50 protein-coding genes, 1 tRNA gene and 1 pseudogene (2 of these 52 only partly in view) are annotated in these 57,049 nt (G+C 65.4%); 16 read left to right on the plus strand and 36 right to left on the minus strand.

All coding sequences use genetic code 11. The features are described from left to right. The 3 genes in view from lptC to ASF61_RS02910 are tightly spaced (at most 15 nt apart) and all read right to left on the minus strand, a layout consistent with a single transcriptional unit that may run on beyond the window. On the minus strand, positions 1-526 hold the 5' portion of the coding sequence (gene lptC, locus ASF61_RS02900) for an LPS export ABC transporter periplasmic protein LptC (protein ID WP_229205681.1). 71 nt of this gene lie to the left of the window's left edge; the window shows 526 of its 597 coding nt (coding positions 1-526); it begins with the start codon at positions 524-526; its stop codon lies off the left edge, out of view. A 15-nt stretch (positions 527-541) separates the two neighbouring features. Continuing rightward, positions 542-1,072, minus strand: coding sequence for an HAD family hydrolase (locus tag ASF61_RS02905; RefSeq protein ID WP_056150905.1), 531 nt, complete (start codon positions 1,070-1,072; stop codon positions 542-544). Beyond that, entirely contained in the window at positions 1,072-2,070 is a 999-nt protein-coding gene (locus ASF61_RS02910) for an SIS domain-containing protein (RefSeq protein ID WP_082491165.1), read from the minus strand. Before ASF61_RS02910 ends, ASF61_RS02905 begins: the two co-directional genes overlap by 1 nt. A gap of 126 nt (positions 2,071-2,196) precedes the next feature. Here ASF61_RS02910 and ASF61_RS02915 point away from each other — a divergent pair, with 126 nt between their 5' ends. Together ASF61_RS02915 and bluB are read left to right on the plus strand one after the other, a co-directional pair. Further along, on the plus strand, positions 2,197-4,179 hold the full coding sequence (locus tag ASF61_RS02915; RefSeq protein ID WP_056150909.1) for a monovalent cation:proton antiporter family protein: 1,983 nt from the start codon (positions 2,197-2,199) through the stop codon (positions 4,177-4,179). 32 nt (positions 4,180-4,211) lie between these two features. Then, a complete protein-coding gene (bluB, locus tag ASF61_RS02920) occupies positions 4,212-4,862 on the plus strand; it encodes a 5,6-dimethylbenzimidazole synthase (protein ID WP_056150910.1) in 651 nt (216 codons plus the stop codon). 10 nt (positions 4,863-4,872) lie between these two features. Here bluB and ASF61_RS02925 read toward each other — a convergent pair whose 3' ends face one another. From ASF61_RS02925 to ASF61_RS02935, 3 genes are all read right to left on the minus strand, one after another. Next, a complete protein-coding gene (locus ASF61_RS02925; protein WP_056150912.1) occupies positions 4,873-6,057 on the minus strand; it encodes a diguanylate cyclase in 1,185 nt (394 codons plus the stop codon). 91 nt (positions 6,058-6,148) lie between these two features. Further along, the gene (locus ASF61_RS02930; RefSeq protein WP_056150914.1) at positions 6,149-7,006 is read right to left on the minus strand and encodes an MOSC domain-containing protein; all 858 of its coding nucleotides are present in this window, start codon (positions 7,004-7,006) and stop codon (positions 6,149-6,151) included. A 143-nt stretch (positions 7,007-7,149) separates the two neighbouring features. Beyond that, positions 7,150-9,003 (minus strand): NYN domain-containing protein, encoded by a 1,854-nt coding sequence (locus tag ASF61_RS02935; protein ID WP_056150915.1) that lies wholly within the window; start codon positions 9,001-9,003, stop codon positions 7,150-7,152. A gap of 248 nt (positions 9,004-9,251) precedes the next feature. On the opposite strand from ASF61_RS02935, the gene ASF61_RS02940 reads away from it, so the two are divergent. The 4 genes from ASF61_RS02940 to ASF61_RS02955 all read left to right on the plus strand — a co-directional run bounded on the left by ASF61_RS02940 (position 9,252) and on the right by ASF61_RS02955 (position 13,023). Next, positions 9,252-10,874, plus strand: a complete 1,623-nt coding sequence (locus ASF61_RS02940) for an ABC-F family ATP-binding cassette domain-containing protein (RefSeq protein WP_056150918.1) — start codon at positions 9,252-9,254, stop codon at positions 10,872-10,874. Positions 10,875-10,998: 124 nt separating this feature from the next. Next, positions 10,999-11,433, plus strand: a complete 435-nt coding sequence (locus ASF61_RS02945; protein ID WP_056151258.1) for a carboxymuconolactone decarboxylase family protein — start codon at positions 10,999-11,001, stop codon at positions 11,431-11,433. A gap of 18 nt (positions 11,434-11,451) precedes the next feature. After that, complete coding sequence (locus tag ASF61_RS02950; RefSeq protein WP_056151259.1) at positions 11,452-11,832, plus strand: MerR family transcriptional regulator; 381 nt, start codon at positions 11,452-11,454, stop codon at positions 11,830-11,832. A 156-nt stretch (positions 11,833-11,988) separates the two neighbouring features. Then, the gene (locus ASF61_RS02955; RefSeq protein ID WP_229205682.1) at positions 11,989-13,023 is read left to right on the plus strand and encodes an alpha/beta hydrolase; all 1,035 of its coding nucleotides are present in this window, start codon (positions 11,989-11,991) and stop codon (positions 13,021-13,023) included. Between the two features lie 94 nt (positions 13,024-13,117). Here the strand turns inward: ASF61_RS02955 and ychF are convergent, their stop codons facing one another. Continuing rightward, positions 13,118-14,209, minus strand: a complete 1,092-nt coding sequence (ychF, locus tag ASF61_RS02960; RefSeq protein WP_056150922.1) for a redox-regulated ATPase YchF — start codon at positions 14,207-14,209, stop codon at positions 13,118-13,120. Between the two features lie 261 nt (positions 14,210-14,470). On the opposite strand from ychF, the gene ASF61_RS02965 reads away from it, so the two are divergent. Beyond that, positions 14,471-15,136, plus strand: a complete 666-nt coding sequence (locus tag ASF61_RS02965; protein WP_056150924.1) for a glycine zipper 2TM domain-containing protein — start codon at positions 14,471-14,473, stop codon at positions 15,134-15,136. Positions 15,137-15,171: 35 nt separating this feature from the next. On the opposite strand, the gene ASF61_RS02970 is transcribed toward ASF61_RS02965, so the two are convergent. The 8 genes from ASF61_RS02970 to ASF61_RS03005 all read right to left on the minus strand — a co-directional run bounded on the left by ASF61_RS02970 (position 15,172) and on the right by ASF61_RS03005 (position 22,506). After that, on the minus strand, positions 15,172-16,476 hold the full coding sequence (locus ASF61_RS02970) for an amidohydrolase (protein WP_056150926.1): 1,305 nt from the start codon (positions 16,474-16,476) through the stop codon (positions 15,172-15,174). Between the two features lie 50 nt (positions 16,477-16,526). Next, on the minus strand, positions 16,527-17,108 hold the full coding sequence (gene pth / locus ASF61_RS02975) for an aminoacyl-tRNA hydrolase (RefSeq protein ID WP_056151261.1): 582 nt from the start codon (positions 17,106-17,108) through the stop codon (positions 16,527-16,529). Between the two features lie 103 nt (positions 17,109-17,211). After that, a complete protein-coding gene (locus ASF61_RS02980; protein ID WP_056150928.1) occupies positions 17,212-17,817 on the minus strand; it encodes a 50S ribosomal protein L25/general stress protein Ctc in 606 nt (201 codons plus the stop codon). A gap of 94 nt (positions 17,818-17,911) precedes the next feature. Next, positions 17,912-18,862: a ribose-phosphate pyrophosphokinase gene (locus tag ASF61_RS02985; protein ID WP_056150929.1), complete on the minus strand. Its 951-nt coding sequence runs from the start codon at positions 18,860-18,862 to the stop codon at positions 17,912-17,914. Between the two features lie 164 nt (positions 18,863-19,026). Further along, a tRNA-Gln gene (locus ASF61_RS02990) sits at positions 19,027-19,103 on the minus strand. A 75-nt stretch (positions 19,104-19,178) separates the two neighbouring features. After that, entirely contained in the window at positions 19,179-20,057 is an 879-nt protein-coding gene (gene ispE, locus ASF61_RS02995; protein ID WP_056150931.1) for a 4-(cytidine 5'-diphospho)-2-C-methyl-D-erythritol kinase, read from the minus strand. Then, positions 20,054-20,677, minus strand: a complete 624-nt coding sequence (gene lolB / locus ASF61_RS03000) for a lipoprotein insertase outer membrane protein LolB (RefSeq protein ID WP_229205683.1) — start codon at positions 20,675-20,677, stop codon at positions 20,054-20,056. The genes ispE and lolB overlap by 4 nt, the downstream gene beginning before the upstream one ends. Continuing rightward, entirely contained in the window at positions 20,674-22,506 is a 1,833-nt protein-coding gene (locus tag ASF61_RS03005) for a tetratricopeptide repeat protein (protein WP_056150935.1), read from the minus strand. The genes lolB and ASF61_RS03005 overlap by 4 nt, the downstream gene beginning before the upstream one ends. Before the next feature lie 158 nt (positions 22,507-22,664). Between ASF61_RS03005 and mutM the strand changes: the two genes are divergently transcribed. The 3 genes from mutM to mutY are packed head-to-tail and all read left to right on the plus strand — an operon-like array spanning position 22,665 to position 26,634. Continuing rightward, the gene (mutM, locus tag ASF61_RS03010; RefSeq protein ID WP_056151263.1) at positions 22,665-23,498 is read left to right on the plus strand and encodes a bifunctional DNA-formamidopyrimidine glycosylase/DNA-(apurinic or apyrimidinic site) lyase; all 834 of its coding nucleotides are present in this window, start codon (positions 22,665-22,667) and stop codon (positions 23,496-23,498) included. 37 nt (positions 23,499-23,535) lie between these two features. Beyond that, a complete protein-coding gene (locus tag ASF61_RS03015) occupies positions 23,536-25,473 on the plus strand; it encodes a dynamin family protein (RefSeq protein ID WP_056150937.1) in 1,938 nt (645 codons plus the stop codon). Between the two features lie 27 nt (positions 25,474-25,500). Beyond that, positions 25,501-26,634, plus strand: coding sequence for an A/G-specific adenine glycosylase (gene mutY, locus ASF61_RS03020; protein ID WP_056150939.1), 1,134 nt, complete (start codon positions 25,501-25,503; stop codon positions 26,632-26,634). Between the two features lie 18 nt (positions 26,635-26,652). On the opposite strand, the gene ASF61_RS03025 is transcribed toward mutY, so the two are convergent. The 3 genes from ASF61_RS03025 to aroKB form a co-directional block, all read right to left on the minus strand. Beyond that, positions 26,653-26,898 (minus strand): hypothetical protein, encoded by a 246-nt coding sequence (locus ASF61_RS03025; RefSeq protein ID WP_056150941.1) that lies wholly within the window; start codon positions 26,896-26,898, stop codon positions 26,653-26,655. Between the two features lie 86 nt (positions 26,899-26,984). Further along, complete coding sequence (locus ASF61_RS03030; protein ID WP_056150943.1) at positions 26,985-28,151, minus strand: deoxyguanosinetriphosphate triphosphohydrolase; 1,167 nt, start codon at positions 28,149-28,151, stop codon at positions 26,985-26,987. 9 nt (positions 28,152-28,160) lie between these two features. Continuing rightward, positions 28,161-29,804, minus strand: a complete 1,644-nt coding sequence (gene aroKB / locus ASF61_RS03035; protein WP_082491167.1) for a bifunctional shikimate kinase/3-dehydroquinate synthase AroKB — start codon at positions 29,802-29,804, stop codon at positions 28,161-28,163. A gap of 185 nt (positions 29,805-29,989) precedes the next feature. Here aroKB and ASF61_RS24495 point away from each other — a divergent pair, with 185 nt between their 5' ends. Then, a complete protein-coding gene (locus ASF61_RS24495) occupies positions 29,990-30,043 on the plus strand; it encodes a hypothetical protein (protein WP_373994522.1) in 54 nt (17 codons plus the stop codon). Positions 30,044-31,655: 1,612 nt separating this feature from the next. Here the strand turns inward: ASF61_RS24495 and ASF61_RS24500 are convergent. The 6 genes and pseudogenes from ASF61_RS24500 to ASF61_RS03065 all read right to left on the minus strand — a co-directional run. Further along, positions 31,656-32,066, minus strand: a pseudogene (locus ASF61_RS24500) (Ig-like domain-containing protein); the annotation flags it as partial. Between the two features lie 39 nt (positions 32,067-32,105). Next, positions 32,106-34,349 (minus strand): type IV pilus secretin PilQ, encoded by a 2,244-nt coding sequence (locus ASF61_RS03045; RefSeq protein WP_373994523.1) that lies wholly within the window; start codon positions 34,347-34,349, stop codon positions 32,106-32,108. A 17-nt stretch (positions 34,350-34,366) separates the two neighbouring features. Continuing rightward, positions 34,367-34,891 (minus strand): pilus assembly protein PilP, encoded by a 525-nt coding sequence (locus ASF61_RS03050; protein WP_307155857.1) that lies wholly within the window; start codon positions 34,889-34,891, stop codon positions 34,367-34,369. A 29-nt stretch (positions 34,892-34,920) separates the two neighbouring features. Beyond that, positions 34,921-35,610 (minus strand): type 4a pilus biogenesis protein PilO, encoded by a 690-nt coding sequence (locus tag ASF61_RS03055; RefSeq protein WP_056150951.1) that lies wholly within the window; start codon positions 35,608-35,610, stop codon positions 34,921-34,923. A 13-nt stretch (positions 35,611-35,623) separates the two neighbouring features. Beyond that, entirely contained in the window at positions 35,624-36,286 is a 663-nt protein-coding gene (locus ASF61_RS03060; RefSeq protein WP_056150953.1) for a PilN domain-containing protein, read from the minus strand. Next, a complete protein-coding gene (locus tag ASF61_RS03065) occupies positions 36,286-37,359 on the minus strand; it encodes a pilus assembly protein PilM (RefSeq protein WP_056150955.1) in 1,074 nt (357 codons plus the stop codon). Before ASF61_RS03065 ends, ASF61_RS03060 begins: the two co-directional genes overlap by 1 nt. 200 nt (positions 37,360-37,559) lie before the next feature. Here ASF61_RS03065 and ASF61_RS03070 point away from each other — a divergent pair, with 200 nt between their 5' ends. Beyond that, positions 37,560-39,926 carry a penicillin-binding protein 1A gene (locus ASF61_RS03070; protein ID WP_056150957.1) on the plus strand — a complete coding sequence of 789 codons (2,367 nt, stop codon included), beginning with the start codon at positions 37,560-37,562 and terminating at the stop codon, positions 39,924-39,926. 122 nt (positions 39,927-40,048) lie between these two features. Here the strand turns inward: ASF61_RS03070 and cyaY are convergent, their stop codons facing one another. Next, entirely contained in the window at positions 40,049-40,381 is a 333-nt protein-coding gene (gene cyaY, locus ASF61_RS03075; protein WP_056150959.1) for an iron donor protein CyaY, read from the minus strand. A gap of 39 nt (positions 40,382-40,420) precedes the next feature. Between cyaY and ASF61_RS03080 the strand changes: the two genes are divergently transcribed. Both ASF61_RS03080 and lysA read left to right on the plus strand, forming a co-directional pair. Further along, positions 40,421-40,687: a lipoprotein gene (locus tag ASF61_RS03080; RefSeq protein ID WP_156369427.1), complete on the plus strand. Its 267-nt coding sequence runs from the start codon at positions 40,421-40,423 to the stop codon at positions 40,685-40,687. Positions 40,688-40,691: 4 nt separating this feature from the next. Next, entirely contained in the window at positions 40,692-41,981 is a 1,290-nt protein-coding gene (gene lysA, locus ASF61_RS03085; protein ID WP_056150964.1) for a diaminopimelate decarboxylase, read from the plus strand. Here lysA and ASF61_RS03090 read toward each other — a convergent pair. From ASF61_RS03090 to ASF61_RS03110, 5 genes are all read right to left on the minus strand, one after another. After that, positions 41,959-42,573, minus strand: coding sequence for a sulfite oxidase heme-binding subunit YedZ (locus ASF61_RS03090; protein ID WP_056150966.1), 615 nt, complete (start codon positions 42,571-42,573; stop codon positions 41,959-41,961). The genes lysA and ASF61_RS03090 overlap by 23 nt on opposite strands. Before the next feature lie 14 nt (positions 42,574-42,587). Next, entirely contained in the window at positions 42,588-43,568 is a 981-nt protein-coding gene (msrP, locus tag ASF61_RS03095; RefSeq protein ID WP_056150968.1) for a protein-methionine-sulfoxide reductase catalytic subunit MsrP, read from the minus strand. Between the two features lie 90 nt (positions 43,569-43,658). Next, a complete protein-coding gene (ccsB, locus tag ASF61_RS03100; RefSeq protein ID WP_056150970.1) occupies positions 43,659-44,843 on the minus strand; it encodes a c-type cytochrome biogenesis protein CcsB in 1,185 nt (394 codons plus the stop codon). Positions 44,844-44,881: 38 nt separating this feature from the next. After that, positions 44,882-46,987, minus strand: a complete 2,106-nt coding sequence (locus ASF61_RS03105; protein WP_056150972.1) for a cytochrome c biogenesis protein ResB — start codon at positions 46,985-46,987, stop codon at positions 44,882-44,884. 145 nt (positions 46,988-47,132) lie between these two features. Beyond that, positions 47,133-47,813: a cytochrome c gene (locus ASF61_RS03110; protein WP_056150973.1), complete on the minus strand. Its 681-nt coding sequence runs from the start codon at positions 47,811-47,813 to the stop codon at positions 47,133-47,135. 156 nt (positions 47,814-47,969) lie between these two features. On the opposite strand from ASF61_RS03110, the gene yihA reads away from it, so the two are divergent. Then, the gene (gene yihA / locus ASF61_RS03115; RefSeq protein WP_056150976.1) at positions 47,970-48,737 is read left to right on the plus strand and encodes a ribosome biogenesis GTP-binding protein YihA/YsxC; all 768 of its coding nucleotides are present in this window, start codon (positions 47,970-47,972) and stop codon (positions 48,735-48,737) included. A gap of 20 nt (positions 48,738-48,757) precedes the next feature. Further along, positions 48,758-49,771 (plus strand): porphobilinogen synthase, encoded by a 1,014-nt coding sequence (gene hemB, locus ASF61_RS03120; protein ID WP_056150977.1) that lies wholly within the window; start codon positions 48,758-48,760, stop codon positions 49,769-49,771. A gap of 94 nt (positions 49,772-49,865) precedes the next feature. On the opposite strand, the gene ASF61_RS03125 is transcribed toward hemB, so the two are convergent. From ASF61_RS03125 to ASF61_RS03150, 6 genes are all read right to left on the minus strand, one after another. Continuing rightward, positions 49,866-50,114: a DUF1272 domain-containing protein gene (locus ASF61_RS03125; RefSeq protein ID WP_056150980.1), complete on the minus strand. Its 249-nt coding sequence runs from the start codon at positions 50,112-50,114 to the stop codon at positions 49,866-49,868. 13 nt (positions 50,115-50,127) lie between these two features. Beyond that, entirely contained in the window at positions 50,128-51,231 is a 1,104-nt protein-coding gene (locus ASF61_RS03130) for a DUF5694 domain-containing protein (protein WP_056150982.1), read from the minus strand. Beyond that, positions 51,224-54,811 carry a M1 family aminopeptidase gene (locus tag ASF61_RS03135; RefSeq protein WP_056150983.1) on the minus strand — a complete coding sequence of 1,196 codons (3,588 nt, stop codon included), beginning with the start codon at positions 54,809-54,811 and terminating at the stop codon, positions 51,224-51,226. Before ASF61_RS03135 ends, ASF61_RS03130 begins: the two co-directional genes overlap by 8 nt. A 10-nt stretch (positions 54,812-54,821) precedes the next feature. Beyond that, entirely contained in the window at positions 54,822-55,724 is a 903-nt protein-coding gene (locus ASF61_RS03140; RefSeq protein WP_056150985.1) for an ABC transporter ATP-binding protein, read from the minus strand. Between the two features lie 143 nt (positions 55,725-55,867). Then, positions 55,868-56,776 (minus strand): hypothetical protein, encoded by a 909-nt coding sequence (locus ASF61_RS03145; RefSeq protein WP_056150987.1) that lies wholly within the window; start codon positions 56,774-56,776, stop codon positions 55,868-55,870. 188 nt (positions 56,777-56,964) lie between these two features. Further along, on the minus strand, positions 56,965-57,049 hold the 3' end of the coding sequence (locus ASF61_RS03150) for an efflux RND transporter permease subunit (RefSeq protein WP_056150989.1). The gene runs 3,008 nt beyond the window's last position; only the last 85 of its 3,093 coding nucleotides appear in the window; the start codon falls outside the window, past its right edge; it ends in the stop codon at positions 56,965-56,967.

A 57,049-nucleotide genomic window follows, 5' to 3' on the forward strand; every position in this document is an offset into this window, starting at 1 on the left:
TGGCCGTCATGCCGACACCGGTGGCCACGGTCTGGCCCAGGTGCAGTTCGACCGGCGCATCGGTTTCCATCCGTTGTTCGTCCGGGAACACGGTCAGCGTCGGCGCCGTCAGGCTCATGGCCTGACTTTTGCCTTCGGCCGGCCGCACCACGCTGACGTTGCCATTGAACTTGACACGCGAATTGTCGCGGTCCACGCGCGCGGTGTCGCCGCGCACCGTCATCGGCGGGTGGTCGGCCGCCAGGGTGTTGATGTAGGGCTTGACGATGTCGGAGGCATCCTCGGCCGGCAGGTGGGTCAGCTTGTCGCCGGAGATGATGTAGGCCGGCTTGCCATCCTTGGTCATGCGCACCACGCTGAACCGGTCGATGATGTAGTCCGGCTCGTTGCGGAACTTGTCCTGCGCCGTGTCCTGGTTCGATTCGTTAATCAGCTGCACCATCCAGCCGGTGCCGACCACCACGAATACGCCGATCACGATCATCCAGGTGAGCGGCCAACGGTGAGCTGTTCTTTTACGCAACATGGCCTATTCCTTTCCTTACACCATGAACTGCGCCATGACGGCCGCGTGGGTGCTCTGCGCCTGCAGCAGCAGTTCGCACAGCTCGCGCACGGCGCCACGGCCGCCATGGGCGGTGGTGACGTGGTGGGCGCGCGCCAGCACTTCGGGCCGGCCGTTCGGCACCGCCACCGCGAAGCCGACGCGCGAGAGGATGGGCAGATCGACCACGTCGTCGCCGATGAAGCCGACCTGCTCGGCCGTCAGGCCGGTCTTTTCCAGCAGCGCGTTGAATGGCGTGAGCTTGTCATGGCCTCCCTGGTGCACATGGCTGATGCCGAGATCGGCCGCGCGCCGGCTCACCTGCGGCGAGATGCGCGCGCTGATGATGGCGGTCTGCACGCCGGACTCCTGCAGCAGCTTGATGCCCAGGCCGTCGTGCACATTGAAGGTCTTCAGCGCTTCGCCGTCCGCGCCATAGTGCAGGCTGCCGTCGGTCAGCACGCCGTCGACATCGAAGATCACCAGTTTGACGCGCGCAGCGCGTTCGAGCGGGGTCGGGCCGGGCATCAGATCACCTTGGCGCGGGTGAGGTCGTGGATGTGCAGCGCACCGACCAGTTTGCCGTCGGCGTCGGTCACCAGCATCTGGTTGATGCGGAACTGCTCCATGACGGCCACCGCGTCCACCGCCAGCTTTTCCGGGGCGATGCTGCGCGGGTTAGGGTGCATCACGTCGCGGATCACGACCTGGGTGAAGTCCTGGACTTTTTCGATCATGCGGCGCAGGTCGCCATCGGTAAATACGCCGATCGGCTTGTCGTCGGCATCGACCACGGCGGTCATGCCCATGCCCTTCTGGGTGATTTCCAGCAGCGCATCGGTCAGCTTGACGTCGGCCGGCACGCGCGGCACGTCGGCGCCGCTGCGCATGACGTCGCGTACGTGGGTGAGCAGGCGCCGGCCCAGTGCGCCACCGGGATGCGAGCGGGCAAAATCTTCTTCCCGGAAACCGCGCAGGTCGAGCAGCGCCACGGCCAGCGCGTCGCCCAGCGCCAGCGTGACGGTGGTGGACGTGGTGGGCGCCAGGTTCATCGGACACGCTTCCTTGGCCACAGCGACGTTCAGGTGCACGTCGGCAATATTAGCCAGGCTGGAGCCGGGCTTGCCGGTGATGGCGATGACCTTGCTGCCCATGCGCTTGACGACCGGCAAAATGGTCATCAGCTCGCTGCTTTCGCCCGAGTACGAGATGGCGATGAACGCATCGTCGGCGGTGACCATGCCCAGGTCGCCATGGGCAGCCTCGGCCGGATGAACGAACAGCGCCGGCGTGCCGGTCGAGGCAAACGTGGCCGCCATCTTGCGGGCGATATGGCCGGACTTGCCGATGCCGGACACCACCACCCTGCCCTGGCAATGCAGCAGCAGCGCGATCGCGTCCGCGACGCTGTCGTCGGCATCCAGACGTTGCTCGAGAGCAGTAATGGCGGCAGCCTCGTTCTGCAAGGTTTCACGGGCCAGCTGCAGCGCGTGCGCGGCCATTGTTGCATCAAAAGCTTTCAGCATTGTTTTTTCATGGGTTACACTCATACCCAAGTATAGCCGAATTAAGAAAGCAAAAAACTTGCCAGTCGAAACATTGTGCCCGCGTGGGGCGACACCACGGAATCAACATCTGACGGCCGCGACAGCATGACGTTTTCCCCGCTCGAACTGACCCTGGTGTTATTAGGCAGCGCCGTGCTGGGCGTGGTGGCGTTCCGCATGCTGCACCTGCCGCCCATGCTCGGCTACCTGGCGGTCGGCATCCTGATCGGCCCCCACGCGCTGGGCTGGGCCCAGGAAAGCGAGGCCACCCACGGCCTGGCCGAGTTCGGCGTGGTGTTCCTGATGTTCTCGATCGGTCTCGAATTCTCGCTGCCCAAGCTGCTGGCCATGCGCGCCATCGTGTTCGGCCTGGGCCTGGCCCAGGTGGCAGTCACCATCATCGCCACCGTGCTGTTCGGCTGGCTCATTGCCACCCAGTTGCCGGCCCACCTGCACATCAGCTGGCAGGGCGCGTTTGCGCTGGGCGGTGCACTGGCCATGTCGTCCACCGCCATCGTGGTCAAGATGCTGACCGAGCGGCTCGAACTCGACAGCGAACATGGCCGCAAGATCATCGGCATCCTGCTGTTCCAGGACCTGGCCGTGGTGCCGCTGCTGATCCTGATTCCATCGCTGGGCCAGCGTCCCGACGCGCTGGCCGAAACCCTGGCCTGGGCTGGCCTGAAAGCGGTGATCGTGCTGACCCTGCTGCTGTTCGTCGGCCACCGGCTCATGCGTAGCTGGTTCACCATTGTCGTCAAGCGCCGCTCGCAGGAGCTGTTCATGCTCAACCTGCTGCTGGTGACGCTGGGCGCGGCCTGGATCACCGAGCAGGCCGGCCTGTCGCTGGCGCTGGGCGCCTTCGTGGCCGGGATGCTGATCTCGGAAACCGAGTACAAGCACCAGGTCGAGGAAGACATCAAGCCGTTCCGCGATGTGCTGCTGGGGCTGTTCTTCATCACGGTGGGCATGCTGCTCAATGTGCGCATGGTGCTCGATAACTGGTGGCTGGTGCTGGTGTTGCTGATCGGCCCGGTGCTGGTGAAGTTCGCGCTGATCGCGGCGCTGGCCAAGCTGTTCGGCTCGTCCGATGGGGTCTCGATCCGCACCGGCCTGGCGCTGGCGCAGGCCGGCGAGTTCGGTTTCGTGCTGCTCAACCTGGCCAGCGACAACCGGCTGATCGACCCGTTCATCACCCAGGTCGTGCTGGCGTCGATGGTGCTGTCGATGCTGGCGGCACCGCTGATCATCGCCAAGTCGGACCAGATCGTCATGAAGCTGGCCAGCAACGACTGGATGATGCAGTCGCTGGCGCTGACCAAGATCGCCAGCCGCACCATGGCCACCAACAAGCACGTCATTTTGGCCGGCTTCGGCCGGAGCGGCCAGAGCCTGGCCACCCTGCTGTCCGAAGAAAAAATCGACTACCACGCGCTCGACCTCGATCCGGAACGGGTGCAGGTGGCGCAGGCTGCCGGTTTGCAGGTGTCGTACGGCGACGCCGCCCGCCGCGAAAGCCTGGTCGCCGCCGGCATCTACCGCGCCAGCGCGGTGGTGATCACCTACGCCAGCACGCCGTCGGCGCTGAAAGTGCTGCACCAGGTCCACCTGCTGGCGCCCACCTTGCCGGTGCTGGTGCGCTCGCACGACGACACCGACCTCGATGCCTTGAAGGCTGCCGGCGCGGCCGAAGTGGTGCCCGAAATCATGGAAGGCAGCCTGATGCTGGCCTCGCACACGCTGGTGATGCTGGGCGTACCGCTGCGCAAGGTCGTGCACCGGGTGCAGGCTGCGCGCGAAGCCCGTTATGCCTCGCTGCGCGGCTTCTTCCACGGTTTTTCCGACGTCGGCGAGGATGCCGACCTCGACCGCCTGCATCCGGTCACGCTGGCCGACCACACGCCGTGCGTGGGCAAGCCGCTGGGCCAGTGCCTGCTGGCCGACAGCGGCGCCGTCGTCGCCAGCATCCGCCGCGGCAAGCAGGTGATCGAGGTCACGCCCGACACCGTGCTGGCCGCCGGCGACGTGGTGGTGGTGCGCGGCGCAGCCGACGCCGTGGCGCGCGCCGAGCACCTGCTGCTGCGCTGATCCGGCCCCTTTTTCCCATCAACAAGACCGCCATGTCCGCAACGTTTACCGCAGAACAGATCGACACCGTCTACCGCGTCATCGCCGAGCGGCGCGACGTGCGCCATTTCATTCCCGGCGACGTGGACGAGACCGTGCTCGCGCGCCTGCTGCAGGCCGCGCACCATGCGCCCAGCGTCGGCTACATGCAGCCGTGGCGCTTTATCCGCATCGCCAGCCCGGCACTGCGCAGCGCACTGGTGGCGCTGGTGGAGGCCGAGCGCGTCAGGACGGCGGAGGCGCTGGGCCAGCGCGGCGCCGAATTCATGCGCCTGAAGGTGGAAGGCATCCGCGAATGCGGCGCGCTGTTCGTGGTGGCCCTGGCCGACGGCCGCGACGCGCACGTGTTCGGGCGCCGCACGCTGCCGGAAATGGACCTGGCGTCGGTCGCCTGCGCGATCCAGAACATGTGGCTGGCCGCGCGCGCCGAAGGCCTGGGCATGGGCTGGGTGTCGCTGTTCGACCCGGACCAGCTGGCGCGCCTGCTGGCCATGCCCGCCGGCGCACGGCCGGTCGCCGTGCTGTGCCTGGGACACGTGGAACAGTTCTATCCGCGGCCGATGCTGGAAATGGAGGGCTGGGACACCCGCCGCACGCTGGCGGACCTGGTGACGGTCGATGGCTGGGACAAGCGCGGCGCCTAGCGGCGCGTGACTAGCCGGCCGGCCCGCTGCTGACCACGCGGTTGCGGCCGGCCTCCTTGGCCGCGTACAGGCGCAGGTCGGCAGCGGCCACCCAGGCGCGCGCGATGGCGGCCGGGTCACCTTCGATGTCGCCCGGATGCAGCGCCGCCACGCCGATCGACACCGTCACCGACAGTTGCAGCTCGGGCGTGAGGGCGATCATGGCGCCGGCCACGCTGGCGCGGATGCGCTCGGCAACGAAGGCGGCGCTGTCGAGCGGGGCGTCGATCAGCAGCACCACGAATTCCTCGCCGCCGAAGCGCGCCAGCGCATCGGACGCGCGCAGTTCGTTCTTGATGCGCGAGGCCACTTCGCGCAGCACTTCGTCGCCGCCGCCGTGGCCCACCGTGTCGTTGACGCGCTTGAAATGGTCGACGTCGATGTACATGAACGAAATCGGGTACGACTGGCGCTTAGCGCGGGCGATTTCTTCGAGCAGGCGGCGGTCGATATAGCGGCGGTTGTAGACGCCGGTCAGCGAATCGGTCAGCCCGATGTACTTGAGCATTTCGTTACTGATCACGTTTTCCAGGCAGATCGCGACGATCGATCCCATGTGCTCGACGAAATCGGTGCCCAGGCTGGGCGTAAACCGGGTGGGATCGCGGCTGGCCAGGTTGAGGCTGCCGATCATGCGCTTGTTGCGCAAGAGCGGCACCAGCGCCACGCTTTGCAGCCCGGTCGGCGCCCGGGGGAAGGCGGCACGGTGGCGCTGGCCGTCGAACATGCCCAGCAGCGGCTTGGGCGGCGCCGAGGCCACCGCGTGCGCGGACAGGTCGAAGCCGAGCGCCTCGATCTCTTCGACGAAGAGCAGGTCGGGGAAATCTTCGAACACGACGTCGAGCTTGAGCATGACGGTGCGGATGTCGGCGCCCTCGTCGAGCAGGGTCAGGGTGACCGCATCGAGCTCCGAGATCACCGGCAGCACGCTCAGGATGGTGCCTACCAGCTCGGGGAAATTGCCGGCGCTGACGATGTTCAGGTCGAACGCCTGGTGGCGCGTCATGATCGAGTGGTTGCGCTCGGCCTGCTCCAGCAGATAGGCCATGCGGGCACGCAGCGCCTGGTTTTCGGCGGTCAGCTTGTCCACCGCCGCGTCGACGCCTGCTGCCTGATCCGTGTTGGGCGCCAACTTGCCTGTTGCAGTCTGCGTCATCAATATTTCCTTGCTCTTCACCCGAAGTCTGTCCTGCATAACATTACGCCAAGTTGTGCCGCTTGGGAATGCCCCGACGGCCAGAAGTGCGTTAAAACGCCAGCGTCAGCGCGATTTCCTGGCCCACCTGCACCAGTGCGCCGCTGCCGGCGGTAACGATGGCGTTCATGCCGAAGCAGATCGCACCGTCGAGCGCGGGGTTGACGCGGTAGGCCTGCAAGATGTCGAGCGGGTCCGGGCCGAACTCGGCGCTGGCCTGGTCGATCGAGGGCATCGGGCAGCGCGGACACGGCTTGACCGGTTTGACGCGCACGCCGCCAAGGTCCAGCGTATCGGCATAGTCTTCCTCGAACGCGTCGATACCGTCGATGACCAGGTTGGGACGGAAACGGTTCATCGGCAAGGCAGCGCGGCCGGCGCGGCGCAGCTTGTCGTTGAGGTCGTCCAGCGACGCCCGGCCGATCACCAGGATCGGAAAACCGTCGGAGAACAAGGTGGTGGCAGCGACGTCACCGGTCCATTTCCGGCTCACCGCGCGCACCGCGCCGCCGTGGAAACGCACCAGGCGGCACGCCACACCCAGCGCTGCGCCGAACCAGGCTGCGGCAGCATCGCCGCAGTCGATGGCGCGCAGGCTGTCGTCCCAGATCTGCACGCGCCGCGTGGCGGCCGCTGCGGGATCGGGCCGCGCCAGCGCCAGGGTCAGCGCCGGCATGCCGGGGCAGGTCAGCGTCAGCGTCTGCGCCTGCAGGCTGGGCGTGATCAGCGCCATGCGCGGAACATCGCGCTGCGTCATGTAGCCGCCATTGGCATCGACCACCATCCACTCGCGGTCGCCCAGCTGGCCGTCGGCAGTGGAGAGTCCGGCCGTGGTCAGCACTGCCTGCGACAGCGACAGGCCGGCGCAGGATTTGATCGGATAAAGGATGAGGTCGGACAGGGTGGGCATGGCACAGGCAGCAAGACGGCGTGCGGTGAATCGGATCGCCATCTTGCAACAGCCGGCAACGCTGGCGCGCGATGGTTGCGATGGTTGCGACCGTTGCGACGGTCCGGGCAGTCAGTGCGGGGCGCATGAGCGCCCTGCACGGCTTACTCTTCTGCTGCCGGGGTCTTGGCGGCCTTGGGCGCACGCGGTGCGCGCGCTTGCCTGGACGCCTTGGCGGCCGGGGCAGCATCCGCTGGCGCGCCTGCCGGTGGCACGGAAGCGGCGTCGGCAGCCGCCGGAGCGACCGGCGCACGCTCGGCGCCAGACTTGGCCTTGGGCTTGGCCTTCGGCCGGGCCGGACGGCCTGCTTTGGCGGGCGCCGCGCTGGCTGCATCCGCTGCACTGACCGTACCGGCGTCGCTGACGGCATTGGCCCCCTCGACAACCCCTGCTGCAGTGCTGACCACCGCTGCCGGTGCGGCCGGCGTGGCGACGGCAGTGGCCGCTGGCAGCGTGACCGCTGCGCCATCGGGCGCCGGCGCTGCAGCCTCTGCCGCTACGGCCCGGGCTGCCGGCGCCTTGGCGGCGGCTTTTACCTTGCGTGCCGGCGGCTTGGCGCCGTTTTTCTTTTTGACGGGCGTCGGCACCGCAGCGTCGCCACTGCCGACCGCCACTTCCGGCACGACCGGCATGGTCGCGATTGCGCTGCTGACTTCGGTAGCAGCTGCGGCGGCAGTGTCGGCTACCGCAGTGTCGGCTGCTGCCGCATCGGCTGTCGCATGCTGCTGGTCCGTCCCGGTGCGCTGGCCGCCGTCGTTGCGGTCGTGCCGTTCCTGGCGGTCGCTGCGGTCGCGGCCGCCGCGGTTGTTGCGCTGGCGGTTGCCGTCGCGGCCGTGGTGTTGCGTATCGGCGGCGGCAGCAGCGGCGGCGCCGGCATGCTCGGCGGCCTGCGCGGCATCGACCAGTTCCGCCAGCGGCGCGTCGGGGACGATGTCCGCTGCCGTGCTGGCGTCATCATTGCCAGCCTGGGCCGCACGGCCCTGGCGGTTCTGGCGCTCGGCCTGGCGCTCGGCGAACCGCTCGGCAGCGGTGCGGCCCCGATTGCGGCTGCGGCGCGACTCGGCCCCCTGCTCCTGGCTGCCCCCCTTGTCGCTCTGCTGGACGGCCTGGCCATCGAGCGCGGGCGCCGCGCCATGCTGCGCACCGCTGCTGCGGTAGACGTAGGCGCCCGATTTCTCGTCGCGGCCGAATTCCAGCAGGCCACGCGCCTTGCATTCCTCGATCAGGTTGCCGAAAGTGCGGAAGCCGTAGTACGACTCGCTGAAGTCCGGCTTGCGGCGCTTGATCGCTTCCTTCAGGACCGAGGCCCAGATCTTGCCGCTGTCGCCGCGCTCGAGCACCAGCGCCTCGAAGGTGTTGGCGGCGATTTCCACGGCCTCGTCGCGGCGCCGTTCCATTTCGGCGCGGCGCGCGTTTTCCTCTTCCGGCGACCGCTTGACGGCCTGCTTGGCTTCGCCGGCATCGCGGCGCGCACGGCGGCTCTCGCGCACCAGGTCGTCGTAGAAGATGAATTCGTCGCAATTGGCCACCAGCAGGTCGGACGTCGATTGCTTGACGCCGACGCCGATCACTTTCTTGGCGTTCTCGCGCAGCTTGGACACCAGCGGCGAAAAATCGGAGTCGCCCGAGATGATGACGAAGGTGTCCACGTGCGACTTGGTGTAGCACAGGTCGAGCGCGTCGACCACCATGCGGATGTCGGCCGAATTCTTGCCGGACTGGCGCACGTGCGGGATTTCGATCAGCTCGAAGTTCGCTTCGTGCATCGGCGCCTTGAAGCCCTTGTAGCGATCCCAGTCGCAATACGCTTTCTTGACCACGATGCTGCCCTTGAGCAGCAGACGTTCGAGCACCGGTTTGATGTCGAACTTGTCGTAATTGGCGTCGCGCACACCGAGCGCGACGTTTTCGAAATCGCAGAACAGCGCCATGCTGACGTTATCGTTGGAAGATGCCATGAGGAATATTTTCTAGTGAAGAGGGGTGCGGGGGAACAAACGCGTGGTCCGGCGGTCGGCTAATGGGGCGATTATACCGAACAACGTCGTGCCTCCATGTACTCATCCATGGACTGATCTATAATGGCCGCTCTCCCCCAGTTACGAGGTATTCGTCCGATGCGCCATTGATGCCGCCGTCTTCCTGACGGCCAGCCTCCACTTCTTCCCATCCCAAGGGGAGTTTCTGGCATCTATTGGAGTAACGCATGACGCAATGTTCGCCCCCATCCATCACGCTCGATGGCGTGTCTTACAGCCTGCCCGACGGCAGTGTCCTCTTTTCCGACTTGCATGAACAATTCAACCAGCGGCCTACCGGCCTGGTCGGGCGCAATGGCGTCGGCAAGACTGTGCTTGCCCGCATCCTGGCCGGCCAGCTGGCGCCATCTTCCGGTCGGTGCATACGCCATGGCGCTGTGTATTACCTGGCCCAGCAGGTAACGCCTGCACCCGGCGCCACCATCGCCGATCTGGCCGGCATGCGTCCCGCATTCGATGCATTGACCCGCATCGCCGCCGGCAGCGTCGCCATCGAGGACTTCGACCTGGTCGATGCGCGCTGGGACTTGCCGCAGCAGCTGCAACAGGAACTCGACAGGATTGGCCTGGGCCGCCATAACGCGCAGACGCCGGCCAGCGTTCTGAGCGGTGGCGAAGCGATGCGCGTGGCCTTGGCGGGCGCCATGCTGTCCGGCGCCGATTTCCTGATCCTCGACGAACCGAGCAACCATCTCGACCGCCACCAGCGCCAAGCCCTGACCGCACAATTGCAGCGCTGGCAGCGTGGTCTGCTGGTGGTCAGCCACGACCGTCAATTGCTGGAAATTATGGAGTCCATCATCGAGCTATCGCCGCAGGGCTTGGTCAGCCATGGTGGCAATTACAGTTTTTATGCCGCCGCCCGCGCGCACCAGCGGCAAAACGCGCTGGACCAGCTCGACTTACGCAAGCTCGAGCGCCACCGCGCGGAACAAGCAATGCGCACCCAGCGCGAACGCCAGCACCAGCGCCAGGCACACGGCGCCCGCCAGGGCCGGGACGCCAACCAGGCCAAGATCCTGCTCGGACAACAGAAGCAGCGCAGCGAAAGCTCGGCCGGCAAGCTGCGCCAGCAGCAGGATGCCACGCGCGAACGCTTGTCCGCACGGGTAGGCGCTGCTGCGCAGCAGGTCCAGGACGATGCGGGGATCGTGCTGCACACCTTGCCGACGCTGGGCAGCGCCCACCGGCGCGTGGTGGAACTCGACGGGGTCGAGTTGCCGTTCGTGCCTGCAGCCACCCGATCTATCGGCCTGAGCTTGACCGCGCAGCAGCGCGTGGGCGTGATCGGTCCCAACGGCTGCGGCAAGTCGACCTTGCTGCAAGTGCTGGCCGGTCGTCTCGCACCGCTGGCCGGACGTTGCCAGGTGGTCGATGGTTGCGTCTATCTCGACCAGCATCTGGTCGATCTCGATCCGGCGCGCACCGTGCTCGCGCAACTGCTGGCAGCCAACCGCAGCGTCAAGGAAGCCACACTGCGCACCTGGCTGTCCCAGCTGGGACTGGACGCACCCAAGATCGTCGCGCCTAGCGGCGCGCTCAGCGGTGGCGAGCGCCTGAAAGCAGCGCTGGCCTGCGTGCTGTACGCCGATCCGCCGGCACCACTGCTGCTGCTCGACGAGCCGGGCAATCATCTCGACCTGCCCTCGCTGCAGGCGCTGGAAATCACGTTGCGCAACTACCGGGGGGCATTGCTGGTGGTCTCGCACGACGATGTCTTCCTGCACAGCCTGGGGTTGACGGACAAGCTCTCGGCCACGGAACAGGGATGGCAGCTCGATCCATGGTGAGTGCTTGACTTCGAGTGCGCTCGAAGCATTAGCCTGTCATTGAGGGTTTCCTCATCGACCATACAGGAGCATACCGATGACACGATTACATGAGCTGTTTCCCAAGCCGCTGCTGCGGTCCAGCATGATTTCCACGACCGCCGCCGGCGCCATCGAGCAAGGCCGAGCGGACGAACGCCGCAGGCGCGGCGAAGACACGCTGGCCGCCATCACCGGCAGCGCGGGCCAAAGCGTGGTCGATGCGCTGCGCGACCTGTCGCCGGAGCTTGGCCACTGGATCGTCGATTTCGCCTATGGCGACGTGTTCTCGCGTCCCGCGCTGTCGCTGCCGACGCGCGAGCTGACCACGATTGCCGCCCTGACCGCGCTGGGCAATGCTCAGCCGCAGCTCAAGGTCCATATCGAGGGCGCGCTCAACGTCGGCTGCACGCCGGAGCAGATCGTCGAGGTCATCATCCAGATGGCCGTGTACGCGGGTTTTCCCAGCGCCCTGAACGGCATCAGCGCCGCACGCGAAGTGTTCGAGCGGCGCGGGGTTACAATCGCCGTCCATCCCTGAGCAGGCTTGCGCAATCCCATGACGTCCCACCTCAGCATCGACGAAGTTGCCAGGCGCACCGGCCTGACGGCGCACACGCTGCGCTATTACGAACGGATCGGACTGATCGCCCCGGTCAGCCGTGCCGGCGGCGGCCAGCGCCGCTATGCGCAGGCCGACCTGGCCTGGATCGACTTCCTGCTGCGCCTGCGCACCACCGGCATGCCGGTCAGGCAGATGCAGGCGTTTGCCAGCCTGCGCGCCGCCGGCGACGCCACGGTGGCCGACCGGCGCCAGCTGCTGGAAACGCATTTGCAGGACGTGCTCGCGCAAATCGCAGCGATGCAGCAGTCGGTGCAGGCGCTGGAGCAAAAGATCGGCTACTACCGGGCACTGGAGCGCGGCGCGCTACCCCGCTGACGCCAGCGACGCCAGGCGTACGCTCCACGCCACGTTGATAGCAAGCTGATCATTTGTGTTGGAGCTCGTACATACCTCGTTAAGTACAAACGTTATGGTGGTCCTGCGCTGATGAAACCGCATTCTGCAGTTTCCCGCCTTCTCCGGGATTTCGACATGACTAGAATTTTCAATATTACGGCTCTTGCGCTGGGCGCTGCCCTCTGCGCAGCGGCTTACGCAGCGCCATCTACCGTGCCGCCCAAAGCCGACGCACACATGCAAAAAGTGCTCGACGCCTTGGCATCGCTGGGTGGCAAGCCGATCGAAACCCTCACGCCCGAGGAAGCGCGCAAGCAACCAACGCCATCCGACGCCGTAAAAAAAGTTCTGACCGACATGGGCAAGAGCACCGCGCCCGAAGCAGGCGTATCGGTCAAGGACATGATGGTGAAGGGGCCGGCCGGCGATTTCCCGGTACACATCTACACGCCGGAAGGCAAGGGTCCGTTCCCGGTCATGGTGTACTACCACGGCGGCGGCTTCGTGATTGCCGATACGGCGGTCTACGACGCCTCGCCCCGCGCGCTGGCCAAGATGGCGAAAGCCATCATCGTCTCGGCCGATTACCACCGCGCGCCTGAGAACAAGTTTCCGGTAGCCCCGAATGATGCCTACGCTGCGTATCTGTGGACGTTGGAACACGCCAAGGAATTCAACGGCGACCCATCGCGTGTCGCCGTGGGCGGCGAGAGCGCCGGCGGCAATCTTGCAACCGTCGTCTCGATCATGGCGCGCGACAAGAAGGCGACGATGCCGGTACACCAGCTGTTGGTTTACCCGGTCGTTGATAACGACATGTCCCGCCCTTCCTACGTGCAAAACGCTGCGGCAAAGCCGCTTAACAAGCCGATGATGGAGTGGTTCTTCAAGCACTATGCTGCAGACCCGAGCAGCCCGATGGCACTACCACTGAAGCACGCCGACCTGAAAGGTTTGCCGGCAGCGACCATCGTCGCAGCGGAAATCGACCCCTTGATGTCCGAAGGTAAAGCCTACGCGGACGCCTTGAAAAAAGCTGGCGTGAAGGTCGATTACAAACTGTACAACGGTGTCACGCACGAGTTTTTCGGGATGGGCGCCGTGGTTCCAAAAGCAAAGGATGCGGAAAAATTCGCAGCTGACGCCCTGAGCAAGGCGTTTAAAAAGTAAGCTGATCAAGTAATAAGCCCCGCACATCGTTCCATGTGCGGGGCTTTGCGGCATGTCCGCGCTGGCGCGAATTGCCGCGAATTGCTGGTGCGTGTCAAACGTTGAACAGGAAGTTCAGCACATCGCCATCCTTGACCACGTATTCCTTGCCCTCGGCGCGCATCTTGCCCGCTTCCTTGGCGGCCGCTTCGCCCTTGTACTGGATGTAGTCGTCGTAGGCGATGGTCTGGGCGCGGATGAAGCCGCGTTCGAAGTCGGTGTGGATCACGCCGGCAGCCTGCGGGGCCGTGTCGCCGATGCGGATGGTCCAGGCGCGCACTTCCTTGACGCCGGCGGTGAAGTAGGTTTGCAGGCCCAGCAGGTTGTAGGCGGCGCGGATCAGGCGGTCGAGGCCGGGTTCTTCCATGCCCATGTCGGCCAGGAATTCGGCCTTGTCGGCGTCGTCGAGGTCGGCGATCTCGGCTTCGATCGAGGCGCAGATGGCAACGATCGGGGCGTTCTGGGTCTTGGCGTAGGCGGTCAGCTGGTCGAGCAGCGGGTTGTCGGTGAAGCCGCTGTCGGAGACGTTGGCCACGTACATGGCCGGCTTGGCGGTGATCAGGCACAGCGGCTTGATCAGGGCCATTTCATCGGCGTCCAGGCCCATGGCGCGCACCGGCTTGGCTTCATTCAGGTGCGGCACGATGCGCTCCATGATGGCCAGCAGCTTGGCGGCGTCCTTGTCTCCCGAGCGCGCTTTCTTGTTCTCGCGGTGGATCGCTTTTTCCACGGTACCCAGGTCGGCCAGCGCCAGCTCGGTCTGGATCACTTCGATATCGTCGAGCGGGCTGACCTTGCCGGCCACGTGGATCACGTTGTCATCCTCGAAGCAGCGCACCACGTTGACGATGGCGTCGGTCTCGCGGATGTGCGACAGGAACTGGTTGCCCAGGCCCTCGCCCTGCGAGGCGCCGGCCACCAGGCCCGCGATGTCGACGAACTCGACGATGGCGTTGACCATGCGTTCCGGCTTGACGATGTCGGCCAGGGCAGCCATGCGCGGATCCGGCACTTCGACCACGCCGACATTCGGCTCGATGGTGCAGAACGGATAGTTTTCAGCCGGGATGCCCGCTTTGGTCAGGGCGTTGAACAGGGTGGACTTGCCGACGTTAGGCAGGCCGACGATGCCGCATTGGAGACTCATGGAAAACCTTTAATAATCATAGCGCCGGCAAGCGGCTGGTGAAAAACGGCCTGAAGCGGCGTTTTTGAAGTTCAAGGGGTCTATTGTACCTCCCCCGCTTGCCGCGTTCAAAAAAACCGCACCCGCCGCACGGTAGAAGTCATGCCTTTCGGGAACAATTGCTTACATTTGATACGAAATCGAGGTCATACCGATCTATCGCCACCGCGTTATGGGTGTGTAAAGTATGCATGTTGGACAATCACTCAGGAAAGGTAAATCATGAACAACAATACTTCCAAATCGTCGCTGCATCCGATGGTGATGGCTGCCGCCGGCGCCGTCATTCTTGTCAGTGGCGTGGGCGTGGCCGCCATGATGGGCTGGTTGCCCTCTTCCAACGGCAAGAACGCCGACGTGCCGATGGCTGCCAACGTGCCGCCGGCGGTCGAACAGCAGGTGGCCTCGGCGCCGCCGGTGACCGCCCCGGTCGCCGCTCCGGTGCGCGAACGTGAACCCGTGCGCGAAGTGGTGCGTGAACCGGTCCGTGAGCCGGTTCGTGAAAAACCTGCCGTGGTCAAACATACGCCGGTCAAGGCCGCCCCTGCGGTCTGCAGCAGCTGCGGCGTGATCGAATCGATCACGTCGGCCGACCAGCGTGCCGAAGGCAGCGGCCTCGGTGCGGCCGGCGGCGCCCTGCTGGGCGGCTTGATCGGCAACCAGGTCGGCGGCGGCAATGGCCGCAAGCTGGCCACGGTGGCAGGCGCCATCGGCGGCGCAGTGGCCGGCAACCAGGTCGAAGGCCGCGTCAACGGCACCCGTACCTACACCATCGCCGTGCGCATGGAAGACGGCGCGGTCCGTAACGTGATCCAGAACGAGCAGCCGAACTGGCGTCAGGGCGACCGCGTACGCATCGTCAACGGCGTGCTGCGCGCGGACGGCTAACCGCCAGCCGATCCCGGTCGGCCACTGGCCGGCCGTTATTTGGCCGGCTGCATCACATTCATCACCGCCAGCGTCATGGCCCGCGCCGCCGTCTTGATCGACGGCTCGGGCACCGGCGCATAGTACGGCGAGTGGTTGAACGCAATCGGCTTGCCGCCCGGCTTGTCCGCTTCGGCCACCGCTTCCGGCGCATACACGCCGGTAAAGAAGAACATGGCCGGGATGCCGGCGTCGGCAAACTGCGAGAAGTCTTCGCTGGCCGTCATGGCCGGCATGCGCGACACCTTGTCGTTGCCGAACGCCTGTTTCAGCACACCTTCGGTACGGGTCACCAGTTTGTCGTCGTTGATGATGGCTGCGCCGCCCGGTATCAGTTCCACGTCCGGCGCCGGTGCATCGGCCATCGCTGCCGCGGCGAACGCCGTGCGGCGCACGCCGGCCAGCAGCTTTGCGCGCACTGGCGGCGTGTAGCTGCGGATGGTGCCGCGCACCTTGACGCTGTCGGGGATGATGTTGCCCACGCTGCCGCCGTTGATGGCGCCGATGGTGACCACGCCGAATTCCTTGGGATCTTTTTCGCGGCTGACGACGGTCTGCACATCGACCACGAAGCGGGCGGCGATCATCACCGGATCGACCGCCTTGTCGGGCGCCGAACCGTGGCCGCCGTGCCCCTTGAAGGTGATCTCGATGGCGTCCGAATTCGACGACACCGGCCCGCTGTTGTAGCCGATGGTGCCGTAGGCCAGCGGCCACGAATGCAGCGCGAACGCGTAATCGGGCTTGCCGAAGCGGGTGAACAGGCCGTCCGCAATCATGGCCTTGGCGCCGGCAACGATTTCTTCGGCCGGCTGGCCGACGAACATCAGCGTCCCGCGCCATTGCGATTTGAGCGCCACCAGCGTGCGCGCCGTGGCCAGCCACGCCGTCATGTGGACATCGTGGCCGCAGCTGTGGGCCACCATGGTGTCCTTGCCGTCGAGCTGGGCGTGGGCCTTGCTAGCATAGGCGACGCCCGATTTTTCTTCCATCGGCAAGCCGTCCATCTCGGTGCGCACCAGCACCGTGGGGCCGGGACCGTTCCGGTAAATGGCGACGATGCCGGTCTTGCCGACTTGTTCCGTCACCTGGAAACCGATGGCGCGCAGTTCGGCAGCGAGCTTGCCGGCCGTGCGCACTTCCTGGAACGCCAGCTCGGGGTGGGCGTGCAGATCCTTGTAGATGGCCTCGAGCTTCGGGTACATGGCATCAATGCCGGCAGCGACCGCGCCGGTGTCCTGGGCCATGGCTGGCAGGGTCAGCATAGAAGCGAACAGGGCGGCAAGCGGGCGGCGCGTCATCGGTAGTCCTTATCTGGAGAAAGATTTCTCCAGCATACCACTGCAGCGTCTCAGGCCGTATGCAACTTCATGGTGGCCGCCTCGAACTTGCCCTCGACGATGGCCGGCATCACCAGCAGCGACTTGTCGATGGCCTGCTCGATCAGGTCCTGGTCCTCGCGGCGAGGACGGTGCAGCACGAAGTCGGCCACCTGCTGCTGCAGGCTCAAGGTGCGCGGATGGCCGATGCCGAGGCGCAAGCGCCAGTAATCCTGGGTGCCGAGCGCTGCCGTGATGTCTTTGAGGCCATTGTGGCCGCCGGCCGAGCCGCCCTTTTTCAGGCGCGCGATGCCGGGCATCAGGTCCAGCTCGTCGTGCACGACCAGCACTTCGTCGGGATTGATCTTGAAGAAGCGGCACAGCCCGCCCACCGACTGGCCGGAGCGGTTCATATAGGTCTGCGGTTCGAGCAGATACACTTCCTGGCCGGCGATGATGGTCTTGGCCAGCAGCGCGTTGTACTTGGTTTCGCGGTGCAGCCGCGCGCCGCTGCTGTGGGCGAGGTTGTCCACCAGCCAGAAGCCGGCGTTATGGCGGGTTTGTTCGTATTCGGCGCCGGGGTTGCCGAGGCCGACGATAAGGCGGATGGGCATGGTCAAACTCTGGATCAGGTGAGGCGATTATCGCGCAAACGAAAAAAAACCCCGCCGGCGTGCAGCCTGGCAGGGTTTCTCATGACGCATGACGCGTCAACAATTACTTCTTAGGCTCTTCAGCAGCAGCTTCGTCGTCCGCAGCAACCTGGCCGGCCGGGATCGAAGCGGTAGCGACGGTCAGGTCGTTACCGTGGGTGACGGCGGTCACGCCCTTAGGCATGGTCAGGTCAGCCACGTGGACCGAGTTGCCCACTTCAACGTTGGACAGGTCAACGGTGATGAATTCTGGCAGGTCCGCTGGCAGGCATTCGATTTCGATTTCGTTCAGCACGTGGGTGATGACAGCGCCGCCCAGCTTGACGGCTGGCGAGGTCTCGGCGTTGACGAAGTGCAGTGCCACTTTCACGTGCAGTTTTTCCGACGCGGTCACGCGCTGGAAGTCAGCGTGCAGAACCAGCTGCTTGTATGCGTGCATCTGGAAGTCGCGCAGCAGTACTTTTTGTACTTTGCCGTCGATTTCCAGGTCGAGGATCGACGCGTGGAACGCTTCTTTTTTCAGCGCGTGGTACAGCGCGTTGTGGTCCAGTGCGATGGTCACTGGCGCTTCGGTACCGCCGTAGATGATGCCAGGGGTTTGGCCCGAATTGCGCAGGCGGCGGCTCGCTCCGGAACCTTGCAATTCGCGTTTGAATGCAACAACTTTCATGTGATACTCCAAAAATAACAGGGCTCGCGCCCCGTGTTATGAAGCCCCCGCGACCAGGGTGCTTCGAAAATGGGCGCCAGGCGCCCATGAAAAATCAGTCGATGAACAGCGAAATGACGGAGTCGCCCTTGATGATGCGCTTGAACGTCTCGGCCAGCAGCGGCGCGCACGTCAGTTGACGGATCTTGCCGCAGCTGCGCGCTGCTTCGGACAGCGGAATGGTGTCGGTGACGACCAGCTCATCGAGCGACGAGCTGGTGATGCGCTCGATTGCCGGACCGGACAGCACAGCGTGGGTGCAATACGCCACCACTTTCTTGGCGCCGCGCTCTTTCAATACTTCGGCAGCCTTGACCAGGGTGCCGGCGGTATCGACCATGTCGTCCATGATCACGCAGTTGCGGCCTTCGACTTCGCCGATGATGTTCATCACTTCGGACACGTTGGCTTTCGGGCGACGCTTGTCGATGATGGCCAGGTCGCAACCGAGGCGCTTGGCCAGCGCACGCGCACGCACCACGCCGCCGACGTCGGGCGACACCACCAGCAGGTCTTCGTTGTTCTTTTTCTGCAGGTCGCCCAGCAAAATCGGCGACGCGTAGATGTTATCGACCGGGATATCGAAGAAGCCCTGGATCTGGTCCGCGTGCAGGTCCATGATCAGCACGCGTTCGACGCCGGCTTTTTCCAGCATATTGGCCACCACCTTGGCCGAAATGGCCACGCGCGCCGACCGCGGACGGCGATCCTGGCGAGCGTAACCGAAGTAAGGAATGGCGGCGGTGATGCGACCAGCCGATGCCCGCTTGAGCGCATCGACCATCAGGATCAGTTCCATCAGGTTGTCGTTGGTCGGCTGGCAAGTCGATTGCAGCACGAAGACATCTTTACCACGGACGTTTTCGTTAATCTCGACCATGACTTCGCCGTCCGAGAATTTCGAAACATTGGCTTTGCCGAGTGGAATACCGAGATTTTTAGCGACTCCTTCTGCCAACGCAGGATTAGCGTTGCCGGTAAAAACCATCAGGTTTTCGTAAGCCATTGGGAGTCCCAGAGATAGTAGAAGAAATTTTGAAGATCGCCAGCGGAAATCCGTGTGGCGCTGTGTTAGCTGAATGCGGTGCAATGTCCACTGGGTGACGTGCACGGCATTTTTGTCCTACCCGGCCGGAGACGCAAGCCTCGACGGTTCCAGATAAAAACGAATGGCAGGGGAACAAGGATTCGAACCTTGGTATGCCGGAATCAAAATCCGGTGCCTTAACCAGCTTGGCGATTCCCCTACGCAACTTGCTACTTGTCGCTACAGGCCGATATTATACAGCCTTTTTCACGCCAAGCAAAATCTTTTTTCTCACTCACAACATGTCGATGATCGGATGCCGTTTGAGCGACCGCGCCTTCCAGACTTTCCACTTGCTCGGCGCTTGGTCAAGCACCGCATCGGCTTCAGTTTCGGTAGCCACCGCAGCAAACACACAAGCACCGGAACCAGTCATCCTGGCGTCACCGTAAGCGCCGAGCCATTCTACCGCTTCTGCTACGGGCGGGAACAGCGTCATTGCCACATGCTGTAAATCGTTTCTCCCGAAACCTGCTAAATCGTTTTGATTTTCGAGGTGCCTGGAAAAGTCCGTTATCTTAATGACCGGCGTGTCTCTTGTCAAATGTTCTGACGAAAAAATTGCAGGTGTCGGCACTTGCACCCCGGGCTCGATGACGATGTACCAACAATCGGGCGCCGCCACGGCCTGCAAATCCTCGCCCACGCCTTCGGCAAACGCGGTCTGCCCGAAGATGAAGAACGGGATGTCGGCGCCCAGCGGCAAGCCCAGCGCCATCAGCTGCCGGCGGCTCAACCCCGCCTGCCACAAGGCGTTCAAGGCCATCAGCGTGGTGGCTGCGTCCGACGAGCCGCCGCCGAGGCCGCCGCCCATGGGCAGGATCTTGTCGATCGCGATATCGACGCCGGGCGGCAAGGCGCCGGTGCGGCGCAGCACCTCGGCCTGCAACAGCCTGGCGGCGCGGATCACCAGGTCGCTCTCTTCGGGCACGCCGGCAAGGTCGGTCACGCGGCGCAGCACGTTATCGTCGCGCAACGTGAAATGCAGGGTGTCGCCATGATCGACCAGCTGGAACACCGTTTGCAGCAGGTGGTAACCGTCGGCGCGGCGGCCGGTCACGTGCAGGAACAGGTTGAGCTTGGCCGGGGCCGGGCAGTTCAGCAGCTGCTTCATGAGGCCGGCGCCGCAGGATCGAGCACGATGCGGAACGACAGCTCGTCGACCTGCTGGCCCAGCGTCAGGCGCGTGACGTCGATACGGCGCGGCTGCGGCACGGCAGCCGCTTCGTCCTGCCAGCCCAGGTATTCGATCTTCCAGCCGTCGCGGGTGACCACGGCGTCGTTGGCGGGCGAGGCCGTGAACGGCTTGCCGTCGGCATCGGTGGCATGGCCCTGCAGCCAGTCGCGCAGGCCGCCCACGGGCAGGGTCCAGCCCAGGGTCTGGCGCGTCAGGCTGTCGAGGTCGGGCGCCGTGCGCAGCGGCTGGCCGCTTTGCTGCAACGTGGCAGCGTGGTCGGTGACGCTGATGCGGGCCACGGTCTGGCCGGTCGGCGAATTGAGGCTGACATCGGTGCGCGACGGCGTCTGCTGCCAGTTGAAATTGCCGTTCATGGCTTCCTTCTTGCCGTCGCGGATAAAGCTGATGGCGATGCGGCCGTTGAATTCGACCGTGTCCTGGAAGGCGGCCACCGAGGCGGTCGAGCGCGGCGCGGACGCGCAGCCGGCCAGCAGCGACAGCGCGCCGGCCAAGGCCAGCACTGGAGCGGTGCGGCGGAAAAGCGAAACATTCATCATGGTGTCTGGTTGGCCCGATCGGTGGTCAGGCGCTGGTTGAGGCGCGCCAGCGTTTCTTTGAGCGCGTCGTTTTTCGGGTCTTTGGCATGGGCTTCCTGCCACAGTTTGCGGGCGCCGGCCACGTCGCCCCGGGCGAACAGCACTTCGCCCAGGTGCACGGCGATCTCGGGATCGCTGCGCACGGCGTAGGCGCGGCGCAGGTACGTTTCCGCCTGGTCCAGCTTACCCAGGCGGAATTGTACCCAACCCATGCTGTCCATGATGAACGGATCGCCAGGCGCGATCTCGAGCGCCTTCTCGACCAGCGCCAGCGCTTCGGGCAGGCGCTCGTTGCGCTCGGCCAGCGCGTAGCCGAGCGCATTGTAGGCGTGCTGGTTGTCGGGGGCGGCGATCATCACCTGGCGCAGCGCCGTTTCCATCAGTTCCATCTGCCCTACTTTTTCGGCGCCAAGCGCGTAGTCGTACAGCAGGTCGGGATTGTCGGGGAAACGCTTGACGGCTTTTTGCAGCACCATGAAGGCGGTGGTGGTGTCGCCGGCGTCGCGCAGCACCTGGGCGTCGGTCTGGAAGATCTGCGCCTGTTCGTCGGCGCCGCTGGCGGTCAGCTGCGCCAGCTCCTTGCGCGCGGCGTCGAGCTGGCCCTGGCGCGCGGTCAGCACCGCCCATTTCAGGCGCGCGGCAAAGTACATTTTTTCATCGCTGCGGTCGACCTTGTCGAGCCACTTGAGGGCGGCGTCGAGGTCGCCGCGCTGCTCGGCCAGTTGCGCCAGGATCAGCAGCACCTTGGACGGGTCGCGCTCGTCGTCGGGCTGCTGTTCCAGCACGCCGACGAAGCGGGTGAAATAGCTTTCGGCGCCGGCCAGGTCGTTGCTCTGCATGCCCATCACGCCCAGCGCGTACAGCGTGGCCAGGTTGTCGGGCTGGTCCTTGAGCAGCACCAGGAACTGCTGGCGCGCCGCCTCCGGCTGCTTGGCGTCGATCAGCACGCGGGCATACGCGGCGCGCGCCTCGCGCGCCTTCGGATGCCGGTCGAGGAAAGCACTGAGCACCTTGAGCGCGGTGTCGATGTCGCCGGACACCTGGGCCTGGGTCATGGCAGCGAGCTCGGAAGCCGGATCGATGGCGGCCGCCTTGTCGGCCTCTTCGCGGGCGCGCGCCATGTCCTTGAGCGCGAACGCGCCCTGCGCCAGGATCAGATGGCTTTCCACCATGGTGTCGTACGGCGCCAGCACGCGCTCCTGCACGGCAAATGCGGCGGCATGATCGGGAGCACGCAACAACAGCTGCTGCATCTGGAACATGGCCACAGCGCGCGCCGGCCCCTGGGCGCGGGCCAGCCGCCTGGCGAATATCGGCTCGACTTCGGTCAGCTCGTCGCCGACCACGGCAAAGCCGAGAAAATACTGGGCCGCTTCTTCCGAGTCCGGCGCCAGGGTGCGCCACAGGCGGATGGCGGACATGGCCTCGGGCCCCTGCTTGGCCACCAGCGCCATGTCGGCCGCGCGCTTGGCCAGGCGCGGATCGCGGGTTTGCTGGGCCAGCGCCATCATGGTCATGAACGGCCCCTGCCACTCGCCCTGCTTGAATTCCAGCTCGGCCTTGGTGATGCGGTACAGCATGTCGCTGGTCAACACATTGTCGGGCAGCGTTTCGCCGGCATCGACAGCGGCAGCGGTACCGGCCGGCGCACCGGCGCTGGCGGCAGCTGTACCGGCAGCGGCAGCAGCTGCTGGCGCGGCATCGGCCGCTGCCGGCGGCTGCACTGGCGGCCGGGTGGCGCACGCCGACAGCACGGCGGAGAGGGTTACAATGGCGAAAGCGTTTTTCAAGAGAACTTCCTGACGGGTGTAAGTGAGCGCTGGCAGAGGCCCGGGGGCACTGGGACGCTTCGATTTTACGCGCAAGCCGGGGCTTGTGGTTTTTGACTAGTGTAACCAAATATTGGAACCACGCAGTTTTCCCCATTCATGAGAGGTTGGCCCAGCAGATGCCAGAATTACCAGAAGTCGAAGTCACCCGGCGCGGCGTCGCGCCCCATATCGAAGGCCGCACCGTGCAGGACGTGGTGTTGCGCCGCGCCGGCCTGCGCTGGCCCTTCCCCGAGCAGCTGCAGCAACTGCTGGCCGGCCGCACCGTGCGCGGCACGGGCCGGCGCGGCAAATACCTGCTCGTCCATTTCGACCATGGCACGCTGATCATCCACCTCGGCATGTCCGGCCACCTGCGCGTGATGGCGTCCGGCATCGAACCGGAAAAGCACGACCACTTCGACCTGGTCGTGACCAGCCCTGAAGGCCCGCAGGTGCTGCGCATGAAGGATCCGCGCCGCTTCGGCGCCGTGCTGTGGCACGACGCTGCCGATGGCGCGCTCGAGCACCACGTGCTGCTGCGCGCGCTGGGCGTGGAGCCGCTCGAAGCAGGCTTTTCCGGCAAGCTGCTGTACGACCGCACGCGCGGCCGCAGCGCACCGGTCAAGCAGGTGCTGCTGGCCGGCGATATCGTGGTGGGCGTGGGCAATATCTACGCCTCGGAAAGCCTGTTCCGGGCCGGCATCAATCCGAAGACGCCCGCCGGGCGCATCAGCCTGGCCCGCTACGAGAAGCTGGCCCAGGCGATCCGCGAGATCCTGGCCGAAGCCATCATCCAGGGCGGCAGCACCTTGCGTGACTTTATCAGCGTCAATGGCCAGTCCGGCTACTTCCAGCAGACCTATTTCGTCTATGATCGGGCAGGTGTGCCGTGCAAGGTGTGTGCGGCGCCGGTACGCCAGATCAAGCAGGGCCAGCGCTCCACGTTCTATTGCATTAATTGTCAAAAATAGTTGCCACCAATAGTTTTAAAAAATAAGGGCACAGCCGATGACGGTCAGCGATTTCGAGCATTACAGCGCCTGGCGCCAGGGCGTGGTCACCGCGCTGGAGCACTACCGGGCGTGGGTGGAGCAAGCCGCCCTGCTCGACGCGGCCACCGCCCAGCGCATCGCCCGCACCCTGGCCCGGCTGGCCGACGACAAGCTGTCGGTCGCGTTCGTGGCGGAGTTCTCGCGCGGTAAGTCGGAGCTGATCAACGCCATCTTCTTTGCCGACTACGGCCAGCGCATGCTGCCGTCATCGGCCGGACGCACGACCATGTGTCCCACCGAGCTGATGTACGACGCCACGCTGGCGCCGTCGCTGCGCCTGCTGCCCATCGAAACCCGGGCCGACAACCTCTCCACCGGCGACTACCGCGACCGGCCTGCCGCCTGGACCGTGCTGCCGCTCAACCTGGACGCCGGCGCCCACATGCACGAAGTGTTCAAGCAGGTCAGCATGACGCGCCGCGCACCGGTGGAGGAAGCGCGCCGTTACGGCCTGTACGACGACGAGGATCCCGACCTGCGCGATGCGGTGGACGAACACGGCACGGTGGAAATCTCGCTGTGGCGCCACGCGATCATCAATTTCCCCCATCCCTTGCTCAAGCAGGGCCTGGTGATCCTCGACACGCCGGGCCTGAACGCGATCGGCACCGAGCCGGAACTGACGCTGAACCTGATTCCCAACGCCCACGCCGTGCTGTTCATCCTGGCCGCCGATACCGGCGTCACGCGCAGCGACATCGAGGTGTGGCGCAACCACATCGGCGCCGGCGCCGGCCGCATGGTGGTGCTCAACAAGATCGACAGCATGTGGGATGAGCTGCGCGGCACGGTGGAAGTGAACGACGAGATCGCGCGCCAGCAGGCCAGCGTGGCCCAGGTTCTGGCGCTCGAACCGCGCCAGGTGTTCCCGGTCTCGGCGCAAAAGGCGCTGGTGGCCAAGATCAACCACGACGGCGACCTGCTCGCGCGCAGCCGGGTGCCAACGCTGGAAGCGGCCTTGTTCGACCAGCTGATTCCGGCCAAGCAGGACCTGGTGCGGCGCCAGTTGCGCGCCGACCTGCAGGCGCTGAGCACGGCGCAGACGGCGATGCTGGCGGCCCGCGCGCGCGGCGTCGTCGAGCAGTTGCAGGAGCTGCGCAGCCTGCGCGGCAAGAACCGCACCGTGGTCGAACACATGATGCGCCGCATCGACATCGAAAAGCGCGAATTCGACGCCAGCCTGTTCAAGCTGCAAGCGACGCGCGCCGTGTTCACCCGCCTGTCCGCCGAGCTGTACACGAGCATCGGCATGGACGTGGTGCGCGACGATATCGACCTGGTGCGCGGCCAGATGCAGCGCAGCCGCTTCTTTCTCGGCGTGCGCGAAGCGGTGCGCCAGTATTTCGAGCGCATCCGCAGCCACCTCGACGCGGCCGAGCGCAAGACCGCCGAAGTGAGCGAGATGATGGGCGTGATGGCGCACCGGTTCGCCAGCGAACACGGCATGCGCCTGGCGCTGCCGCTGCCGTTCTCGCTGGCGCCTTACCGCGACGAGATCGCCAACATCGAGGCGATCTACGCCAGGCAGTTCGGCACCGCCACCCTGATCACCACCAGCCGCGTGGTCTTGATGGAGAAATTCTTCGACACCATTGCCTCGCGCGTGCGCAGCTGTTTCAAGCTGGCCAATGTCGATGCCGAGGCGTGGCTCAAGGTGGTGATGGCGCCGCTCGAAGCGCAGATCCGCCAGCACCGGGACCAGTTGAAGCAGCGGCAGGCGTCGATCCAGCGCATCCACGACGCTGCCGACAGCCTGGAACAGAAAATCGATGCCCACGAGCGCGAACAGCAGCAGCTTGACGCCCAGAAAACCCAGCTGCAACAGCTGGCCGCAGCCATGGCGCACGCCATCGAGGCCGATCTCGCGCACGATGCGGCGCTGGCTGCCGCCTGACCCCCCTCAGCCTCACCCAAGGACAGCATGAAGTACACCGCAACAGAGCAGTACGCCGATCCCGGCTTTTCCGCAGCACTGATCGCCTGGCAACAACAACATGGCCGCCATGCGCTGCCATGGCAGAACACGCGCGACGCCTATCTGATCTGGCTGTCCGAAATCATGCTGCAGCAAACCCAGGTCTCCGCCGTGCTCGGTTACTACGCGCGTTTCCTCGAACGCTTTCCCACGCTGCGCGACCTGGCCGCCGCACCGGTCGAGGACGTGATGGCGCAGTGGAGCGGTCTCGGCTACTACACCCGGGCGCGCAACCTGCACAAGTGCGCCCAGCGCGTGGTGGCCGAGTACGACGGCGTGTTTCCATCCGATCCGGCGCTGCTGGCCGAGCTGCCCGGCATCGGCCGCTCGACGGCGGCGGCGATCGCCGCGTTTTCCAGCGGCGTGCGCGCGGCCATCATGGACGGCAACGTCAAGCGCGTGTTCGCGCGCGTGTTCGGCATCGATACCTATCCGGGCGAGCGCAAGACCGAGGAAATGATGTGGTTGCGCGCGGTGGCGCTGCTGCCCGAGCACGGCATCGAAGCGTACACGCAGGGGCTGATGGACCTCGGCGCCACCGTCTGCACCCGCAGCAGCCCGGCGTGCGAGCGCTGCCCGATGCAGCCGCGCTGCGTGGCGTTTGCCACCGGCCGCACGCGCGAGCTGCCGGTGCGCAAGCCGAAAAAAGCCTCGCCCGAAAAACACGCGGTGATGCTGGCCATCGTCGATGGCGGCCAGGTGCTGCTCGAACAGCGCCCGCCGACCGGCATCTGGGGCGGCCTGCTGTCGCTGCCCGAACTGGCCGGCCACGTGGCGGCCGAGGGCGACCACGTGCCGGCGGCGGACCAGGCGCAGCTGTTACAGGCGGCAGGACCATTCGGCGAGATGGAATCGGCCGAGCGGCTGACCACGGTCACCCATGTGTTCACGCACTACAAGCTGCACATCGCGCCTTACCACATCACACTGGCGCGGCGCCAGGCCATGGCAGCCGAAGCCGGTTACGTGTGGCTCGATGCCGCAAAGTTGGCCGACGCGGCGCTGCCGGCGCCGGTCAAGAAGCTGCTGCTGGAATTGGTGGGAGACGGCAAGGCCGCCCAGCAACGGATGGCGTTCTAGCGTCACTGGGCAGCGCGCTCAAGGAAGGTAACGGGCCATGGCAAAGGTTGCGCCAACCAGGGCAAACGAGGTGGCCACAAACCACTTGATGATGGTCGATTCCAGTCGCGTCATCTTGGCATCCATCTCGGCAAACAGCAGGTTCACCTGGCCGAACTGCACCGCCATGTCCTCCCGCAGCTTGGCAATGTCGAGCTTGCTGGCGTAATGCTCGGCCACGTGCTGTTTCAGTTCCCTGAACCGTTCGGCAACTTCGGCTTCCATGATCGCTCCCGTGTAAAAGACTGCAGGTGGAACTGGATGATCGGCCGCACACCCTAGCATGTCAAGCGACGCCAGCTTGTGCCAGATCAGAGCTCGTCGAGCGAAAACAGGCGCCGGTGTTCGCGGATCGCGTAGCGGTCGGTCATGCCGGCAATGTAGTCGGCGATCTTGCGCGCCTGCCGGCTGCCGCCGTCGCCGTCACCGTCACCGGATTTGTGGTGGTAATCGGGCGGCAGCAGCACCGGCTCGGCCATGAAGGCGTCGAACAGTTCGCGCACGATGCGGCTCGCCTTGACGCGCATGCGGTTGACCTTGTAATGGCGATACAGGTTCTCGCGCAGGAAGCGCTTCAGCTCGGTCGCCTCCTTGCGCATCGGGTCGGAAAAGCGGATCAGCGGCGGCGCCAGCCGGACCTCGTCGAGCGAGCGCGGTGCAGCGTCGGCGATCAGCGCGCCGGACGTGACGATCAAATCGTCCGCCAGCGCCGTGATCAGGCGCCGCAGCGTTTCGTAGATGGCGCGGCGCCCGGTCAGGCCGGGAAACGCCTGCTGCACGTCGCGGTACAGGCGCGCAAAGAAATCGACCTGCTGCAATTGGTCGATCGTGATCAGGCCCGAGCGCAGACCGTCGTCGATGTCGTGGCTGTTGTAGGCGATTTCGTCGGCCAGGTTGGTCAGCTGCGCTTCCAGCGACGGCTGCGTGCGTTCGATGAAACGGATCGCCACCGGGCCCAGCAATCGGGCATTGGGCAGCGAGCAGTGCTTGAGGATGCCTTCGCGCGTCTCGAACATCAGGTTCAGGCCGTTGTAGGCGCCGTAGTGCTCTTCGAGTTCATCGACCACGCGCAGGCTTTGCAGGTTGTGCTCGAAGCCGCCGTGGTCGCGCATGCATTCGTTGAGCACGTCCTGGCCCACGTGGCCGAACGGCGTATGGCCGAGGTCGTGCGCCAGGGCGATCGCTTCCACCAGGTCTTCGTTCAGGCGCAGGTTGCGCGCGATCGAGCGCCCCACCTGCGCCACTTCGAGGCTGTGCGTGAGGCGCGTGCGGAACAGGTCGCCCTCGTGGTTGAGGAAGACCTGGGTCTTGTATTCGAGCCGGCGGAACGCCGACGAATGGATGATGCGGTCGCGGTCGCGCTGGAACTGGCTGCGCGACGAATGCGCCGCTTCCGGGTAGCGCCGGCCGCCGCCAACAGCGGTCGATGCCGACGACGAATGCGCGGCATACGGTGCGAGGTAGTCTTCGGGCAGCATGGCAGCTCCTTACACGTGCGCGGCCAGCGTGGCCAGCAGCAAGTCCTGCGGGGCGTTGGTGATGCTCGGCGCGCCCAGCGGCTTGAGCAGGATGAACTTGATGGCGCCGCCCTCGTTCTTCTTGTCCACTTCCATCAGTTCCAGCCAGCGCGCAGCGCCCAGGTCCGGCGCCTTGACCGGCAGACCGGCCGCAGCGACCAGCGCGCGCACGCGCGCCACGGTGGCTGCATCGACCAGGCCCATGCGCTGGGACAGGTCGGCCGCCATCACCATGCCGCAGCCGACCGCTTCGCCGTGCAACCACTCGCCATAGCCGAGGCCGGCCTCGATCGCATGGCCGAAGGTATGGCCGAAATTGAGGATGGCGCGCAGCCCGCCCTCGCGCTCGTCCTGGCGCACGACGTCGGCCTTAATTTCGCACGAGCGCGCGATCGCATACGCGAGCGCGCCCTTGTCGCGCGCCATCAGCAGGCCGATATTGGCTTCGATCCAGTCGAAGAAGGCGGCGTCGATGATGGCGCCGTGCTTGATCACTTCGGCCAGGCCGGCCGACAGTTCGCGGTCGGGCAAGGTTTCCAGCGTGGACGTGTCGGCAATCACCGCGCGCGGCTGGTAGAACGCGCCGATCATGTTCTTGCCCAGCGGGTGGTTGATGCCGGTCTTGCCGCCGACCGAGGAATCGACCTGCGCGAGCAAGGTGGTGGGCAGCTGGATGAAATCGACACCGCGCATATAGCTCGCGGCCGCATAGCCGGTCAGGTCGCCGATCACGCCGCCGCCGAGGGCGATCAGCGTGGTCTTGCGGTCGGCCTTGTTGGCCAGCAGGGTGTCGAAGATCTGCATCAGGCTGGTCCAGTTCTTGAACTCTTCGCCGTCGGGCAGGATCACCGTCATCACCTGCTTGCCGGCCGCGCTCAGCGCCGACGTCACGCGTTCGAGATAGAGCGGCGCCACCGTGGTGTTGGTGACGATGGCGACCTTGCCGCCGTTGACGTGGCGCGCCAGCAGCGCGGGATCGGCAAGCAGCGACGGACCGATCGAAATCGGGTAGCTGCGCTCGCCGAGATCGACATTTAACAGGATGGTGGATTCTTCGTTCATCGATGGTCGGGCGGTGGTGGAACAGTTGGGCGCCGCTTCGCAGGCCAGCTTTTCCAGGTGGTTCAGGATGGTCAGGACCATCGATTGTACGTTAGGACGGCCGGTATCGATGACGATGTCGGCGATTTCCATGTACAGCGGATCGCGCACGGCCATCAGCTCTTCGAGCTTCTTGCGCGGGTCGGCCGTCTGCAGCAGCGGACGGTTCTTGTCGTGCGCCGTGCGCTGCAGGATGCTGTGGACGGTGGTGCGCAGGTAGATCACCGTACCGCGCGCCTTCAGGTGGGCGCGGCTGTCGGAATCGAGCACGGCGCCGCCGCCGGTGGCCAGCACCAGGTCCTGCTGGCCGGTCAGCTCGCGGATCATCTCGGCTTCGCGGCGGCGAAAGCTCGGCTCGCCCTCGATCTCGAAGATCCACGGGATCGAGGCGCCGGTGCGCGCTTCGATCTCGTGATCGGAATCGACGAAGCGCAGCCCCAGCTTGCGGGCCAGGATGCGGCCGATGGTGGTCTTTCCAGCCCCCATCAAACCGACGAGAAACACATTTTGCATGCAAAATCCAACTAAGTGCGGGCGGCGCCGACGCCCGCAGGCAGCTGTTCCCCGTCTACAGCGTTATTGCGGGTTACTGCACGTCGTCGCCACCCCGTATGGGCTGACCGCGCCTGGCGGCGCGACATTCTGGTTCGTGTAATCGCTACTCAAACCCAGCAAGTGTACCAGAGAGGTGTACGTCGATTCGCTGCCATTTGCCTGGCCGCGCACGGTCAAGGCCACGTCGAGCCAGTTGACGCGGTCGCGCGGGTACACCAGCGACACCGTGGCGCGGCCGCTGGCGTCGGTGGTGACGGCCGGCGTAACGTTGACCGGGATGCCCGGATCGAGCTTGCCGTTGCCGTTCAGGTCTTCGCCGGCGTCGAGAATGCCATTGCGGTTCAGGTCCTCGTTGTCGCACGCCGTCTGCGGCCCCGGCGCCCATGGCCCGGGCGCCGTGTACACCAGCGCACCCTTGTAATACCGCACCGGCAGCACCGACGCCGTCAGCCGCACGCCGGACACCGCGTTGCCGGCCGCATCGGTGACGAACACCGCGTAATCCTGCTGGTAGGTGGCGCTGTCGGGCGTGCCGATCTGGTTGCCGGTGCCGGCGCTGATGAACAGCGAGCGCTGGGCCACGGTCAGCTGGGCCGTGGCGCTGTTGTTGACCACGCCGCCGCCGACGATGCGCGCCTGGATCTGCACGCCGTTGGTGGCGGTGGGTGTGGCGCCGGCGATGAAGCTGACCGTGGCCGAACCGTCGGCTGCCGTGGTCACGTCGGACGGCTGGGTCAGCGCACCGCCGCTGGCGTCGGCCAGGATGGCAAACGACACCTGGGCATTCTTGACCGGGTTGTTCTGCGCCGGACCGTCGCGCACCACGGCGCGCAGCGTGACCTGCTGGGTGATGCTGCCGGCCGTGTTGACGCCGATGACCGCCGGGTCGGCCTGCACGGTGATGGTGGAAGCGGCGGTCAGCGGCGCCACGAATTCGAGGTCGGTCTGCGCGCCGAGGTTGCCGGCCTTGGCCGTCAGCGTGGCCACGCCGGGGCCGCTGGCGTCGATGTAGGCGGTGGCGGCGCCACCGGCCAGCGTCAGCGCGCCCGACAGCGGCGTGCTGCAGCCGGCATCGGCGTACACGGTGCCGCGCGAGCTGCTGAGGGTCACGTCGCCGCTGCCGCCGCCCGTCACCGCCACCTGGCGGCAGCTGCCGATAGCGGTGCCGGTGACCGGGTTGCCGCTGCCGTCGAGCACGCGCACGGCAAAGCTCGAGGTATTGATGGCAATTGCGGCCGAGGCAGTCTCCCCCAGCGAGCGCACGGTGATCACGTCGGCGCTGCCGCCGCTGGCCGCATAGGTCAGGATCAGCTGGCCGGCGGCATTGGTGACGGCTGCGCCGCCGCCCTTGACGGTCAGCGCATTGGCGTTCGACGAGAACGTCACCGGCTTGCCGACCAGCGCATTGCCGGCCGAATCGACCAGCTTGACCGCGACGTCGGCCGCCGCGCCGGCGTTGATGGTGGACGCCGCGTTGAGCGTCAGGCGGTTGCCGGCCACGTTGACCACGGTGGACACCGCCGTGGCGCCCACCGCACCGGCCGTGATGCGGATCGCGCGCGAGCTCGGGTCGCCGCCGGTGCTGAGTTTTTCGGTGACGATGCCCTGGGCATTGGTGGTGCGCGAGGTCAGCGTCAGGCTGCCGGAATCGGCTTTCAGGTCCACCACCACGCCGGGCAGCGCGGTATTGTTGGCGTCGCGTACCAGCGCCACCACCGTCGCCTCGCTGCCGGCCGCGCCGGACGAGGCCAGCGTGCCGCTGTCGGTGGTCAGCGCCAGGGTCGGCACGGCCGTCACCACGGCCACCTGCACCGGCGCCGAGGTCTGTCCGCCGGCGCTGGCGGTCACGGTGATCGTGCGCAGCGAGGCGTCGCCGGCCACGCTCAGTTTTTCGGTGACGTGGCCCGAGGTATCGGTCAGGCGGTTGGTGCTGCTGACGGTGCCGGAGCTGGCGCTAAAACTAACCGTCTCGCCGACCAGCGCATTGCCGCCGCTGTCCTTGACGATGGCCGTCAGCGTGACCTCGGTGCCGGCCGCGCCGGACGAGGCGATGGTGGCGGCGCTGGCCTGCAGCGCCACGCTGGCCACTTTCGACGGCGTGGCCGGGGTCCCTGTTCCTGCTCCCCCGCCGACCGTGCCCGGCGAACCGCCCCCGCCGCCGCAGCCGCCGAGCAGGGTTGCAAACGTGGTCGCTGCCAGCCATCCGATGATGCGTTTCATAATCCGTTCCTTGCGCTCGAGAATAGCCTGCCGGCCTGGTTACTTGACTTTGTCGGTGACGATCTTCGGGGTGATGAACACCAGCAGTTCGGTCTTGTCGTTGGTGCGGCCCGTGGTGCGGAACAGGTAGCCGAGCACGGGCACGTCGCCGAGCAGCGGCACCTTGCTGGTCGACTTGCGCTCGGTCTGCTGGTAGATGCCGCCCAGCACCACGGTGCCGCCGTTTTCCACCATCACCTGGGTCTTGATGTGCTTGGTGTCGATGGCGAAGCCGGAGCGGGTTTCCTGGCCTACGCTATCCTTGTTCACATCGACTTCGACCACCACGTTGCCGTCCGGCGTGATTTGCGGCGTCACTTCCAGCCGCAGGTTGGCCTTGCGGAACTGGATCGACGTGGCGCCGCTGCTGGTGGCGACCTGGTACGGCAGTTCGATGCCCTGCTCGATCAGCGCCATGGCCTTGTCGGCCGTGATCACGCGCGGGCTCGAGACGATCTTGCCGGTGCCGTCTTCCTCGAGCGCCGACAATTCCAGGTTCAGGAAGCGGTTGTCCGCTGCCGAGAACAGGCTCAGCGCCAGGCTGGCCGGATCGATGCCGTTGATGCCGGCCGCCGGCAGGTTGACGAACTGGCTGTTGTTGTAGCTGCTGGCGGTCGGCGCGATCTGGCCGGTCACCTCGCCCACGCCGGTGATATTGCCGCCGATGGCGACCCGGCTGTTGCCGTTGCCGACCTGGTAGCCGGAATTACCGCCCCGCACGGTGCGCATGTCGGAGAAACCGAGCTTGGCGCCGAGGTTGCGGGTAAACGTGTCGCTCGCTTCGACAATGCGCGCCTCGATCAGCACCTGCTTGGTGGCGACGTCGGTCTTGGCGATCAGGCGCCGCACGTCCTCGATCTTGGCTGCGGTGTCGGTGACGAACAGCTGGTTGGTGCGCGGATCGATGATGGCGCTGCCGCGCCGCGACAGCACGCGGTTGCTGCCGCCACCGGCTCCGGCAGCACCGGCGCCGGCACCCGTTCCTGCCGCCGCGCTGCCGCCGCCACCGGCATCGAGGCCGAACACGTTGCGGAACGACTCGGCCTTCTGGTAATTGAGCTGGAAGATTTCGGACTTCAGCGGTTCGAGGTCGGCAATCTGGGCGCGCTGCTCGAGTTCGAGCTTTTCCTTGGTCAGCAACTCTTCCTTGGGCGCGATCCACAGCACGTTGCCATTCTTGCGCATGTCCAGGCCCTTGGCCTGCAGGATCACGTCGAGCGCCTGGTCCCACGGCACTTCCTTCAGGCGCAGCGTCAGGTTGCCGGTCACGCTGTCGCTGGTGATGATGTTCAGGCCCGACACATCGGCAATCACCTGCAGCGCCGCGCGTACCTCGAGGTTCTGGAAATTGAACGACAGCTTGTCGCCGCGATAACCCTGCGAGCCCTGCACGATGCGGCGCGGGTCTTCCTTGACCGGGCGCACGTCCACCACCAGCTGGGTGTCGTTCTGGTAGACGCTCTGCTCCCACAGGCCGCGCGCCTCGATCGTCATGCGCGCGTGGTCGCCCTGCTGCACGGTGGTGACAAAGCCGACCGGCGTGCCGAAGTCGCCGACGTCGAGCCGGCGCCGCAGCGCTTCCGGCACGCCGGCGCCCACGAAGTCCACCACCACGCCGGACGAAGTCTGCCGCACGTCGGCGGCGGCGCCGCGCGGCAGCTCCACCACCACCCGGCCCTCGCCGTTCTCGCCGCGGCGAAAATCGATGGTTTTTAACATTGGCCGTGCCGTGGCCGGTGCGCTGGCGGCCGCGGTGGCCGGGGCGGAAGCGGAAACGCCGCTAGCGCTGGTGTCGAGGGCCAGCACCACGGCCTTGCCGTCGATGGCCATGGTGTAACCGAGACTGCGGTTCAGGTTGAACAGCAGCCGCGCGCGGTCGCCTGCCTGCACCACGTGCACATTGCGCAGGTCGCCGAGGCCGAAATCGTGCTCGGTCTTGCCGGTGCGGTTGGCCACCGCGCCGAAATCGAGCGCAATGCGCGGCGGATTGCTGATGGCAAATGCGGCCGGCAACGCGGCCGGCGGCTGCGCCAGCACGATGCGCACCACCAGGCTGGCGCCTTGCCCGCTGGCGGTAATCGACTCGATGGCGTTGCCATCCTGGGCGCGCGCCGCGCCGCTTGCCAGCGCCAGCAGCCACAGCGCCAGCGACAGCACGGCCAGCACGCGGCGCCACGGCGGTGCGACCCGGGCATGCAGCCGCCCACGTAACCGTACCGGGGGCGATTGCGGGGCCACGCGCATGGCCAACAGTTGAGCCATCATTTGGCAGTCTCCTTGCTTTCCTGTAGTTCCAGCGTGGCCAGGTGCTCGACCCAGTCGCCGGTGGCGTCCTGCACCACCTCGCGGATGGACACGGTGTTGTCGGTGATGGCGGTGATCACGCCATCGTTCTGCCCGAGGCGCTGGCCCTTGACCACCTGGTACACATTGCGGTCGATCTGCAGCACGGCGTACCTGGTGCCGCGCATCTCCAGCGTGCCCACCATCTTCACGGTATCGAGCGGATAGCTTTCCAGCAGTTCCTTGCGCCGCTTGAGGTCGGGCGCCAGCCCGCCGCCTTCCTTGCCGGCGTCCGGGTTTTGCCGCGCCAGCTCGGAGAGCAGCTTGTTCGGGTTGAACGGATCGAGCACGTCCTTCTGCTGGTAGGCGAACGGAATAAAGGTTTTCGGTTCGGCCAGCGGCGGCACGCCGACCCTGGTCTCGGCATCGACCTGCTTCATCCAGGCGCGCACTTCCTGCACGTCGCTGTCGCCGCAGCCGGCCAGCAGGCAGGGCAACAGCAAGGCTGGCAGCCATCGGTGGCAGGTCGGCATCATGATCGCTTGGCCGCTTTCTTTTTCGCCTCGGCCGCCTTGCGCTGGGCCTGCACCTCGTCCGGGTCGAGGTAGCGGAAGGTCTTGGCCACGGCGTCGAGCGTCAGCACGCCGTCCTTGCCGGTGGCGAGCGTCATGTTGTTGAGCGTGACGATGCGCGGCAGGTTGGCCATGTCGGCAGCAAACGCGCCGATGTCGTGGTAGCTGCCGGTGACCTTGATATCGATCGGCAGCTCGGCGTAGTAGTCGCGCAGCACCACCTGCGCCGGCTTGAACAGTTCGAACTGCAGGCCGCGTCCGGCGCCGGCCTGGTTGATGTCGGTCAGCAGCGCGGCCATCTCGGCCTTGCTGGGCAGCTGCTTTTGCAGCCGGTCGACATAGCGGTCCACCTGCAGCTTCTGCGCCTGCAAGGCTTGCAGGTTGATCGCCTTGGCGGTCTTGAGCCGGTATTCGTCGCGCAGCCGCAGCTCGTTGCGGGCGCCGGCGTCCTGCACCTCGAACTGGCCGCTCCAGTACGCGAAGTAGCCGGCCACCAGCACCGCCACCGCCACGCCAGCCGCGCACAGCAGGCGCGGCGCCAGCGGCCACTGGCCCGGCTGGCGGCGGTCGAGGTTGCGGAACTGCGCGCCCAGGCGGGCGGCCAGCTCGCCCAGGTCCGGCCCGCTGCGGCGTTTGGCCTTGCTCTTCATGGCTGCCCCCCGCTCATGGCTGCGCTCCCGCTGCCGCCGGCTGTGCCGCGCCCGGCGCCGCAGCGGCGGTTTTTTTCGCATCGACGCCTACGTCGTCCTTCTTTACCGCCTCCTTCTCGCGCGGCCGGCGGATATTGACGATCAGGTTGAACTCGACCACCTTGCGTACCGTGCGCCCCTGCGCCTGGGTGGCGGCCTTGACTTCGATCAGTTCCGGCTTTTCCAGCCACGGCGACGCACCAGCAAAATTGCGCAGCAATTCCGACACGCGCTCCTGCGATTGCGCGTAGCCGTTGACGGTCACTTTCTGGCCCTCCTGGCGAAACCCTTTCAGGTAGACGCCGGAAGGGGTTTGTTTGACCAGCTCGTCGAGCAGATAGACCGGCTGGTTGCGGTCGCCCTGCAGATCCTCGACCGCCTGCTGGCGCGCTTTCAGCGCCTCGATTTCCTGCTTGAGGGTGGCGATGCGGGCGATCTTTTTATCGAGTTCGGCTATCGCCGACGTCAGCACGCCGTTGCGCTCGTCCTGGATGGCGATCGCGCGCGCATTGTAGGCGCCCACCATCAGCACCACCGCCACGCCCGCCACGCCGCCGAGCGCCAGCAGGGCCACGAAGGCGGCCTGCTTTTGCTTGCGCTTTTCCTCGCGGTGGGGCAGCAGGTTGATGCGGATCATCAGCCGAACCTCCGCAGGGCCAGGCCGCACGCGACCAGGTAGGCCGGCCCGTCGCTGCGCAGCTGCGATTCGCGCACGGTCGGCCCCAGTTCCATGCCCTTGAACGGCGCCGCCACCGCGCAGGCGATGCGGGTACGGCTGGCGATCAGGTCCAGCAAACCGGGCAGCAAGGCGCAGCCGCCGGCCAGGAACAGCCGGTCGATGCGCGTGTACGGGGTGGACGTGTAGAAGAACTGGATCGCCCGCGTCACTTCCATCACCGCGCTTTCCAGGAACGGCGTGAGCAGGTCCGGCACATAGCTGTCGGGCAGGTCGCCGGTTTTCTTGCGCGCTTCCGCTTCCTCGAACGCCATGCCGTAGGCGCGCACGATGTCGTGGGTCAGCGAATTGCCGCCGAACGGCTGTTCGCGCTCGTACACGGTGGCGCCGTCGAGCATGACGGAGATGTGCGTGACCTGGGCGCCCACCTGGAACAGCGCCACCACGCGGCCGGCGCCCGCTTCCGGCATCAGCGCCGTCACCCGGTCGAGCGCGGCGCGGGCCGCGTACGATTCGATGTCCATCACGGTGGCCTTCAGGCCGGAGGCTTCGGCGATCGCCACCCGGTCCTCGATCTTTTCGCGGCGCGAGGCGGCCAGCATCACTTCCACGTCTTCGGCCGAATTGGCGGGGCCGATGATGTCGAAGTCCAGACTCACTTCATCGAGCGCGAACGGAATGTACTGGCTGGCTTCGGACTCGACCTGCAGTTCCAATTGCTCTTCCGATAATCCGGCAGCCAGGATGATCTTCTTGGTGATCACCGAGGCCGGCGGCATGCCCAGCGCCACCAGCCTGGCGCGGGTGCCGCTTTTCTTCCACACACGGCGCACCGTTTCCACCACCTGGTCCATGTTCTCGATGGCGCCATCGACCACGGCGCCGCGCGGCAGAGCCTCCGAGGCATAACGCTCGAGCCGTAACGCGTCCTTGGCGCCCTGTGCCAGTTCCACCAATCTTACGCAAGATGTACTGATGTCAACACCAATTAACGGCGGATTACGTGGGCCGAACAAGGCCTGGAATGCGTTCATGCGGCTCCCCGGATAGAGATATCTACAGTAAGTCGAGGCCGTGCCCGGTGTAAAGATATTTCTGTCGTGCACGATTCGCTTTCGCCACACTTATTACTGTCGATCATGCAAGACGTGGAAAAACCGCGCGGCCAGGGGCGCGCCGCGGCCCTGGCACTCGCTTATAATGGCCCGGGTTATTTTCAGAAAGATCGAACTGCATGGCTTCTTCCAAATCGGCTCCTCCCAGCAACGGCGGCGGCAGCGACGGCGCCGCCCGCACTGCCGGCAAAACCACTTCCGCGTCGCGTTTCTTCCTGACGGCCGGCCTGTCCGTGCTGGGCCTGGTCGTGGGCGGCGTGCTGCTGGTGGTCTTCGGCCTGGCGATGGCCTACCCCAACCTGCCCGAGCTCGACACGCTGACCGACTATCGTCCCAAGATGCCGCTGCGGATCTTCTCGTCCGATAACGTCCTGATCGGCGAATTCGGCGAGGAGCGCCGCAACCTGGTGCGCATCAAGGACATCCCCGACGTGATGAAGAAGGCCGTGCTGGCCATCGAGGACGACCGCTTCTACGAGCATGGCGGCGTCGATTACACCGGCATCCTGCGCGCGGCCGTGCACAACGCCACCGGCGGCGCCAAGCAGGGTGCGTCCACCATCACCCAGCAAGTCGCGCGCAACTTTTTCCTGTCCAGCGAGCAGACCATCAAGCGCAAGGTCTATGAAATGCTGCTGGCGTGGAAGATCGAGAAGAACCTGAGCAAGGACCAGATTCTCGAGGTGTACATGAACCAGATCTACCTGGGCCAGCGCGCCTACGGGTTCTCGTCGGCTGCGCAAATCTATTTCGGCAAGAATATCCGCGACATCACCGTGGCCGAAGCGGCCATGCTGGCCGGCCTGCCCAAGGCGCCATCGGCCTATAACCCGGTCGTCAATCCCAAGCGCGCACGCACGCGCCAGCAGTACATCCTGACGCGCATGCACGCGCTCGGCTACATCACGGACCTGCAGTACGAGGAAGCGCGGGCCGAGCCGCTCAAGGTCAAGACCGACAGCAGCGAGTTCGGCGTGCACGCCGAGTACGTGGCCGAAATGGCGCGCCAGCTGGTCTACGAGCAGTTCAAGGAAGACACGTATACGCGCGGCCTCAACGTGTTTACCACCATCACCAAGGCCGACCAGGACGCCGCCTACCTGGCGCTGCGCCGCGGCGTGATGGACTATGAACGCCGCCATCCGTACCGCGGTCCGGAAGCGTATATCGACCTGCCGGCCAAGAAGGAAGAAGCCGACGACGCCATCGAGACCGAGCTGGCCGACCACCCCGACAGCGACGACATCATCGCTGCCATCGTGCTGCAGGCCACGCCGCAGCTGATCGTGGCGGTGACTGCCTCGGGCGAGGAAATCCGCATCAGCGGCGCCGGCCTGGCCATGGGCCGCGCCTGGCTGTCGGACAAGGCCGCGCCCAACAAGCGCATCCGCCGCGGCGCCGTGGTGCGCGTGATGCGCGAAGAGAAGGACTGGGAGCTGACCCAGATGCCGCAGATCGAATCGGCCTTCATTGCCGCCAGCACCGAGGACGGCGCGATCAAGGCCATGGTCGGCGGCTTCGATTACAACCGCAACAAGTTCAACCACGTGACCCAGGCCTGGCGCCAGCCCGGCTCGTCATTCAAACCGTTCATCTATTCGGCCTCGCTCGAGCGCGGCCTGTCGCCGGCCACCATCATCAACGACGCGCCGATCTCGTTCGACGCCGGCCAGACCGGCGGCCAGGCCTGGGAGCCGAAGAACTACGACGGCAAGTACGACGGTCCGATGACGATGCGCCGCGGCCTGACCAAGTCGAAGAACATGATCTCGATCCGCATCCTGCACAAGATCGGCGCCAAGTATGGCCAGGAATACACGACCCGCTTCGGTTTCGACGCCGACAAGAACCCGCCCTACTTGACGCTCGCGCTTGGCGCCGGCAACGTGACGCCGCTGCAGATGGCCGGCGCCTACGCGGTGTTCGCCAACGGCGGCTACAAGGTCAGCCCCTACCTGATCGCCAAGGTGACCGACGCCGACGGCAAGATTTTGTCGCAGGCAGCGCCCGACCTGGCCGGCGACGAGAAGAACCGCGTGATCGACGAGCGCAACGCCTTCCTGATGGACAGCATGCTCAAGGACGTGGTGCGCTACGGTACGGCCGCTAAGGCGCTGGTGCTCAAGCGCCCCGACATCTCGGGCAAGACCGGCACCACCAACGATTCGATCGACGCCTGGTTTGCCGGTTACCAGCCCAAGCTGGTCGGCGTGGCCTGGATCGGCTACGACCAGCCGCGCAACCTCGGCAACCGCGAGACGGGCGGCGGCCTGGCGCTGCCGATCTGGATCAACTTCATGCAAAAGGCGCTGAAGAACATCCCGATCGAGGAGCGCGCCGTGCCCGAAGGCGTGATGCTGGTCGGCGACGAGTACTACTACGCCGAAAATCCGCCCGGCACCGGCGTCCACAACATCGACGGCGCCAACCAGGGTACGCCGGCCGAGGAAAAGGCCAAGGACGCGGTCAAGAACGAGCTGTTCTAGGGGAAGCTCGACAAACCTACTGCGCGGCTCGCTACGGTTTTCCGAGCTTCCTCGTCAGCCGGAGTTGGCATAAAAAACGGCGGCCCTGTTGGCCGCCGTTGTCGTATTTACACTCAGTAATTTTATCCGGTAATGACGACTGGGGCGCCGCCTTGCGCGCTGACCATCTCCGACAGCGACGCCAGCATCTCCGAGCCGTCGCGGGTATTGATCCACTGCCCCCCGACCTGGCGGTAGTGGTAGCCGCCCGAGCGCGAAGCCACCCACAGTTCCTTCATCGCCGCCTGGCTGTTGACGATGATCTTGGAACCGTTGTCGAGGAACTCGATTTCCAGCACGTTGCCGCTGCGGCTGCACTCGACGTCGATCATGTCGTCGTCGTTCAATTTGTCCAGCGCTGCCTCGATGGCGTCGAGGGTGGCCTCGGCCTGCGCCAGGAATTCTGAATCGCCCATGCTAAACTCCAGTCTCTATAGTCAATCCGTGATTCTATCGTGAAGTCCGTTCCGACATCTCCTGTTCGTCATGCTGTCTTCCCAGCGCTCGGCGCCGCCACCGTGGCGCTGACGGTCATGCTCAGCGGTTGCGGCCAACCCGGCCCGCTGTACCTGCCCAAGCCGCCAGCGGCCAAGCCTGCCAAGAGCAGCACGGTCCCGGTCTCCCCTGCAGCCGAACCGCCGGCGCCGGTCGTCCCCGCGCCGGGCGAACCGGTCACGCCGGCGTCGATGCAGTCTCCCACTACCGTACCGTCCACCAAATAACGTTATGTCGCCATTTTCGTATCAAGACGGCGTGCTGCACGCCGAAGGCGTGTCGCTGGCCGCCATCGCCGCCGAGCACGGCACGCCCACGTATGTCTATTCCAAGGCCGCGCTGCTCGGCAATTTCGCCGCCTATGCCGACGCCTGCCAGGGCCGCGATGCGCTGGTGTGCTATGCGATGAAAGCCAATTCCAACCTGGCCATCCTCGACCTGCTGGCGCGCCAGGGCGCCGGTTTCGACATCGTCTCCGGCGGCGAGCTGCAGCGCGTGCTGGCGGCCGGTGGCGATCCGCGCAAGGTGATCTTCTCGGGCGTGGGCAAGACCGTCGACGAGATGCGCCTGGCGCTGTCGCACGACATCCTGTGCTTCAACGTCGAATCGATTCCCGAGCTGCACCGCCTGAACGACGTCGCTGGCGCCATGGGCAAGACCGCGCGCATTTCGCTGCGGGTCAACCCGAATGTCGATCCCAAGACCCACCCGTACATTGCCACCGGCCTGAAAGCGAGCAAGTTCGGCGTGGCTTTCGACGACGCGCTCGCCACCTACCGCGCCGCCGCCGCCCTGCCGCACATCGACGTGGCCGGCATCGACTGCCACATCGGCTCGCAGCTGCTGGACGACCAGCCGCTGCTCGAAGCGCTGGACCGCCTGATCGAACTGGTGGACCGTCTCGGCGACGAGGGCATCACCGTGCACCACCTGGACATGGGCGGCGGCATCGGCATCGACTACCGCGAAGCGGGCGAAGCGGCGCCGGTGCCGGTGGGCGACTACCTGGGCCGCGTGTTCGCCCGCATCGACGCCTGGCGCGCACAGCGTTACGACGGCAAGCCGATCAAGGTGATTTTCGAGCCGGGCCGCTCGATCGTCGGCAATACCGGCGTACTGCTGACCAGGGTGGAATTCATCAAGCACGGCGAAGAAAAGAATTTCTGCATCGTCGATGCCGCCATGAACGACATGGCCCGCCCGGCCCTGTACCAGGCCTGGATGGACATGCAGCCGGTGGTGCAAGGCACGGCCGCGGCGCAGACCTACGACGTGGTCGGCCCGGTGTGCGAATCGGGCGACTGGCTGGCGCGCGACCGCGCCCTGGCCGTGGCAGCGGGCGACCTGCTGGTGATGCACTCGGCCGGCGCCTACGGCATGACCATGGCCTCGAACTACAACACGCGCGGCCGCGCCGCTGAGCTCATCGTGGACGGCGCCACCGCCCACGTCGTACGCCGCCGCGAGACCCCGGCCGAGCTCTACGCCCTGGAATCGGTCATCCGTTCACCTTCTTGTTGAACTTCCAGTAGAGGCGCGTGGCCAGCAGCACGGCCACGATGGTGCCGTAGATGATCGGTTCGGTGAAGTTGTGCTTGCCCGCTTTCATCCACCAGAAGTGCAGGATGGCCAGCGGCGCGACCACGTAGATCAGGCGGTGCAGCCACTGCCAGCGCTTGCCGCCCAGGCGGCGGATCATGGCGTTGGTGCTGGTGGCCGCCAGCGGGATCAGCAGCACGAAGGCAATGAAGCCGACCGTGATGAACGGTCGGCGCAGCACGTCTTTCCACATCTCGGCCAGGTCGAAGAAATGGTCGAACCACAGGAAGGTCATGAAGTGCAGCGCCGCATAAAAGAACATGAACAGGCCCAGCATGCGGCGCAGCTTGACCAGCCAGTTCCATTTGGTGAGCCGGCGCAGCGGCGTGACTGCCAGCGTGAAGCACAGAAAATACAAGGTCCAGTCGCCGGTGGCGCGGGTGATGAACTCGAGCGGTTCCACCAGTTGCCCGGTCACCGTCAGGAACACCATGCGCGCCAGCGGGACCAGCGCGGCCAGGAACACGGCAGCCTTGATCAGGCTGATCTGGCGCGCAGAAGGGGTGAAAGCCATGCCGTACGCGCCCCTCAATAGAATTTTTTCAGGTCCATGCCCGCGTACAGCGGCGCCACGTCGCTGTAGCCGTTGAACATCAGGGTCTTGCGCTTGCGGGCCAGGAAGCCGTCTTCGCCGATGCGGCGCTCGGACGCCTGCGACCAGCGCGGGTGATCGACATCGGGATTCACATTCGAATAGAAACCATATTCGCGCGGCGCCGACAGGTTCCACGACGTGCGCGGCTGGTCCTTGACGAAGCGGATCTTGACGATCGACTTGGCCGATTTAAAACCATACTTCCAGGGCAAGACCATGCGTACCGGCGCGCCGTTCTGGTTCGGCAACACCTCGCCGTACATGCCAAAGGTCAGCAGCGCCAGCGGGTGGTTGGCTTCATCGATGCGCAAGCCTTCCGTGTACGGCCAGTCGAGCACGCGGCTGTTGACGCCCGGCATCTGCTTGCGGTCGTTGAGGGTGATGAATTCGACGTACTTGGCGTTGCCGGTGGGCTCGACCTTCTTGATGATCTCGGAGAACGAGTAACCGACCCACGGAATCACCATCGACCAGCCTTCCACGCAGCGCAGCCGGTACACGCGCTCTTCCATCGGCGCCAGCTTGAGCAGCGCATCGATGTCGAGCGTCATCGGTTTCTTGACTTCGCCCTCGATCTGCACCGTCCACGGCCGCGTTTTCAGCGTGCCGGCGTTGGCGGCCGGGTCGCTCTTGTCGGTGCCGAATTCGTAGAAATTGTTGTAGGTGGTGGCGTCCTTGTATGGCGTCTGCTTGTCGAGCGCCGAGTAGGCCGGGTTCAGCTTGGCCGGCAGCCTGGCCAGTCCGCCCCCCTGGGCGAACGCTTCGCGATTGGCCATCTCCAGCAGCGCGGCGCTGCCGATGGCGCCGGCCGCCACCTGCTTGATGAAGCGGCGGCGCGACTCGTACAGCGCGCGCGGCGTGATTTCCGACGAAAACGGCAGCTCGATACCGTTGGGGCTACGCTTGATCAGCATATTGACTCCAGAAAAGGTGCAAGGCGATGACGCAACCTTACACCAATCCCGGAAAACGGATATTACGACTCGGTTAACCGCGCAAGCGGCTTACAGCTTGCCGTAGGAATGCAGGCCCGAGAGGAACATATTCACACCGAGGAAGGCGAACGTGGTCACCAGCAAGCCCACCAGCGCCCACCAGGCTGCCGGACGGCCACGCAAGCCCGTCATCAGGCGCATGTGCAGCCAGGCCGCGTAGTTGAGCCAGACGATCAGCGCCCAGGTCTCTTTCGGGTCCCACGACCAGTAGCCGCCCCACGCTTCGGCCGCCCACAGCGCGCCCAAAATGGTGGCAATGGTAAAGAAGGCAAAGCCGGCCGAGATGGCCTTGTACATGACGTCGTCGAGCACTTCGAGCGACGGCAACCGGTCCACCAGGTAATTGGAACTTTTCAGCAGATAGGCCAGCGCCACCATGGCGGCCAGCGCGAAGTTGCCATAGCCAATGAAATTGGCCGGCACATGGATCTTCATCCACCAGCTTTGCAGCGCCGGCAGCAGCGGCTGGATCTCGGCCGCATCGCGCGAGGTCGTGTACCAGAACAGGAAACCGATGGCGGCCGTGATGATCAGCAGGACGAACGGCCCCATCTGGCGGGTCCGGTAGCGCGCTTCGAAGTACAGGTAGAACATCGCCGTGATCAGCGAGAACAGGATGAACACTTCGTACAGGTTGGAGACGGGTATGTGGCCGACGTCGGTACCGATCAGGTAGGACTCGTACCAGCGCACCATCATGCCGGTCCAGCCCAGCACCACGGCCGCCCAGCTGAGCTTGGTACCGAGGCTGCTCCAGGCGGCCGAGCGGCCGGCAAAGCCGATCCAGTAGAACAGCGTGGACAGGCAGAACATCACGCTCATCCACAGGATCGCCGACTGGCTCGACAGCATGTAGCGCAGCCAGAATTTTTGCGTGCCCATGTCGAGCTGGCCCGCGTACATCGACACCGCCCATAGCGACAGCAGCGCCACCGCTGCCATCAGCGCACGCACCGGCTTCCAGTGCCAGCCCAGCGCTGCAAACACGGGCGCGCACAGCAGCATGATCGCTTCTTCGTACACGTCCATGAAGTGGCCATAGCGGTAGAGGGCGAACACGGCGCCGGCCAGCAGCGCGGCGGCAAACAGCCAGTCCAGCGCACCGAGGCGCCTGAAGTAGCCGGGCGCCTGTACATAGGGGCCGGCGCTGGCCGCCGGGGCGGGGCGAGGCTGCGATTTTTCGGTCAGTTCCATGATTTCTCCGTGCTGCGCAAAGGTAGGGCGATCGTACCTCACGCCGATTGCTGCAGCTTCTCTTTTAAGGTTTCGTATTCGCGCTCGAAGTCGAGCGTCTTGCGCTGCGTGCTCATGGCCATTAATGCCTCGGCGCCGCCGGAATGTTCTGTGTCATCCTTGATCCACACCCACAGCCGGCGCTCGCGGATGTAAAACATCGAAAACACGCCCAGCACCAGCAGCGCGCAGCCGAAGTACACGATGTTCTTGCCCGGCGAGCGCGTGACCTGGAACACGGACGCCTTCACTTCCACGAATTCGTCGAGCTGCAGGTACACGGGCGCGCCATAGAAGAACGCGTCCGACAGCGCGTTGGTGGCCAGCAGCAGGTAGCGGCCGTGGCTTTCGTCGGCAGCGGCCGGGGCCAGGCCATCCTTGGCGCGCGCCACCTGCCACAGCTCCCACAGGCTGCCGTTGAGGATCTTCATGAACACTTCAGCGGTCTTCTGCTGGCCTTCGGCCGGCACTTTTTCCAGGAATTGCGATACCGAGACGAAACCGCCGACCTTGCCGTCACCGGCGAACAGGCTCAGGCTTTTTTCGGACGACGCTTCGATCTGCGCGCGCACGGTGGCGACGTCGCCGGTCTGCGGCGCCGCGCGCTCGCTGTAACGCCTGGCGGCAGCGGCGCGCAGGGCCGGATCGGCCAGCGCTGCGCGCAAGCGCATCCAGTCGCGCACCGAGTGCTCGTCATCGACCGGAATGCGCAGGTAGTTGAACGGGTCGGACGGGTTGCTGCGCACGCCGGCCAGGAATACCGACGCGCCGTCGAGCGTCATCGGCTGCATGTAGTTCTGGTATTCGCGCGCCTGCCCGGTTTTGTCGCGCAGCTTGTACTGGACGCTGGGGCCGACATTTTTCAAGGTGTTCGACAGGCTGCCGCGCCCGGCCGAACCGGTGTGCTTGTCGAAGCCGGCCTCGAGTTGCTCGCGCAAGCTCTTGCCCTGCTTGACAGTGCGCACATCGGTATTGCCATCCTGGTTGGCGCTCATGTTTTCCACGTTGAACGGCCGAAAGCCCGACCACTCGACCGTGTAGGCGTCGCTGAGCGGCGTGGTTTCGCCGACCACGCCGTTGAGGTCGAAGCTGGTGGTGGCGGTGCCCTGCATCGGATAAGCCTTGAGCTTGAGCTTGCTGCCGCCGTCCTCAAAGCTGGACTGGTAGATCGCCAGGCCCTTGAACAGCAGCGGCTTGTTGACCTCGATGACGGCGTTGACCTTGTCGCCGCTGGCATGATCGACCACCTCGACATCGCTGGCGAACAGCTTGGGCATGCCGGTGCTGTAAAAATCGATGGTGAATTTTTTCAGGGTGATGGTGACCGGCAAGTCCTGGATCAGCACGCCGTCGGGGCGCTGCAGCAGTGCCGTTGAACTGTTCGACCCTTCCGGTATCAGGGTGTTGCCACGGAAGGTGGGGTTGCCAGTGCCGAGGCGGTGGCTGGCCGGCACGTCGGCGATCAGGCCGGTGCCGGCAAATGGCGTCTTGCCCAGCACCCATTCCTGGAAGCGGATCGGCAGGTCCGAATCGAACAGCGCCCCCACGCAGATCACCACGATCGATGCATGGGCAAAGATGTAGCCGAACTTGTTGGCGCCGCCGCGCTTGGCGGCCAGCAAGGTGCCGTGGTCGCGTTCGACGATCTTGACCCGATAGCCATGGTCGGCCAGCCGACCGGCGGTCTGCTGGGCCAGCGCCGCGCGCGGCAGCGGCGCGCGCCAGTGCAGGCGGTGCGGGAAATTGAGCAGCGACTGCTCGCGCACGTTCTCGCGCCAGCTGCGCATGTCGCGCACCATCTTCGGTGCATTGCGCACGATGCACAGCGTGGTGGACGACACCAGCAGCGTCATCAGCAGCATGAACCACCACGACGCATACACGGCGTACAGCCCGGCCTTGTCGAATACCTCGAACCAGAACGGGCCGAACTGGTTGATGTAGTTCGAGGTGGCCTCGCTCTGCTTCATCACGGTGCCGATGACCGCGGCGATGGCGATCATCGCCAGCATGGCGATGGCAAAGCGCATCGACGACATCAGCTCGATCGTCTCGCCGATGATCGGGCGGCGGGTCTTGATGTGGATACCGGTGGTGCTAGTCATGCATGGGCTTTAAAAAAATGGGGCAACCGCGCAGCATACCAATAAAAACGGCAGCCCGCTCATGCTGCTGCCCCCGGCATCGGTAGCACCGGTACACAGCGCCTGCCGGCAGCGTATCGCAGGGCGCGCAGCAGGTTGGCGCGCCCTACTTCAAGCCGGCGACGTAGTCGGCCACGGCCTTCATCTCGTCATCGGACATGCGGGCAGCGATGGTGGCCATTTCCGGGCTGTTCTTGCGGCCGTGGCCCTTGAACAGGCCCAGCTGGGCGACCGTGTAATCCTGGTGCTGGCCGGCCAGGCGCGGGTACAGCGCCGGAATGCCGCCGCCGGTGGCGCCGTGACAGCTGGCGCAGGCCGGCACGTTTTTCTCGGCAATGCCGCCGCGGTAGATTTTCTTGCCGAGTTCGAGGCTGGCGCGGTTCTTGGCTGCCCCCGGCTTCGCGGTCTGGGTGGACAGCCAGGCCGCCACGTTGTGCTTGTCGGCGTCGGTCAGCATCTTGGCGTACAGCGACATCACCGGCTGCTGGCGCGCGTCGGTGGTGAAATTGACCAGCTGCTTGTACAGGTAGCTCTGGCTTTGCGCGGCCAGCCTGGGGTTGACGGCGATCGTCGAGTTGCCATTGGCGCCGTGGCACGACACGCAGGCCGGCAAGCCGCGCGCGGCGTCGCCCTCGGCGTACAGCGTGCCGCCCTTGGCGGGATCGATCTTGGCAGCGGTGCTTGAGCCGGCGGCAGGCGCCTGGTCTTGGGCGTGGCCGATGGAGGAAGTCAGGGCGAAGGCGGTGATGAGCAGGGAATTGAGCAGAGGAACAAACGCACGTTTCATTCAAGCACCTTTGGAAGGAGTCTATAAAGTTTACGTCCGAATGAAGGCGTGGCATTCTCGAATGCCTGGCAACATTCCGCGATCAGGCATTGTACAATAGCTTACCTGCCTAACCGCCCCACTTTGTTGCATTTTCCCCCATCTTTACGTCTTCTCATGTCTAAACTCTGGCAAGCCCGTTTCTTTACGACCGTTAACCAATTGCGCGATCTGCCCGACACCACGGTGCCGGAAATCGCCTTTGCCGGTCGTTCCAACGCCGGCAAATCGACTGCCATCAACATCCTGTGCAACCAGAAGGGACTGGCGTTCGCGTCCAAGACGCCGGGCCGCACCCAGCACATCAATTATTTCTCGATCGGCGGCGCCCACGTCGCCCAGCACCGCAAGGACCCGACCATTGTCGACGAGATCGAATGCCTGCTGGTGGACTTGCCCGGCTACGGTTACGCCGAAGTGTCCGGTTCGGCCAAGCTGCACTGGCAGCGCCTGCTGGGCGACTATGTCCAGCGCCGCGAGCAGCTCGCTGCGCTGATCCTGATCATGGACTCGCGCCGCCCGTTCACCGAACTCGACATCCAGATGCTCGAGTGGTTTGCGCCCACGGGCAAGCCGATCCACTGCATCCTGACCAAGGTCGATAAGCTCAACCGCAACGAGTCGGTCAACGTGCTGCGCCAGGCCAAGGCCCGTCTCGACAGCTATGTCGACGAAGACGGCGAAGGTTTCCCGTTTACCGTGCAGCTGTTCTCCGCGCTCAAGCGCATCGGCATCGAGGAAGCCAACGACAAGATCCTGGCACTGGCCGGCGTCACCGACGAGCAGGCCGCCGCCCAGGTGGCGCAGCTTGCTGCCGACGATGGCGCCGGTAACGAAGCCGATCCTGCAGCCGACGAGGCCAGCGCCGCCGACACCAAGCAATGAACCGATAAGGAAGTTTTTCGATGCACACGCCTCACGCCCCCTCCGCCTTCCCTGCCCTGCGCCTGCGCCGCATGCGCCGCGATCCGTTCTCGCGCGCGCTGATGCGCGAAAACGTCATCACGTCCGCCGACCTGATCTACCCGGTGTTCATCCTCGACGGCACCAACCAGCGCCAGACCGTGGCCTCGATGCCGGGCGTGGAGCGGGTATCGGTGGACCTGCTGCTGAAGGTGGCGCAAGAAAGCGTGGAACTCGGCATCCCCGTGATGGCGCTGTTCCCCGTGATCGAGGCGGACGGCAAGTCGCTCGACGGCGCCGAGGCGTATAACCGGGACGGCCTGGTGCCGCGCGCGATCCGCGCCCTCAAGCTGGCCTTCCCGGACCTGGGCATCCTGACCGACGTCGCGCTCGACCCGTACACCGTGCACGGCCAGGACGGCATCATCGACGAACACGGTTACGTGATCAATGACATCACCACCGAGGTGCTGGTCAAGCAGGCGCTGTGCCACGCCGAGGCCGGCGCCGACGTGGTGGCGCCGTCGGACATGATGGACGGCCGCATCGGCGCCATCCGCGCCGCGCTCGAAGAACATGGCCATATCCATACCCGCATCATGGCCTACTCGGCCAAGTACGCGTCCGCCTTCTACGGCCCGTTCCGCGATGCGGTCGGCTCGGCCGCCAACCTGGGCAAGGGCGACAAGTACCAGTACCAGATGGACCCGGCCAACAGCGACGAAGCGCTGCGCGAAGTGGCGCTGGACCTGGCCGAAGGCGCCGACATGGTGATGGTCAAGCCCGGCATGCCCTACCTCGACATCGTGCGCCGCGTCAAAGACGAATTCAAGGTGCCGACCTTTGCCTACCAGGTCAGCGGCGAGTACGCGATGCTCAAAGCGGCCGCCCAGAACGGCTGGCTCGACCACGACAAGGTGATGATGGAAGCGATGATGGCCTTCAAGCGCGCCGGCGCCGACGCCGTGCTGACCTACTTTGCGCTCGACATCGCGCGCCTGCTCAAGGCGAAGTAACCGCCCGCCCCAACAAAGAGCCGCCCGGCGCCAGCAGCGACGGGCGGCTTTTGTTTATGGCTGCAGCGCGCCCGATCTTGCGTGTACGCGCATGCTATGCCGGTCCGGCACAACCGCCCGGTGTGACGATGCGCTCGGTGGAAGCAGGATGGTTGGCCAGCCTGGCTGGCGGCCGGCGCGGCCGCGCCACCAGTTCGCCGCCGCAGTTCGGGCAGATGCCTGCCAGTCGCGATGCAGCGCAGGCCGCGCAGAACGTGCACTCGAACGAGCAGATGCGCGCTTCGGTGGCATCGGGCGGCAGGTCGGTGTCGCAGCATTCGCAGCCGGGGCGCAGTTGCAGCATGGTGTCCTCTCTTTCAGTCTGGTGGATTGAGCACGGCATCGGTAGCGACGATACGTACATCATGCATCTGGTTCAGATACGCTTCAAGGTAAAACTTGTGCGAGGCGCCGACGATGACCAGCATGCGCCTGCCCGGCGGGCTCATGGCGTCGCGGATGTTCGAGGCCATGCGCAGGTTGCGGGTTTCCCAGTAGGTCACGTAACCACGGCCATAGTGCTGCGGCGATGGTTCCTCCAGCGCCGCGCCAAAGTCGCTGCGGAAGACCAGCGCGGCCTGGGCCGGATCGTTATAGGCGCGGTACATCGCCAGCACGCCGGCGGCCGTGGTCTGGCTTTGCAAGGCCGTGTCGGTGCGCGTGCGCTGCGCTGTGGCCGGATTGTCCCACGCTTTCATGATCGCTGCGCCGGCCGCTTTCTGGTCGGGTTCCTCTTTGTCGGACGTGTGGTCATCGATCGGATACAGCCGCTCCAGCCCGCTTTGGGCAGCCACTTGCGCGGCGATCAGGCAACTCTCGTCGGGCCGGACCTGGAGCTGGTTCAGGGCGGCCACCAAGGCGGTATTGAGGCCATCGCCTTCGCGCCTTTCCGTCGCTGGCAAGCGCAGCCACTGTACCAGCGCCGAAGTGGGTTCGCCGGCGGCCAGGAACAGCGACGCCAACTGGCGCCGCTGGGCAGCTGTCGGTGCGGACGGCGCAGTGGGCCAGGCGGCCAGCAGCTGTTCGGTGCGCTCGGTGGCCTCGAACACATCGAGGCCGGTTGCCGCTTGCGCGGCCGAGGTATCGCGGCAATACGATTTGATGGTATCGGCGTAACGCTGCGGATACGCGCGCATATTGGCGCACTGCACGCCCGACAACGCCTCGATGGCTACGGCCTGCGGCTGCCACGCCACCAGCCGCGCGTTGAGCAGCTGCAGGGTAGTCGCATCGAACGGCTGATTTGCCTGCCGCAATTGCGACAGGTGCGCCGAGCCCAGCACCATCACCTCGTTGGTTTGTCCCCGCACCAGCTTGCGCGACGAGGGATCGAACTGCGGCCCGGCCGCCTGCGCCGTGGCTACGGCAGCATGGCAGGCGAATGCCGCTACCAGCGGGCCTGTGATCAACCATTTAGTCATGTCCGACCTCCTTGCGGTTATCGGCCGGCACCCGGTCGATCATCTTGTTATAGGGATCGACCCCGACCTCGAACGGCTGCTCGTCAACCGTCACCGTCAATACCGGGTCGCTGCCGTGCAGCACGCGCTTTTCCAGGTACAGCACTTTTTCGTCGGCCTCCTTGGCGCCCGGGGCGCGCGCGAAGATGCCGATTTCCACCGGCTCGTCGTAGACGCGCGGCGTTTCCTTGCCCTTGCCGTCCGCTTCCAGCTTGGCCAGGTGCAGCGTCATGGCGACATCCCAGCGGCCGTCGGCCCGTTTGGTGGCCCGGGCAGCGGTCACGCGGTTGTCGTACAAAACGATTTTCTCGAACAGGTCGGTGATCAGCTGCTGCTTGTCCTGCGGCGCTTCCGCCCGCAGGTAGGCCAGCAGTTCGCGGCTGGTGGTGTACGGGGCCTGCTGGTAACCCTTGTCCTGCAGGAAGCGCTTGAGCGCGCGGTTGACGGCCGCCTCGCCGATCTCGTCACGCAGGCGGTAAAACACCAGGCTACCCTTGCGGTAATGGATGTACTGCTGGTTTTCCACGCGGTACAGCGGCTGCTCCTCGATCACTTCGCCGCCGCGGCCGCGCAGATAGGCGTCAAGCTCGAAGCGCAGGAAGCGGCGCAGCTTGTTGCGGCCGTATTCCTTCTCCATCACCATCAGCGCCGAATACTGCGCCAGCGATTCGATCAGCATGGTCGAACCCTGGACATTGGCGCCCACCACCTGGTGGCCCCACCACTGGTGCGCCATCTCGTGCGCGGTCACGTAGAACACGTAGTCGATATCATCCTTGTCGCGCAGGTCGGCGATAAAGCCGATCCCTTCCGAATACGGGATGGTATTGGCAAACGATTGCGCAAACTGCTGGTAGCGCGGGAACTCGAGGATGCGCACCTGGCGGAACTGGTACGGCGTGAAATGGGCCTCGTAGTAGTCGAGCGACTTTTGCGTCGAGGCGATCATGCGGTCGACGTTGTAGCCGTGTTTGGCGTCGTAGTACACCTCGATCGGCAGGCCGTGCCAGGCGCCCTTTTTCACGTGCCAGCGCGCCGACAGGTAAGCGAAGAAGCCCACCATTGGCCGGTCCATCTTGTAATGGAAATAGCGGCGACCGTCTTTTTCCCAGCTGCTCTGCAGGTAGCCGGGCGCCATGGCGATCTGGTCGGCCGAGGTGGACACGGTGGTCTCGAAGCCGATCCAGTCGGTATTGCCGAACACGTTGTTGGCGCGCGCCGCCTCGTCTTCCAGCCTGGCCATGCGCTGCGGCTCGCCGAGGCCGCGCTTGCGGCGCTCGTTGCGGTCCTTCAGTTCCATGTCGGCCTGATAGCCGAAGCGCGGGAAAAAGTCGCCGTTGTTGAAGAAGGTGCCGTTCAGGTTCAGGCTGTCCGGCTCGCCCTTGTTGGTAAAGCCTTGCGGGTGCACGTCCACCGTGAAGTCGAGGTCGAGCTGCGCACCGGGCGCGATCGGCCGGGCCAGGCGCAGCACGCGGAAACCGAGGTCGCGGTCGTCGATGGCGACCGTGTGCGCCGGCAGGTTGGCGAAGCGCGTGCTCACGTCCGGGTTCAGCTGCAGATGCAATGCGGTCAGCGGCACACCGCTCTTGTTGGCCATGCGGTAGTGGCCGCGCACGGTCACGCGGCGCGCGGCCGGATAGATATCGACGTCGGCCCGCACATCGGTCACGCGCGGCTGCGGCAAGTCCTTGTAGCGGCGGTACGATTTTTCGTAGCGCGCCTGGTCGTCCATGGCCAGGTCGGACGGCCGGTAACGGTTCAGCTGATTGGTGTTGTGGAAGATCCAGGCGCCGCTGCCCGCAAAGCCGGCCAGGCACAGCGCCAGCACCATGCCCGCAGGGCCGCGCAGGCGGCTGCCGGCCGCGCGTACGCGGCGCCGCCATGGCAGCACCAGACCGCGCACCCAGAACGCCTTGGCCAGCACCAGCAGGGCCAGCGTGGCGCAGCCCCAGTACACGGCAAACCACGACCAGCCGCGCAGGAAGTGGCCGTAGCCGTTCATGTCGGAGTACTTCACCGACGGCAGCGCGGCGAAGTTGTACAGGTTGTGATCGAAATGCAGCGCGCCCAGCACCAGCTGCGCCACCAGATAGAGGACGATCACCAGGTAGCCGATGAACTTGTTGTTGACCAGGACCTGCAAGACCAGCGCCAGCAGGCCCAGCATGACGAAACTGGTGGCATCGATCAGCATCGCTTGCAGGTACAGGCCCGGCTCCACCGGCGCGCCGCCGACGATCAGCTGGTAGCAGACCGCCGTCAGCGTGCCCGCCAGCAGGAAGCCGAACACCACGCCCACCAGCGCCAGGCTCTTGGCCACCAGCGGCGCCCAGTCCGGCACCGGCATGGCGTCGCTGACATCGGCCACCTTGAACTGGCGGTCGCGGAAGATCATTTCGCCGGCGTAGAAGGTGAGCACGATGATCAGCAGGAAGCTGAAACTGCCCTGCATGGTCTCGAGCAGCATGTACGTGACCGGGTAGATGGTGGTGCCGAACATCTTGCTGCCCTGGGTGGCGGCGCCGATGAAATTGGCCATGCCGAACAACAGCATCACCAGGAACGGCACGCTTTTGAAGACGGCAGCGGCATCGAAGCGCAGGAGGTGCCAGCATTGCGACCACGCCGTGGCGCGCCCGAACCGCGGCACGCTGACCGGCAGCATGGCGGCCGCCGGTGCAGCAGCAGCCGCAGCAGACGTCAAGGCTGCGCGCCGGCGGCCGAACCAGCGGCGGCCGGTGCCGGCGCGCTGCGGCTTGAACAGCACCAGCGTGGCGCCCAGACAGGCCAGCGCAGCCGCCAGCCACACGGCGCGGTTGACCGCCAGGTAGCCGGCGGCGGCCGGCAGCATGGTGTTCGACTCCGCCGACGTGAAGTAGCGCGTGGCGCGCCCCAGCGCGCGCATGCCGAACGGATCAAGCAGCACCGCCACCCATTCGTTGCTCACATCACGTGTAAACGCGCCAGCCACGCCCCACAGCACGAAGAAGGCCAGCACACCGAGGTACACCATCAGCATCGAGCGGGTGGTGGCCGCCAGCAGCATCAGCAGCGCGCCGATGAAGATCAGGTTCGGTATCACCAGCCAGCCGAACGCCCACAGGTAGGCGTCGAACGGGAACGGTCCCACCCGCACCGCATCGACCCACGGCATCAGCGGGCCGATCACCGTGCCCAGCGCGATCACCACGAACATCGCCAGGCAGGCGGCCAGCCCGGCCAGGAAACGTCCCGCGAGGTACTCGACTTTGCGCATCGGCGTGGCAAACAACATGTCGGAGATACCGACTTCGGCGTCGCGCAGCACGGCGCCGGCAATGAAAATCGTCACCGTCAGCATCGAGAACACGGTGAACGCGCCCAGCATCTGCGCCACCACCACCGGCGCATTGCGGTGGACATTGCCGAGCGCGCCGCCCACGACGACGGCGTCGCTGGTGGTGGCGCCGAATGCCATCAGGCCCAGCACGAAGGCAATCACCCACAGCAGCGGTTGACGCAACTGGTAGCGCAGGTCGAACTTGAAAAATTCCATCAACATGGCGCGCTCCTTACGCTGTGGCCGGCGCAACGTCGGCTGCAGTGCGGCTGGCACCGCGCACGTGCAGGAAGTACACGTCTTCCAGGTTCGGCTCGACCGCGATGAAGCCGTCGTCGGGCTGGTGGTCGGCAAACACGTGGATCTGCGGCTTGCCGCCCACCAGGCGGGTGCGCAGCACGGTCATGCGCTGCTGGTAGTCAGGCAGCGCTTCCACGCTCACGGTGCGGCGCCAGACCTTGCCGCGCAGGGTGTCGATGGCCGCCTGCGGCTCGCCCTGCACCAGCACCTGCCCCTTGACGATGACCGCCATCTGCGGACACAGGTCGGTCACATCTTCGACGATGTGGGTGGAGAGGATGACCACCACCTGCTCGCCGATGCGCGCCAGCAGGTTGAGGAAGCGGTTGCGCTCGTCGGGATCGAGGCCGGCGGTCGGCTCGTCGACGATCACCAGCCTGGGCGCCCCCAGCAGCGCCTGGGCGATGCCGAAGCGCTGGCGCATGCCGCCCGAATAGGTGCCGAGGTTGCGCTTGCGCGCTTCCCACAGATTGGTCTGCTGCAGCAGCGCCTCGACCGCCTCCTTGCGCTCGCCGCGCGCGGTCAGCCCCTTGAGCACGGCAAAGTGGTTGAGCAGCACCTCGGCGCTGACCTTGGGATAGACGCCGAAATCCTGCGGCAGATAGCCGAGCTGGCGGCGCAGCGCCTGCGGCTGGGCCAGCACGTCGAGGCCGTTGAACACGATGGTGCCGCTGTCGGGGTCCTGCAAGGTGGCGATGGTGCGCATCAGCGAGGACTTGCCGGCGCCATTGGGGCCGAGCAGGCCGAACATGCCGTGGCCGATCTCCAGCGTGACGTTGTTGAGGGCTTGGATGCCGTTGTCGTAGGTTTTGTTCAGCTGTGCGATCGAAAGCATGAGGCCAGGTCTCCTGATAGGCGGAGCCCAGGCTCCGAAGCAACTTACTATAGTAAAAAGTTGCAAACTTATCAGTGGCTTTCGATCAACGGCAACTTCCTGCGACAGAGTGCAGAAACAGCGGCATGGACGGCAGGCGGACGTTACGGCCGGTAGTCAGGGAACATTTCCTTGAGCAGGAAGGCCATCAGCTCCTGTTCGTCTTCCTTGCGTGCACTCATCTTGACGGTGCGGCCCAGGCGGCGCGATTCCCACTCGAAATCACCGGGCTTTTCCTTGCGGATGATCTTGATCATTTCCTTGGCCACCGCAGTCTCGATGTCCTTCTCGTTGCCCTGCTCGACGTGGACCTGCTGCAGCCAGTTGCGCTTGAAGTTGGTGTTCCAGCCACGGAATTTCACGTCGGCGCTGTTCGAGCGTTTATCCACCGAGAACACGCCGCCGCTGTCGTTCGGATCCTGGCCGGCGCGGGCGTTGGCGCCGGCGATATTGGCCTTGGCGCGCGCCAGTGCCCGCTCGGACGCCGACTGCGCCGGCTCGGCCGGTTGCGGCGACGGGTTGGCCGCTTCGCGCTCGGCGCGGCGCTTGGCCAGCATGGCCGACATATCCTGTTCCGGTGGCGGCGGTGGCGGCGGCGTCATGGTCGCCTGCACCGGTGGCACGAAGGTTTCCAGCTTGGGCTGCGGCGTCGGCTTGGTGCGCACGGTGCTCGGCTTGCTCGGGGCAGGCTTGGTCGGCTTGGTCGGCTTCGGCTCGGTTTTCTTGGGCGTGGGCTTGACGGTCGGCTTTTGCGGCGTGATCGGCAACGGGGCGATGTACACCATCTCGCCGCCGCGCTTGGCGGACGTGGTTTTCGGCGGCGGTGGCGACGGCGAAAACAGGTAATACAGCACGAACGCCAGGTGCAGGGCCACCGTGAAACCGAGGCCGATGCGGCGGGTCTGCTCCTTTTTACGCTCCCACAAGGCGTACGAATCCCCCGGCTGCGGCAGCGGCTGACCGCAGGTTTCGCAAAAACCGTTGGCAGACAGGATGTGGGAGTCGTGGTGCAAGATGCAGGACCTATGCTTGTGAGACGAACGGTTCAAAATGCGGCCATAGTGCCAGAGTCCCGCAATTTTGGGAATCACCGGTGCAACAAGTAGCTACTTTACAAGCAAGGTAGCTTGACGGGTGTTACTTTGTGTATCCAAAGCAATCAATTTGCATTACGGTTACGTAAGGATGCCACGCCAGCCCGTCACGCTGCGTGCGTGACGCCACATTGTTCGTCGCTCAGCGGCCCCGTCCCGCTGTAGCGGTCCAGATACACATAGATCACCGGC

The organism is Duganella sp. Leaf126 (genome assembly GCF_001423125.1).
Lineage (GTDB): Bacteria > Pseudomonadota > Gammaproteobacteria > Burkholderiales > Burkholderiaceae_D > Rugamonas.

What these genes read in the sequence shown, in the direction of transcription:
- ASF61_RS02980 (WP_056150928.1), bottom strand. Translation starts at nt 17,817, where the DNA reads ATGAAAGTTGTTGCATTCAAACGCGAATTGCAAGGTTCCGGAGCGAGC.
- ASF61_RS02930 (WP_056150914.1), bottom strand. Translation starts at nt 7,006, where the DNA reads ATGCCCACCCTGTCCGACCTCATCCTTTATCCGATCAAATCCTGCGCC.
- ASF61_RS02970 (WP_056150926.1), bottom strand. Translation starts at nt 16,476, where the DNA reads ATGACGCGCCGCCCGCTTGCCGCCCTGTTCGCTTCTATGCTGACCCTG.
- ASF61_RS02935 (WP_056150915.1), bottom strand. Translation starts at nt 9,003, where the DNA reads ATGGCATCTTCCAACGATAACGTCAGCATGGCGCTGTTCTGCGATTTC.
- ASF61_RS02915 (WP_056150909.1), top strand. Translation starts at nt 2,197, where the DNA reads ATGACGTTTTCCCCGCTCGAACTGACCCTGGTGTTATTAGGCAGCGCC.
- aroKB (WP_082491167.1), bottom strand. Translation starts at nt 29,804, where the DNA reads ATGCAAAATGTGTTTCTCGTCGGTTTGATGGGGGCTGGAAAGACCACC.
- lolB (WP_229205683.1), bottom strand. Translation starts at nt 20,677, where the DNA reads ATGATGAATGTTTCGCTTTTCCGCCGCACCGCTCCAGTGCTGGCCTTG.
- msrP (WP_056150968.1), bottom strand. Translation starts at nt 43,568, where the DNA reads ATGCTGATCAAGCGTAGCCCCAACGGTATCGAGCTGCCGTTTTCGTCG.
- ASF61_RS03070 (WP_056150957.1), top strand. Translation starts at nt 37,560, where the DNA reads ATGGCTTCTTCCAAATCGGCTCCTCCCAGCAACGGCGGCGGCAGCGAC.
- yihA (WP_056150976.1), top strand. Translation starts at nt 47,970, where the DNA reads ATGTCTAAACTCTGGCAAGCCCGTTTCTTTACGACCGTTAACCAATTG.
- ASF61_RS03105 (WP_056150972.1), bottom strand. Translation starts at nt 46,987, where the DNA reads ATGACTAGCACCACCGGTATCCACATCAAGACCCGCCGCCCGATCATC.
- ASF61_RS02940 (WP_056150918.1), top strand. Translation starts at nt 9,252, where the DNA reads ATGACGCAATGTTCGCCCCCATCCATCACGCTCGATGGCGTGTCTTAC.
- cyaY (WP_056150959.1), bottom strand. Translation starts at nt 40,381, where the DNA reads ATGGGCGATTCAGAATTCCTGGCGCAGGCCGAGGCCACCCTCGACGCC.
- ASF61_RS02945 (WP_056151258.1), top strand. Translation starts at nt 10,999, where the DNA reads ATGATTTCCACGACCGCCGCCGGCGCCATCGAGCAAGGCCGAGCGGAC.
- ASF61_RS03090 (WP_056150966.1), bottom strand. Translation starts at nt 42,573, where the DNA reads ATGGCTTTCACCCCTTCTGCGCGCCAGATCAGCCTGATCAAGGCTGCC.
- ASF61_RS03130 (WP_056150982.1), bottom strand. Translation starts at nt 51,231, where the DNA reads ATGACTAAATGGTTGATCACAGGCCCGCTGGTAGCGGCATTCGCCTGC.
- ispE (WP_056150931.1), bottom strand. Translation starts at nt 20,057, where the DNA reads ATGAAGCAGCTGCTGAACTGCCCGGCCCCGGCCAAGCTCAACCTGTTC.
- ychF (WP_056150922.1), bottom strand. Translation starts at nt 14,209, where the DNA reads ATGAGTCTCCAATGCGGCATCGTCGGCCTGCCTAACGTCGGCAAGTCC.
- ASF61_RS03055 (WP_056150951.1), bottom strand. Translation starts at nt 35,610, where the DNA reads ATGAAGAGCAAGGCCAAACGCCGCAGCGGGCCGGACCTGGGCGAGCTG.
- ASF61_RS03110 (WP_056150973.1), bottom strand. Translation starts at nt 47,813, where the DNA reads ATGAAACGTGCGTTTGTTCCTCTGCTCAATTCCCTGCTCATCACCGCC.
- ASF61_RS02955 (WP_229205682.1), top strand. Translation starts at nt 11,989, where the DNA reads ATGACTAGAATTTTCAATATTACGGCTCTTGCGCTGGGCGCTGCCCTC.
- lysA (WP_056150964.1), top strand. Translation starts at nt 40,692, where the DNA reads ATGTCGCCATTTTCGTATCAAGACGGCGTGCTGCACGCCGAAGGCGTG.
- mutM (WP_056151263.1), top strand. Translation starts at nt 22,665, where the DNA reads ATGCCAGAATTACCAGAAGTCGAAGTCACCCGGCGCGGCGTCGCGCCC.
- ASF61_RS02985 (WP_056150929.1), bottom strand. Translation starts at nt 18,862, where the DNA reads ATGGCTTACGAAAACCTGATGGTTTTTACCGGCAACGCTAATCCTGCG.
- ASF61_RS03065 (WP_056150955.1), bottom strand. Translation starts at nt 37,359, where the DNA reads ATGAACGCATTCCAGGCCTTGTTCGGCCCACGTAATCCGCCGTTAATT.
- ASF61_RS03030 (WP_056150943.1), bottom strand. Translation starts at nt 28,151, where the DNA reads ATGCTGCCCGAAGACTACCTCGCACCGTATGCCGCGCATTCGTCGTCG.
- ASF61_RS03125 (WP_056150980.1), bottom strand. Translation starts at nt 50,114, where the DNA reads ATGCTGCAACTGCGCCCCGGCTGCGAATGCTGCGACACCGACCTGCCG.
- pth (WP_056151261.1), bottom strand. Translation starts at nt 17,108, where the DNA reads ATGCCCATCCGCCTTATCGTCGGCCTCGGCAACCCCGGCGCCGAATAC.
- ASF61_RS02925 (WP_056150912.1), bottom strand. Translation starts at nt 6,057, where the DNA reads ATGACGCAGACTGCAACAGGCAAGTTGGCGCCCAACACGGATCAGGCA.
- ASF61_RS03015 (WP_056150937.1), top strand. Translation starts at nt 23,536, where the DNA reads ATGACGGTCAGCGATTTCGAGCATTACAGCGCCTGGCGCCAGGGCGTG.
- ASF61_RS03045 (WP_373994523.1), bottom strand. Translation starts at nt 34,349, where the DNA reads ATGCGCGTGGCCCCGCAATCGCCCCCGGTACGGTTACGTGGGCGGCTG.
- ASF61_RS03140 (WP_056150985.1), bottom strand. Translation starts at nt 55,724, where the DNA reads ATGCTTTCGATCGCACAGCTGAACAAAACCTACGACAACGGCATCCAA.
- ASF61_RS02910 (WP_082491165.1), bottom strand. Translation starts at nt 2,070, where the DNA reads ATGCTGAAAGCTTTTGATGCAACAATGGCCGCGCACGCGCTGCAGCTG.
- ASF61_RS03025 (WP_056150941.1), bottom strand. Translation starts at nt 26,898, where the DNA reads ATGGAAGCCGAAGTTGCCGAACGGTTCAGGGAACTGAAACAGCACGTG.
- ASF61_RS02905 (WP_056150905.1), bottom strand. Translation starts at nt 1,072, where the DNA reads ATGCCCGGCCCGACCCCGCTCGAACGCGCTGCGCGCGTCAAACTGGTG.
- ASF61_RS03060 (WP_056150953.1), bottom strand. Translation starts at nt 36,286, where the DNA reads ATGATCCGCATCAACCTGCTGCCCCACCGCGAGGAAAAGCGCAAGCAA.
- ASF61_RS02965 (WP_056150924.1), top strand. Translation starts at nt 14,471, where the DNA reads ATGAACAACAATACTTCCAAATCGTCGCTGCATCCGATGGTGATGGCT.
- ccsB (WP_056150970.1), bottom strand. Translation starts at nt 44,843, where the DNA reads ATGGAACTGACCGAAAAATCGCAGCCTCGCCCCGCCCCGGCGGCCAGC.
- hemB (WP_056150977.1), top strand. Translation starts at nt 48,758, where the DNA reads ATGCACACGCCTCACGCCCCCTCCGCCTTCCCTGCCCTGCGCCTGCGC.
- bluB (WP_056150910.1), top strand. Translation starts at nt 4,212, where the DNA reads ATGTCCGCAACGTTTACCGCAGAACAGATCGACACCGTCTACCGCGTC.
- ASF61_RS02950 (WP_056151259.1), top strand. Translation starts at nt 11,452, where the DNA reads ATGACGTCCCACCTCAGCATCGACGAAGTTGCCAGGCGCACCGGCCTG.
- ASF61_RS03135 (WP_056150983.1), bottom strand. Translation starts at nt 54,811, where the DNA reads ATGTTGATGGAATTTTTCAAGTTCGACCTGCGCTACCAGTTGCGTCAA.
- mutY (WP_056150939.1), top strand. Translation starts at nt 25,501, where the DNA reads ATGAAGTACACCGCAACAGAGCAGTACGCCGATCCCGGCTTTTCCGCA.